Source organism: Streptomyces sp. NPDC005722 (assembly GCF_040630935.1).
Taxonomy (GTDB): domain Bacteria; phylum Actinomycetota; class Actinomycetes; order Streptomycetales; family Streptomycetaceae; genus Actinacidiphila.
The window spans coordinates 1-57,128 of sequence record NZ_JBEXYN010000010.1 but is presented as its reverse complement, the minus strand read 5'-3'; the positions used below and the strand labels follow the sequence as shown (position 1 = coordinate 57,128).

The 57,128-nt window shown below is 74.3% G+C and carries 48 protein-coding genes (1 of these 48 running past the window's edge); 23 read left to right on the top strand and 25 right to left on the bottom strand.

Annotated features, from left to right (window positions below; all coding sequences use genetic code 11):
- From ABZ479_RS14605 to rsmI, 8 genes are all read right to left on the bottom strand, one after another.
- Positions 1-656 carry the 5' end (the start) of an ABC-F family ATP-binding cassette domain-containing protein gene (locus tag ABZ479_RS14605; protein ID WP_500461919.1) on the bottom strand. It extends 1,135 nt beyond the left edge of the window, so the window shows 656 of its 1,791 coding nt (coding positions 1-656); the start codon lies at positions 654-656; its stop codon lies beyond the left edge, outside the window.
- 198 nt (positions 657-854) lie between these two features.
- Entirely contained in the window at positions 855-2,162 is a 1,308-nt protein-coding gene (locus ABZ479_RS14600; protein WP_500461918.1) for an acyltransferase family protein, read from the bottom strand.
- Positions 2,163-2,244: 82 nt separating this feature from the next.
- Positions 2,245-3,153: a 4-(cytidine 5'-diphospho)-2-C-methyl-D-erythritol kinase gene (locus ABZ479_RS14595; protein ID WP_500461917.1), complete on the bottom strand. Its 909-nt coding sequence runs from the start codon at positions 3,151-3,153 to the stop codon at positions 2,245-2,247.
- Between the two features lie 102 nt (positions 3,154-3,255).
- Entirely contained in the window at positions 3,256-4,149 is an 894-nt protein-coding gene (gene rsmA / locus ABZ479_RS14590; RefSeq protein ID WP_500461916.1) for a 16S rRNA (adenine(1518)-N(6)/adenine(1519)-N(6))-dimethyltransferase RsmA, read from the bottom strand.
- Positions 4,150-4,349: 200 nt separating this feature from the next.
- Positions 4,350-5,597, bottom strand: coding sequence for a resuscitation-promoting factor (locus ABZ479_RS14585; protein ID WP_500461915.1), 1,248 nt, complete (start codon positions 5,595-5,597; stop codon positions 4,350-4,352).
- Positions 5,598-5,822: 225 nt separating this feature from the next.
- Positions 5,823-6,722 carry a TatD family hydrolase gene (locus ABZ479_RS14580; protein WP_500461914.1) on the bottom strand — a complete coding sequence of 300 codons (900 nt, stop codon included), beginning with the start codon at positions 6,720-6,722 and terminating at the stop codon, positions 5,823-5,825.
- A 41-nt stretch (positions 6,723-6,763) separates the two neighbouring features.
- Positions 6,764-7,162: a hypothetical protein gene (locus ABZ479_RS14575; RefSeq protein ID WP_500461913.1), complete on the bottom strand. Its 399-nt coding sequence runs from the start codon at positions 7,160-7,162 to the stop codon at positions 6,764-6,766.
- A gap of 191 nt (positions 7,163-7,353) precedes the next feature.
- A complete protein-coding gene (rsmI, locus tag ABZ479_RS14570) occupies positions 7,354-8,238 on the bottom strand; it encodes a 16S rRNA (cytidine(1402)-2'-O)-methyltransferase (RefSeq protein WP_499600149.1) in 885 nt (294 codons plus the stop codon).
- Positions 8,239-8,339: 101 nt separating this feature from the next.
- Between rsmI and ABZ479_RS14565 the strand changes: the two genes are divergently transcribed.
- The 6 genes from ABZ479_RS14565 to ABZ479_RS14540 all read left to right on the top strand — a co-directional run bounded on the left by ABZ479_RS14565 (position 8,340) and on the right by ABZ479_RS14540 (position 17,384).
- On the top strand, positions 8,340-10,070 hold the full coding sequence (locus ABZ479_RS14565) for a dolichyl-phosphate-mannose--protein mannosyltransferase (RefSeq protein WP_500461912.1): 1,731 nt from the start codon (positions 8,340-8,342) through the stop codon (positions 10,068-10,070).
- Between the two features lie 348 nt (positions 10,071-10,418).
- Entirely contained in the window at positions 10,419-12,839 is a 2,421-nt protein-coding gene (locus ABZ479_RS14560; protein ID WP_500461911.1) for a SpoIIE family protein phosphatase, read from the top strand.
- Between the two features lie 166 nt (positions 12,840-13,005).
- The gene (locus ABZ479_RS14555; protein WP_500461910.1) at positions 13,006-14,625 is read left to right on the top strand and encodes a penicillin-binding transpeptidase domain-containing protein; all 1,620 of its coding nucleotides are present in this window, start codon (positions 13,006-13,008) and stop codon (positions 14,623-14,625) included.
- A gap of 54 nt (positions 14,626-14,679) precedes the next feature.
- Complete coding sequence (locus tag ABZ479_RS14550; protein WP_500461909.1) at positions 14,680-15,165, top strand: YbaK/EbsC family protein; 486 nt, start codon at positions 14,680-14,682, stop codon at positions 15,163-15,165.
- Positions 15,162-16,004, top strand: coding sequence for an EamA family transporter (locus ABZ479_RS14545; RefSeq protein ID WP_500461908.1), 843 nt, complete (start codon positions 15,162-15,164; stop codon positions 16,002-16,004). Before ABZ479_RS14550 ends, ABZ479_RS14545 begins: the two co-directional genes overlap by 4 nt.
- 1,044 nt (positions 16,005-17,048) lie before the next feature.
- Entirely contained in the window at positions 17,049-17,384 is a 336-nt protein-coding gene (locus ABZ479_RS14540; protein WP_500461907.1) for a hypothetical protein, read from the top strand.
- A gap of 356 nt (positions 17,385-17,740) precedes the next feature.
- On the opposite strand, the gene ABZ479_RS14535 is transcribed toward ABZ479_RS14540, so the two are convergent.
- The gene (locus tag ABZ479_RS14535; RefSeq protein ID WP_500461906.1) at positions 17,741-18,520 is read right to left on the bottom strand and encodes an SDR family NAD(P)-dependent oxidoreductase; all 780 of its coding nucleotides are present in this window, start codon (positions 18,518-18,520) and stop codon (positions 17,741-17,743) included.
- Between the two features lie 107 nt (positions 18,521-18,627).
- Here ABZ479_RS14535 and ABZ479_RS14530 point away from each other — a divergent pair, with 107 nt between their 5' ends.
- The 3 genes from ABZ479_RS14530 to ABZ479_RS14520 all read left to right on the top strand — a co-directional run bounded on the left by ABZ479_RS14530 (position 18,628) and on the right by ABZ479_RS14520 (position 25,022).
- Positions 18,628-20,283: an FAD-binding dehydrogenase gene (locus ABZ479_RS14530; protein ID WP_500461905.1), complete on the top strand. Its 1,656-nt coding sequence runs from the start codon at positions 18,628-18,630 to the stop codon at positions 20,281-20,283.
- A 93-nt stretch (positions 20,284-20,376) separates the two neighbouring features.
- Complete coding sequence (locus tag ABZ479_RS14525) at positions 20,377-21,576, top strand: serine hydrolase domain-containing protein (RefSeq protein WP_500461904.1); 1,200 nt, start codon at positions 20,377-20,379, stop codon at positions 21,574-21,576.
- Between the two features lie 50 nt (positions 21,577-21,626).
- Positions 21,627-25,022, top strand: a complete 3,396-nt coding sequence (locus ABZ479_RS14520; protein ID WP_500461903.1) for a S41 family peptidase — start codon at positions 21,627-21,629, stop codon at positions 25,020-25,022.
- A 132-nt stretch (positions 25,023-25,154) separates the two neighbouring features.
- Here ABZ479_RS14520 and ABZ479_RS14515 read toward each other — a convergent pair whose 3' ends face one another.
- The 4 genes from ABZ479_RS14515 to ABZ479_RS14500 form a co-directional block, all read right to left on the bottom strand.
- Positions 25,155-25,418, bottom strand: a complete 264-nt coding sequence (locus ABZ479_RS14515) for a hypothetical protein (protein WP_499600138.1) — start codon at positions 25,416-25,418, stop codon at positions 25,155-25,157.
- Between the two features lie 98 nt (positions 25,419-25,516).
- On the bottom strand, positions 25,517-26,410 hold the full coding sequence (locus tag ABZ479_RS14510; RefSeq protein ID WP_500461902.1) for an SDR family oxidoreductase: 894 nt from the start codon (positions 26,408-26,410) through the stop codon (positions 25,517-25,519).
- Positions 26,407-27,339, bottom strand: a complete 933-nt coding sequence (locus ABZ479_RS14505; RefSeq protein ID WP_500461901.1) for an alpha/beta fold hydrolase — start codon at positions 27,337-27,339, stop codon at positions 26,407-26,409. The genes ABZ479_RS14510 and ABZ479_RS14505 overlap by 4 nt, the downstream gene beginning before the upstream one ends.
- Positions 27,336-28,847 (bottom strand): flavin-containing monooxygenase, encoded by a 1,512-nt coding sequence (locus tag ABZ479_RS14500; RefSeq protein WP_500461900.1) that lies wholly within the window; start codon positions 28,845-28,847, stop codon positions 27,336-27,338. Before ABZ479_RS14500 ends, ABZ479_RS14505 begins: the two co-directional genes overlap by 4 nt.
- Before the next feature lie 166 nt (positions 28,848-29,013).
- Between ABZ479_RS14500 and ABZ479_RS14495 the strand changes: the two genes are divergently transcribed.
- Both ABZ479_RS14495 and ABZ479_RS14490 read left to right on the top strand, forming a co-directional pair.
- Positions 29,014-29,703, top strand: coding sequence for a MerR family transcriptional regulator (locus tag ABZ479_RS14495; RefSeq protein ID WP_500462031.1), 690 nt, complete (start codon positions 29,014-29,016; stop codon positions 29,701-29,703).
- A 65-nt stretch (positions 29,704-29,768) separates the two neighbouring features.
- Positions 29,769-30,593, top strand: a complete 825-nt coding sequence (locus tag ABZ479_RS14490) for an arylamine N-acetyltransferase family protein (protein WP_499600133.1) — start codon at positions 29,769-29,771, stop codon at positions 30,591-30,593.
- 26 nt (positions 30,594-30,619) lie between these two features.
- Here ABZ479_RS14490 and ABZ479_RS14485 read toward each other — a convergent pair whose 3' ends face one another.
- The gene (locus tag ABZ479_RS14485) at positions 30,620-30,835 is read right to left on the bottom strand and encodes a DUF4287 domain-containing protein (RefSeq protein ID WP_500461899.1); all 216 of its coding nucleotides are present in this window, start codon (positions 30,833-30,835) and stop codon (positions 30,620-30,622) included.
- Positions 30,836-31,045: 210 nt separating this feature from the next.
- On the opposite strand from ABZ479_RS14485, the gene ABZ479_RS14480 reads away from it, so the two are divergent.
- From ABZ479_RS14480 to ABZ479_RS14465, 4 genes are all read left to right on the top strand, one after another.
- Positions 31,046-31,858 (top strand): helix-turn-helix domain-containing protein, encoded by an 813-nt coding sequence (locus ABZ479_RS14480; protein ID WP_500461898.1) that lies wholly within the window; start codon positions 31,046-31,048, stop codon positions 31,856-31,858.
- Positions 31,855-32,049: a DUF397 domain-containing protein gene (locus ABZ479_RS14475; protein WP_500461897.1), complete on the top strand. Its 195-nt coding sequence runs from the start codon at positions 31,855-31,857 to the stop codon at positions 32,047-32,049. The genes ABZ479_RS14480 and ABZ479_RS14475 overlap by 4 nt, the downstream gene beginning before the upstream one ends.
- A 60-nt stretch (positions 32,050-32,109) precedes the next feature.
- Positions 32,110-32,781, top strand: a complete 672-nt coding sequence (locus ABZ479_RS14470; protein ID WP_500461896.1) for an HAD family acid phosphatase — start codon at positions 32,110-32,112, stop codon at positions 32,779-32,781.
- 139 nt (positions 32,782-32,920) lie between these two features.
- On the top strand, positions 32,921-34,000 hold the full coding sequence (locus tag ABZ479_RS14465; RefSeq protein ID WP_500461895.1) for a glycerophosphodiester phosphodiesterase family protein: 1,080 nt from the start codon (positions 32,921-32,923) through the stop codon (positions 33,998-34,000).
- A 64-nt stretch (positions 34,001-34,064) separates the two neighbouring features.
- Here ABZ479_RS14465 and ABZ479_RS14460 read toward each other — a convergent pair whose 3' ends face one another.
- The 3 genes from ABZ479_RS14460 to ABZ479_RS14450 form a co-directional block, all read right to left on the bottom strand.
- Positions 34,065-34,970: a DMT family transporter gene (locus ABZ479_RS14460; RefSeq protein ID WP_500461894.1), complete on the bottom strand. Its 906-nt coding sequence runs from the start codon at positions 34,968-34,970 to the stop codon at positions 34,065-34,067.
- A gap of 167 nt (positions 34,971-35,137) precedes the next feature.
- Positions 35,138-36,334 (bottom strand): MarP family serine protease, encoded by a 1,197-nt coding sequence (locus ABZ479_RS14455; protein WP_500461893.1) that lies wholly within the window; start codon positions 36,332-36,334, stop codon positions 35,138-35,140.
- Between the two features lie 274 nt (positions 36,335-36,608).
- The gene (locus ABZ479_RS14450) at positions 36,609-38,111 is read right to left on the bottom strand and encodes an MFS transporter (RefSeq protein ID WP_500461892.1); all 1,503 of its coding nucleotides are present in this window, start codon (positions 38,109-38,111) and stop codon (positions 36,609-36,611) included.
- Positions 38,112-38,296: 185 nt separating this feature from the next.
- On the opposite strand from ABZ479_RS14450, the gene ABZ479_RS14445 reads away from it, so the two are divergent.
- Together ABZ479_RS14445 and ABZ479_RS14440 are read left to right on the top strand one after the other, a co-directional pair.
- Positions 38,297-38,566 (top strand): DUF2630 family protein, encoded by a 270-nt coding sequence (locus tag ABZ479_RS14445; RefSeq protein WP_500461891.1) that lies wholly within the window; start codon positions 38,297-38,299, stop codon positions 38,564-38,566.
- Entirely contained in the window at positions 38,563-38,871 is a 309-nt protein-coding gene (locus ABZ479_RS14440; protein ID WP_499600123.1) for a GNAT family N-acetyltransferase, read from the top strand. Before ABZ479_RS14445 ends, ABZ479_RS14440 begins: the two co-directional genes overlap by 4 nt.
- Before the next feature lie 787 nt (positions 38,872-39,658).
- Here the strand turns inward: ABZ479_RS14440 and ABZ479_RS14435 are convergent.
- Together ABZ479_RS14435 and ABZ479_RS14430 are read right to left on the bottom strand one after the other, a co-directional pair.
- Positions 39,659-40,264, bottom strand: coding sequence for a TetR/AcrR family transcriptional regulator (locus tag ABZ479_RS14435; RefSeq protein ID WP_500461890.1), 606 nt, complete (start codon positions 40,262-40,264; stop codon positions 39,659-39,661).
- Between the two features lie 119 nt (positions 40,265-40,383).
- Entirely contained in the window at positions 40,384-40,809 is a 426-nt protein-coding gene (locus ABZ479_RS14430; protein ID WP_499600121.1) for an OsmC family protein, read from the bottom strand.
- A 229-nt stretch (positions 40,810-41,038) separates the two neighbouring features.
- Here ABZ479_RS14430 and ABZ479_RS14425 point away from each other — a divergent pair, with 229 nt between their 5' ends.
- The 4 genes from ABZ479_RS14425 to ABZ479_RS14410 all read left to right on the top strand — a co-directional run bounded on the left by ABZ479_RS14425 (position 41,039) and on the right by ABZ479_RS14410 (position 46,655).
- On the top strand, positions 41,039-43,564 hold the full coding sequence (locus tag ABZ479_RS14425) for a SpoIIE family protein phosphatase (RefSeq protein ID WP_500461889.1): 2,526 nt from the start codon (positions 41,039-41,041) through the stop codon (positions 43,562-43,564).
- A 121-nt stretch (positions 43,565-43,685) separates the two neighbouring features.
- Positions 43,686-45,164 (top strand): dihydrolipoyl dehydrogenase family protein, encoded by a 1,479-nt coding sequence (locus tag ABZ479_RS14420; RefSeq protein ID WP_500461888.1) that lies wholly within the window; start codon positions 43,686-43,688, stop codon positions 45,162-45,164.
- Between the two features lie 76 nt (positions 45,165-45,240).
- Entirely contained in the window at positions 45,241-46,194 is a 954-nt protein-coding gene (locus ABZ479_RS14415; protein WP_499600118.1) for a hypothetical protein, read from the top strand.
- 107 nt (positions 46,195-46,301) lie between these two features.
- Positions 46,302-46,655 carry a hypothetical protein gene (locus tag ABZ479_RS14410; RefSeq protein WP_500461887.1) on the top strand — a complete coding sequence of 118 codons (354 nt, stop codon included), beginning with the start codon at positions 46,302-46,304 and terminating at the stop codon, positions 46,653-46,655.
- On the opposite strand, the gene ABZ479_RS14405 is transcribed toward ABZ479_RS14410, so the two are convergent.
- Positions 46,604-48,214, bottom strand: a complete 1,611-nt coding sequence (locus tag ABZ479_RS14405) for an IucA/IucC family protein (RefSeq protein WP_500461886.1) — start codon at positions 48,212-48,214, stop codon at positions 46,604-46,606. The two genes, ABZ479_RS14410 and ABZ479_RS14405, sit on opposite strands and share 52 nt — an antisense overlap.
- A gap of 74 nt (positions 48,215-48,288) precedes the next feature.
- Between ABZ479_RS14405 and ABZ479_RS14400 the strand changes: the two genes are divergently transcribed.
- Together ABZ479_RS14400 and ABZ479_RS14395 are read left to right on the top strand one after the other, a co-directional pair.
- Complete coding sequence (locus ABZ479_RS14400; RefSeq protein WP_500461885.1) at positions 48,289-49,947, top strand: IucA/IucC family protein; 1,659 nt, start codon at positions 48,289-48,291, stop codon at positions 49,945-49,947.
- Between the two features lie 69 nt (positions 49,948-50,016).
- Positions 50,017-50,577, top strand: coding sequence for a hypothetical protein (locus tag ABZ479_RS14395; RefSeq protein WP_500461884.1), 561 nt, complete (start codon positions 50,017-50,019; stop codon positions 50,575-50,577).
- Here the strand turns inward: ABZ479_RS14395 and ABZ479_RS14390 are convergent.
- From ABZ479_RS14390 to ABZ479_RS14370, 5 genes are all read right to left on the bottom strand, one after another.
- Complete coding sequence (locus ABZ479_RS14390) at positions 50,564-51,283, bottom strand: vWA domain-containing protein (protein ID WP_500461883.1); 720 nt, start codon at positions 51,281-51,283, stop codon at positions 50,564-50,566. The two genes, ABZ479_RS14395 and ABZ479_RS14390, sit on opposite strands and share 14 nt — an antisense overlap.
- Positions 51,284-51,354: 71 nt before the next feature.
- On the bottom strand, positions 51,355-52,098 hold the full coding sequence (locus tag ABZ479_RS14385; protein ID WP_500461882.1) for an aminoglycoside 3'-phosphotransferase: 744 nt from the start codon (positions 52,096-52,098) through the stop codon (positions 51,355-51,357).
- 56 nt (positions 52,099-52,154) lie between these two features.
- Positions 52,155-55,007, bottom strand: a complete 2,853-nt coding sequence (locus ABZ479_RS14380; RefSeq protein WP_500461881.1) for an FtsX-like permease family protein — start codon at positions 55,005-55,007, stop codon at positions 52,155-52,157.
- Positions 55,004-55,741, bottom strand: coding sequence for an ABC transporter ATP-binding protein (locus ABZ479_RS14375; protein WP_500461880.1), 738 nt, complete (start codon positions 55,739-55,741; stop codon positions 55,004-55,006). The genes ABZ479_RS14380 and ABZ479_RS14375 overlap by 4 nt, the downstream gene beginning before the upstream one ends.
- A gap of 286 nt (positions 55,742-56,027) precedes the next feature.
- Entirely contained in the window at positions 56,028-56,654 is a 627-nt protein-coding gene (locus ABZ479_RS14370) for a PadR family transcriptional regulator (protein ID WP_500461879.1), read from the bottom strand.
- Positions 56,655-57,128: the final 474 nt, after the last annotated feature.

Here is a 57,128-nt window from a genome sequence, read left to right as displayed (position 1 = left end):
CGGGCGAAGACGTAGTCGCTGTAGCCGCCCTCGTACTCGTGGACGTCACCACGCTGCACGTCCCACATGCGGGTGCAGACCTGGTCCAGGAACCAGCGGTCGTGGGTCACGCACACCAGGGCCGAGCGGCGCGCCCGCAGGTGGCCCGCCAGCCAGGAGATGCCCTCGACGTCGAGGTGGTTGGTGGGCTCGTCGAGCACGAGCAGGTCCTGCTCGGCGATGAGCAGCTTCGCCAGCGCGATCCGCCGGCGCTCGCCTCCGGACAGCGGCGCGATCACGGTGTCCAGCCCCTGCGGGAAGCCCGGCAGGTCCAGCCCGCCGAAGAGCCCGGTGAGCACGTCCCGGACCTTGGCGTCGCCGGCCCACTCGTGGTCCGCCCGGTCGCCGACCACCTCGTGCCGGACGGTGGCCTGCGGGTCCAGGCTGTCGTGCTGCGTCAGCACGCCCAGCCGCAGGCCCGAGGTGTGCGTCACGCGCCCGGTGTCCGGCCCCTCCAGCTTCGCCAGCATCCGGATCAGGGTGGTCTTCCCGTCGCCGTTGCGGCCGACGACACCGATGCGGTCGCCCTCCGATACGCCGAGCGAGATCCCGTCCAGCAGGGTGCGCGTTCCGTACACCTTGCTGACGGACTCGACGTTGACCAGGTTGACGGCCATGGGACTCCTGTCACTACGAACGAACGACCTCCCAGGGTAGTGCGGCCCTCCCGTCCCCCGTGCCCGGCCGTCCCCGGCGCGCACCCGTGCGGGTGGGCCCGCCCGCTTCCGGCGTCCCCCCGCGCCCGGGCCCCGCACACTGCGCGGGGCCGCCATGCGCCCTGCGGCCGGGGTACGTCGCGTGGGCTGACGTCGGGCTCAGACCCTGGCGCGGCCCGCGCGCTCGACCAGGGCCCAGCCGGCGGCGGCCATGAGGACGGCGGCCGGGGCCGTGACGCGGAAGGCGATCAGGGTGGCCGAGTGGCCGTCGAGGAGGCCGCCGAAGCCGACGGCGGACAGGCCGAGGACGCCGAGGAGCGCGAGGGCGACGCCGAGGGCCGCGCCGGGGCCGGACAGGGACGTGCCCCGCCGGGCGGCAGGGACGGAGGGCGCTGCGGGGCGTTCGGCGCGGCGGAAGACGGCGACCAGGGCGGCGGTGAGGGCGGTCGCGGCCGCCACGCGCAGGGGCGCCTGGGCCCACCAGGCGGCCGTGGCCGGGGCGGGCAGCGTGCCGCCGAGCGAGATCAGCGCGCCGTACACGGCGAGCATGGCGGTGAGGTGCCAGAGGAACGCCGTCATCGCGATGCCGTTCGCGGCGACCACGCCGTGCCACACGCGGGGCCGCCGCAGCAGGCGCGCGGCGGGGCGGCGCAGCAGTTCGACGGCGCCGACGAGCCACACGCCGTGGCAGAGCAGGGCGAGCGTGGGCGGCGCCATGTTGGAGATCCGCTCGCCCGGCATGCCCACCATGGACAGCGGGTACGGCCCGAGGGCGACCAGCGCGACCGCCCCGGCCAGCCCGCAGGCCGCCATGGCCGCGGGGCGCCGCAGCCGGCCGTCCGCGCGCAGGAAGCCGAGCTGGTGCACCGCGAGCCACACGAACGCGAAGTTCAGGAACGGGACGTAGGGCACGGCGGCGGCGAAGCGCAGTACGTCCACCAGGACCGCCCCGGCCGCGAGCGCGGCGAAGGCCCCCCAGCCGTACCGCTCGTGCAGCCGCAGCAGCGGCGGGGTGAAGGCGACCATGCCGAGGTAGATCCCGATGAACCACAGCGGTTGCGCCACCAGCCGCGCCGCCACGTCCGGCACCGGGAGCAGCAGCGCGCCCGCGCCCCACACCGCGACGAACAGCATCGTCGGCCGCAGCAACCGGCGTAGCCGGGCCCGCAGGAAGTCCGCGTAGCCGCCGCCGGATCGCGCGACGGAGCGGTACGAGAGCGCGTGCGAGAAGCCGCCGACGAAGAAGAACACCGGCATGACCTGGAGCACCCAGGTCAGCGGTTGCAGCGCCGGGCGCACCGCCAGCAGGTTGCCGACCTCGACTCCCCCGCCGGCCCCGGTGGTCACCGCCGCCATCAGCCAGTGCCCCAGCACGACCGTGGCCAGTGACGCCACCCGCAGGAAGTCGACGTAGCGGTCCCGAGCCGCGGGCGTGGCCGCGGCCGTCTCTCCGGCTGTCATCCCCATGGCGGCACGATCCCGTGCCGGGGCGCCGCGGCGTCAGGCCCGTCCTACTCAACTCGCCCCGGGGACGGGTGAGTACGGGTACTCAGAGCAGGGTGGCGCCCTGCGCGGGGCCGGTGGTGACCCGGACCGCGCGGCAGGTGCCGGAGGCGGCGAGGGCGCCGGCGACGGCGTGCGCGGTCTCGGCGTCCTTGGTGAGGAAGGCGGTGGTGGGACCGGAGCCGGAGACCAGGGCGGCCAGGGCGCCGGCCTCGGTGCCCGCGGCGAGGGTGGCGGCCAGCGAGGGCCGCAGGGACAGCGCGGCCGGCTGCAGGTCGTTCGCCAGGGAGGCGGCGAGGGCGACGGCGTCACCGCCGCGCAGGGCGTCCAGCAGGGCGGCGGACGCCTCCGGCTCGGGCACCGCGGCGTCGCCTCGCAGCCGGTCGCACTCGCGGTAGACCTCGGGGGTGGACAGGCCGCCGTCGGCGACGGCGAAGACCCAGTGGAAGGTGCCGCCGGTCTCCAGCGGCTCCAGCAGCTCTCCCCGGCCACGGCCGAGCGCGGCGCCGCCGACCAGGCTGAAGGGGACGTCGCTGCCGAGCTCCGCGCAGATCTCCAGCAGCTCCTCACGGCTCGCGCCGGTGCCCCACAGCGCGTCGCAGGCGACGAGGGCGCCCGCGGCGTCGGCGCTGCCGCCGGCCATGCCGCCCGCGACGGGGATGTCCTTGTCGATGTGGATGTGGACGCGCGGCTCCAGGCCGTGCCGTGCGGCGAGCGCGACGGCGGCGCGGGCGGCGAGGTTGCTCCCGTCCACCGGGACCTGGTCGGCGTCCGGGCCCGCGACGGTGATCCGCAGCTCCTCGGCGTGCGCGACGGTGACCTCGTCGTACAGGCCGACGGCGAGGAAGACGTTCGCCAGGTCGTGGAAGCCGTCGGGGCGGGGCCCGCCCACCGCGAGCTGGACGTTGACCTTGGCGGGGACGCGGACGGTCACGGACGCGGGGCGGCGGGTCACTGGCGCGGTTCTCCTCGGTGCGTGGGTCGTGCGGTGCGCGGCGCGTGCGGGAACGGGACGTCGCGGTCCGGGGGCACGGCGGCGCCCCCATTGTGCCCCCTGCTACCGCCGGGGGACGGCGGGCCCGCCGTGCTCGGCGATCGCCGCGAACTCCTCGACGGTCAGCGACTCCCCGCGGGCCTGCGGGGAGACCCCGGCGGCGACCAGCGCCTCCTCGGCCGCGGCGGCCGAGCCCGCCCAGCCGGACAGCGCGGCGCGCAGCGTCTTGCGGCGCTGCGCGAAGGCGGCGTCCACGACGGAGAACACCTGCTCGCGGGAGGCGGTGGTGACCAGCGGCTCCTTGCGGCGGACCAGCGAGACCAGCCCGGAGTCGACGTTCGGGGCGGGCCAGAAGACGCTGCGGCCGATGGCCCCGGCCCGCTTCACCTCCGCGTACCAGGCCGCCTTCACCGAGGGCACCCCGTACACCTTGGAGCCGGGACCGGCGGCCAGCCGGTCGGCCACCTCGGACTGCACCATCACCAGGGTGCGCTCGATGCTCGGGAAGGTCGCGAGCATGTGCAGCAGCACCGGGACGGCCACGTTGTACGGCAGGTTGGCCACCAGCGCCGTGGGCGGCGGCCCGGGCAGCTCCTCGACGCGCAGCGCGTCGCTGTGCACGAGCGCGAAGCGGCCGGCCCGGCCGGGCAGGCGGGCGGCGACGGTCGAGGGGAGGGCGGCGGCGAGGACGTCGTCGATCTCGACGGCGGTGACGCGCTCGGCCACCTCCAGCAGCGCCAGCGTGAGCGAACCGAGCCCGGGGCCGACCTCGACGACCACGTCGTCGGGCCGGACGTCCGCGGTACGCACGATGCGGCGCACCGTGTTCGCGTCGATGACGAAGTTCTGGCCGCGCTGCTTGGTGGGGCGGACGCCCAGCGCGGCGGCCAGCTCACGGATGTCGGCGGGGCCGAGCAGGGCGTCGTCGGCGGGACCGGAGTGGTCGGTGGTGCTCACCGCTCAAGGGTATCCGTGCCCGGCGGGCCCTCCCCCGTACCGGCCCTCGTCCCCGGAGCGGCTCGCCCGGCCGACGCGGGGAAGGCCGGGGCGGTGCCTCGCCCCGCTTCCGGGGCGCCTGGCCGCGGCCCTGCGGGAGGTACGCGCCCAGGCACACCCCCGCGATCGGGGGCGCCCCGGACCGGCCACGAATAGGCGGGCTAGGAGTAGAGCTTGCGGCCGCACACCGGCCAGGGGCCGGCGCCGCGCTGGATGTACAGGCGCTTGGCGCGGTACGTCTGCTCCTTGGCCGAGGCGTCCTGGGGACGGCCGTGGCCGCCCAGGTTGCGCCAGGTGCGCTTGTCGAACTGGTAGAGGCCGCCGTAGGTGCCGGAGGCGTCCACCGCGTTCGGCCGGCCGCCCGCCTCGCACTGGCCGAGGGCCTTCCAGTTGAGGTGGTCGGCGCCCTCGACGCTGTCGGGGAGCGGCTTGGTGCCGACGCGCACGACCTGCCGCACGGGCTCGCGCAGCACCTCCTCGGCCACGCGGCGCGGCTTCTGCCGGACCCCGTCGACCGTGCGGTGCGCGTACGTGACGCGGCGCAGCCCGTTCCTGCCCCGGGTGTCGACGGCGGTGGTGCCCTCGAAAAGCGTGGGGTCCTCCGTCCGCTCGACGCGGAACGGCACCGGCTCCTCGTGCGTCTCGTCGTGGCCGCGGATGCGCTTCACGGCGATCGTCTGGCCCTCGCGGGGGAAGCTGTCCGGGTCGGCGGAGGTGGCGTCCAGGCCGTGCAGCGCGATGCCCGCGTCGTGCAGCGCCTCGCCGACGGTGGCGGCGTTGGTGCGGACCGGGCGTTCGTGCCCGTCGACGAGGAAGGTCACCTGCCGTTCGGTGCGGACGTCGAGTTCCAGCCCGTGCCGCCCGATGGCCTCGCCTCGGGAGGCGGACAGGTACGCGCCGTCCGCGCGGACGCCCAGCTGGCGCAGGGCTCCGTCGACGGTGCCGGCCGTGGTCCAGATCCGCCGTGGCCTTCCGTCGAGGGTCAGCGCGACCGGTCGGCCGAAGCGTACGGCGATGGTGTCGCCGTCCCGCAGTTCGGCGTCGGGGCCGGGCGCGACGATGTCGTGGTCGCCGACCTCGATGCCCTGGCGCTGCAGCAGTTCCTCGACGCTCCCGGCGAAGGTGTGCAGGACGCGCGGCTGACCGTCCACGCTGAGCTGCACGGCCTTGCCGCCGGCCAGGTAGGCGGTGCTGCCGCCCGCCAGGCAGGCGACGACGAGGGCCCGGGGCAGCAGCCTGCCCAGCGTGTCGGGGCGCCGTGCGGCGCGCCTGCGCCGGGTGGCCGCGCGCCCCGGACGCGGTTCGGCGTCCTCGGCGGCGGGGGCCGTACCCGGTGTCCCGCGGTCGGGGCCCTCCGCGGAGGACCGTGTTCCGGCCCGCGTCGTGCCCGCCTTGCTCCTGTTGCTCACGGCGTACCTCCGGCCCGGCCCGATTCGGGCCGAACCGGGACCATAGCGGAGGATTCATCACTCCCCCAAGCCGAACGGTCACGCCGTGTCGCCGGTACGGGTGCCCGCCGCGCCGCTCGCGGCCGTGGTCGGCGGGCCCCCGCCCCGGGCACGGTGGGCACCGAGGGGTCCCGGCGGGGGTCCGGAATCGGACACCCGGCGTTACGCCGACCGCGCGACGCGGCGTCAGTAACCGAAGGCGCGGGCGGTGTTGGCCCCGATGGCCGCGGCGACCTCGTCCTCCGCGGCGCCCCGGGCGGCGGCCATGGCCCGCACCGTGACCGGGATCAGGTACGGGGCGTTGGGCCGGCCCCGGTGCGGGACGGGGGTGAGGAAGGGCGCGTCGGTCTCGACCAGGAGCAGTTCCGCGGGGGCGACGGCGACCGCGTCGCGCAGGTCCTGGGCGGACTTGTAGGTGACGTTGCCGGCGAAGGACATGTAGTAGCCCTTGTCCGCGCACAGCTTGGCCATCTCCGCGTCGCCGGAGTAGCAGTGGAAGACGACGGTGCCGGGCGCGCCCTCCTCGTCGAGGATGCGCAGCACGTCGGCGTGGGCCTCGCGGTCGTGGATGACCAGGGCCTTGCCGTGCCGCTTGGCGATGTCGATGTGGCGGCGGAAGGAGTACTGCTGGGCCTCGACACCCTCGGGCCCGGTGCGGAAGTAGTCCAGTCCGGTCTCGCCGACGCCGCGCACCTGGGGCAGCGCGGCGAGGGCTTCGATCTCCGCGAGGGCCGCGTCCAGCGCGGGCAGGCCGCCCGCCACGCGGGCCCCCTGGCGCGACCATCCGTCCGGGTCCCCGTGGACGATCCTGGGGGCCTCGTTGGGGTGCAGGGCGACGGCCGCCCACACGGCGTCGTACGCACCGGCGGTGCGTGCCGCCCAGTGGGAGCCGTCGACGTCGCAGCCGACCTGGACCACGGTCGTCACGCCGACCGACGCCGCCTTCGCCAGCGCCTCCTCGACGGTGCCCTCCTGCATGTCGAGGTGGGTGTGGGAGTCCGCCACCGCAACCGCGAGCGGTTCGGGGAGGGGAGGGGCGGCGGACGCGTCCTTCTTGGGGCGCTGGCTCTGGCTCTGCTCGGGCATGCCCCCGATCCTAGGCGGGCGGCACGGCGGCTCCGCCCGGCCTAGTGCTCGCCCCTCCTGCGGTGCAGCAGGTTGCGGGGCGACCAGTGCCGCGCCCGGCGCTCGGCGCCCTCCACCGCGGACGAGGCCGGTACCCGGCGCATGTCGGAGGCGGCGGGCAGGGGCCCGGCGGTCGCGGTGGCCGACCAGGACCCGGCGACATCGGAGACCTGTCCGGCCCGCATGATGCGGACCTTGTGGCTCTCGCACTCCACGCACGTCGGCCGGGTCAGCGGGGACGGCACACGCTTGCCGTCCGCCATGTACCAGACGACCTCGCGACCCTGTGCGTCGACGTGGTGCTCGATCTCGTACGCCTGCTCCCATCCTCGGCCGCAGCTGATGCAGACGAAGGCGTACGCCTCACGAACCGTGCCATCGGTTCCGATGGTCTCGCTCATGGCAGCTCCTGATGCCCTCCGGACGAGGCGTCCGGAGCGGGACTTCCCTCTACCAGCGAACGCCCGGCAGGGCGTCGGCGACAGCGGCGGTGCCCATTCTTGAGCCAGTTTTGGGGTGTGTGTGACGCGGGGCCGATCGGGCGGCCCAGGTTTTTCCCTCTCCTACGATAGGACTTTGCACCGTGCCGCGTTTAGCCGGTTGTGGGACGGTTCGCGGCGTGCTTCGCGGAGACCACGGCGTCGAAGACCTCCCGCTTGGGGAGCCCCGCCGCGGCCGCCACGGCCGCGATCGCCTCCTTGCGGCGCTCGCCCGCCTCCTCGCGGACCTGGACCCGGCGCACCAGCTCGGTGGCGTCCAGCTCCTCCGGCCCGGTCTCCGGGGCTCCCTCCACCACGACCGTGATCTCCCCGCGCACCCCTTCGGCGGCCCAGGCCGCCAGCTCCTCCAGGGTGCCGCGCCTGACCTCCTCGTAGGTCTTGGTCAGCTCGCGGCAGACGGCGGCCCGGCGCCCGGCGCCGAAAGCCTCGGCCATCGCGGCGAGGGTCTCGGCGAGGCGGTGCGGGGCCTCGAAGTACACCAGCGTGCGGCGCTCCCCGGCGGCCTCGCCGAGCCGGGCCCGCCGCTCACCGGCCTTGCGGGGCGGGAAGCCCTCGAAGCAGAAGCGGTCCACGGGCAGGCCGCTGAGGGCGAGCGCGGTCAGCACGGCGGACGGGCCCGGGACGGCCGTCACGCGGATGTCCCGCTCGACGGCCGCCGCGACCAGCCGGTAGCCGGGGTCGGACACGGAGGGCATCCCGGCGTCGGTGACGAGCAGCACCCGGGCGCCGTCCTCCAGCGCCGTGACCAGCTCCGGGGTGCGGGCCGACTCGTTGCCCTCGAAGTACGACACGACCCGGGCGGTGGTGGTCACGCCCAGGGACTGGGTGAGCCGGCGCAGCCGCCGGGTGTCCTCGGCGGCGATCACGTCGGCCCCGGCCAGCTCCGCGGAGAGCCGCGGCGGTGCGTCGGCGACGTCGCCGATGGGGGTCCCTGCGAGTACGAGTACGCCTGCGGCCGGTCCTGCGGAGCTAGTCACCGCCCCAGTCTCCCACCCGCCGCGGGCCCGCCCGGGCCCGCGCGATCCCCGCGGCGGCACGGCGGCGTACCCCCGGTTGGCCCGGTCCTCAGCACATACACATGCGGCTTCCCTACGATGGCCCGGTGACGAGTGACACCGCGACGCACGCCCACCGGGTCGAGGACGCACCGAAGGCCGCGGAGGAGCAGAGCCCCTGGCAGCGGCGGCTGCGCCGCTACGGCTACGCGGACCGCCCACGCGCCGACGTGCGCGAGCGCCTGGTCGCGCCGTTCCCCGAGCCGGGGACACGGGTGTGGGCCGCGCTCGGCGTGGGCCCTGCGGCGGCGTCACGGCTGGCCCGCTGGACGGGCTGGGGCGGCCCGCTGCTGGTGGCGCTCTTCGCCGGACTGCTGCGCTTCTGGAACCTCGGCAGTCCGCGCGCGGTGATATTCGACGAGACGTACTACGCGAAGGACGCCTGGTCGCTCCTGCAGTACCGCTACGAGGGGAGCTGGCCGGACAAGGCCAACGAACTGATCCTCGCCGACCCGCCCTCCATCCCGCTCTCGGACGCCCCCTCCTACGTGGTGCACCCGCCGGTCGGCAAGTGGGTGATCGCCTCCGGGGAGTGGATCTTCGGGCTGAACCCCTTCGGCTGGCGCTTCGCGATGGCCGTGCTCGGCACGCTGTCGGTGCTGATGCTCTGCCGCATCGGCCGCCGGCTGTTCCGCTCCACGGCGCTTGGCTGCCTCGCGGGCGGCCTGATGGCGGTCGACGGCCTGCACTTCGTGATGAGCCGCGTCGCCCTGCTCGACCTCGTCGTCATGTTCTTCGTGCTGGCCGCCTTCGGCTGCCTGCTGATCGACCGCGACCGGGCGCGGGCCCGGCTCGCCGCCGCCCTCCCCGGGGGCCGCCCGGACGACCGCGTCGCCTCCTTCACGTGGCTGGGCCTGCGCCCCTGGCGGATCGCGGCCGCGATCTGCCTGGGCCTGGCCATCGGCACCAAGTGGAACGGCCTGTACGTCCTGGCGTTCTTCGGCGTCCTCACCGTGCTGTGGGACGCCGGCGCCCGCCGCGTGGCCGGCGCCCGCTACCCCCGGCTCACGGCGTTCTGGCTGGACGGGCTGTGGGCGGGGATCTCCATGCTCGGCGTCGCCGTCGTGACGTACCTGGTGACCTGGCTCGGCTGGTTCACCACCGCCAAGGGCTACGACCGCGACTGGGCCAAGGGCGACGGCGGCTTCCTCTCGAACGCCTGGGCGGCGCTGCGCAGCCTGTGGCACTACGAGTCGCAGGTCTACGACTTCCACGTCAACCTGCACTCCCCGCACACCTACCAGTCCAACCCGTGGAGCTGGCTGGTCCTGGGCCGCCCGGTGTCGTACTTCTACGAGTCCCCCAAGTTCGGCAAGGACGGCTGCACCGCGGTCGGCGGCTGCGCCCGCGAGGTGCTCGCCATCGGCACCCCGCTGCTGTGGTGGGCCGGGTGCTTCGCCCTGCTGTACGTCCTGTACCGCTGGATCTTCCGCCGCGACTGGCGCGCCGGCGCGATCGCCTGCGGCGTCGCCGCCGGTTACCTGCCGTGGTTCCTCTACCAGGAGCGGACGATCTTCCTCTTCTACGCGGTCGTCTTCGTGCCGTTCCTCTGCCTCGCGGTCGCGATGATGCTCGGCGCGATCCTCGGTCCGCCCGGTTCCAGTGAACGCCGCCGCATGTGGGGCGCGGTCGGCGCGGGCACCCTGGTGCTGCTGATCGTCTGGAACTTCATCTACTTCTTCCCGCTCTACACCGGGCAGACCATCCCCATGGACGCCTGGCGCGACCGCATGTGGCTCGACACCTGGATCTGACCCGGCCACCCCGCGCGGCGGGGCCACACCGCGGGCGGCCCCGGCGGCGCACCCGCGGGAGGCCTGCCACGCGACCATCGACGCCATCGTCACGCACACCGCTCGCGTCCCTTCCCTTCCAGCGGGCCGACCGCGCAAAGCACCACCTGCCCGGCGCCGGCGGGGAGCATCCGGTCGCCACGTTCGACCGCATCCGTGCCGCACTGCGGACCTGGGAGCCGGACGGCGACGCCCCGGCGCCGGCCCGGACGAAGCGCCGCTGGTGGCAGCGGGGCCGCTGACCTGGCCGGTGACCGTTTGCAGGGGGGAGGGCGCGGACCTAGCGTGAACCCCGAGGGAATGTCACGTATGTCCGCCCCCGATCGCAGCGTGCCCGGTAAAGCGTCGGCGCTCGACAGCGCCGGCGCAGCTTTGGCCGTGGTCGACGCCGGCGGGGTCCTGGTCCGCTGGACCGAGGTCGCCCGCAGGCTGCTGGGGTACACGGCGGAGGACGTGCTGGGCCGGGACGCCACGATGCTGCTGGACGCGCCGGGCCGCGGCCCGCGGGGGTTCGCCGGCGAGTGGGCCGGGCCGGCCGCGCTGCGGCACCGTGACGGCAGGCGGCTGGACGTGGACCTGCGGGTGACCGGGCTGCCGGGGGCGGCGGGCACGGTGGACTGGCTGGTCACGACGGCCGGGGTGCCCCCGTCCGTACTGGAGTCGGCCTGCGAGCTGAGCCCCTTCCCGATGGCGATCTGGGACAGCGACCTGCGCACCGCCTGGCTGAACGACGCCCTGGCCGAGAAGTTCGGCCTCTCCCGGGAGGAACGCCTGGGACGGCACCTGGACGAGTCGCCGCTCTACGCCAACACCGAGCAGGTCGAGTCGCTGCTGCGCGAGGTCCTGGAGAGCGGCGTCCCGGTGATCGACCGGGAACTGGACCAGCTGGACCGGTTGCGGCTGCGCGCGTACGCGCTCTCCGTCTTCCGGATCGAGGACGTCCGCCACGGTCTGCCCGGCGTCTGCTCGGTGAACGTGGACGTCACGGAGAGCCGGCGGGCCAGGGACCGCATGACCGTGCTCGGCCGCGCGGCGAGCAGCATCGGGACCAACCTGGACGTCCTGCAGACCGCGCAGGACCTCGCCGACCTGCTGGTGCCGCTGCTCGCCGACTACGCGACGATCGACCTCGCGGAGTCGGTGCGGCTCGGCGACGCCCCGCTCACCCGGCTCGGCGTGATGGAGGGCGGCAACGTCCCCGTCTTCCACCGGGCGGGGATCGCCTCCGTCCACGACGACTTCCGGGAGTCGCTCTACGCGCGCGGCAGCCCCGTCTTCGTCCCCCCGCATTCGCCGTTCATCGAGGTGCTGCGCTCGGGCCGGACGTACATGGAGACGGAGCTGGACACCGAGCCCGGCACGTGGCTGGAGGAGGACGCGCAGCGGCTGCAGCGGGTCCTCGACGTCGGGATGCACAGCCTGCTGATCCTGCCGATCCACACGCGGGACGAGATCCTCGGTGTCGCCGTGCTCGTCCGCAGCGAGAACCCCACGCCGTTCGACGAGAACGACCGGACGCTCGCGGAGGAACTGGTCAGCCGGGCCGCGCTGAGCCTGGACAACGCCCGCCGCTACACGCGCGAGCACACCATGGCGCTGACGCTGCAGCGCAGCCTGCTCCCCCGCAACCCCAGCGCCGGGTTCGCCCTGGAGACGATCTGGCGCTACCTGCCGGCGGACACCCAGGACGGCGTGGGCGGCGACTGGTTCGACGTGATCCGGCTGTCCGGCGCCCGGGTGGCCCTGGTCGTCGGGGACGTCGTGGGCCACGGCCTCAACGCCGCCGCGGCCATGGGACGCATCCGCACGGCGGTGAGCACCCTCGCGAGCCTGGAGTTGCCGCCCGACCGGCTGCTGGCCGCGCTGGACGACCTCGTCGTACGGCTGGGCTTCGAGGACTTCGACGAGGGTTCCCCCGCCGCCGGCATCCTCGGCGCCACCTGCGTGTACGCGGTCTACGACCCCATCGAGGAGCGGCTGACCATCGCCCGGGCCGGGCATCCGCCGCCCGCGGTCGTCACCCCGGACGGCGCGGCGGCCTTCCCGGACATGCCCTCCGGGGCGCCGCTGGGCGTGGGCCTGCGGTCCTTCCCGTCGGTCGACCTGGAGCTGCCCGCGGGAAGCGTGATCGCCCTGTACACCGACGGGCTCGTCGAGACCCGGGACGGCGACATCGACGAGGGGCTGGAGCGCCTGCGGACGGCGCTCACCCGGCCGCCCGGGACCTCGCTGGAGGACCTGTGCGACGGGGTGGTCGACCTGCTGCCCACGAGCGGCCAGGACGACGACGTCGCGCTGCTGCTCGCCAGGACCTGCAGCTTCAGCGCCGACCGGGTGTTCAGGGTGGAGGTGCCCGCCGATCCGGCCGCCGTCGGACCGGTGCGGTCCGAGGCGGCCCGGCAGTTGTCCGCGTGGGGGCTGGACCGGGTGCGGGGGGCCGCCGAGCAGATCGTCGGGGAGCTGCTGGCCAACGCCGTACGGCACGGGGCGGGACCCGTGCGGCTGCGGCTGGTCCGGCACATGAAGCTGTCCTGCGAGGTCTTCGACGCCGGTCCCGGCCCGCCGCTGCCACGCCGTCCCGAACCGACCGACGAGGGCGGCCGGGGCCTGGTGATCGTGGCGGAGCTGTGCACGCGGTGGGGTGTCCGCAGGACCGGGGAGGGCAAGATCGTCTGGGCGGAACTGGCCCTCACGGACGAGGAGCGGCTCCCGCCCGGGCCGGAAAGGTGACCCGCCGGTAGGGGGCCCTGACCGGCGGACTTTCCCGTGCCATGGGAAGCGCGTGCTGAAGCTGTGACCCGGTCGGGCACCCCGGCTCCACCCACGTCCCGTAGAGTGCGCTTGCACTGCCACGTTTTTGAACATGTTCAGGGGGACCACGGGGAGGGTCGGTGCCATGCGCCGAGGAGTGAAGCTGGGGATCGTCGCCACGCTGACCGCGGGACTGGTGGGAACCGCCGCGTACGGGGCGTACAACATCTACGACGGGCTGGCCGGGGGCGGCGGCTTCTCCGCGGAGGCCGCGCCGGTCGAGACCGGGCCGCCCACCGCGGCCGAGGTGAAGAAGACCGCCGCGGACTTCCTGACCGCGTGGGCCAAGGGGGACACCACAGCGGCGGGGGCGCTCACCAACGACGCGACGACGGCCTCCGCGGACCTGGCCGCCTACCGGCAGGACGCGCACGTCGCCCGCGTACGGCTGACACCGGGCACCGCCCAGGGGGACGTCGTGCCGTTCGAGGTCGTGGCCTCGCTCTCCTACAAGGGCAAGACCTCCACGTGGACGTACTCGTCGAAGCTCACCGTCTTCCGCGGCGAGACCACCCACCGCCCCCTCGTCGACTGGCAACCGGCGGTGATGCACCCCAAGCTGACGGAGGGTCAGTCACTGGAGACCGGTGAGGCCAGCTCACCGCCGGTGGACGTCGTCGACCGCAACGGCAAGGTCCTGGACGCCGACGACTACCCCTCGCTGGCCTCGGTCCTGCCGCAGCTCCGCGAGCGCTACGGCGCCAAGCTCTCCGGCGGCAAGCCGGGCATCGAGACCTGGGTGAACGGCGGCGACGGCCCCGGCCAGACACTGCACGTGATCGCCGAGGGCACACCGGCGAAACTCCCCACCACCTTGGACGCTCGCGCCCAGAAGGCCGCCGAACAGGCCGTCAAGAACAAGAGCCAGTCGTCGGTCGCGGCGGTCAAGGCGAGCACCGGCGAGATCCTCGCCTTCGCCAACAACCCGTCGACCGACAACAACAACGCCTTCAACGCGCAGGTCGCGCCCGGATCCACCTTCAAGGTCGTCACCGCCACCGCGCTGCTGGAGAAGGGCGTGACCCCGGGCACCCCGGCGCCGTGCCCGGCGACCGCGAACTACGACAACGGCAAGATGTTCCACAACGTGGAGAGTTCCTCCGACCCGTCGGCCACCTTCCAGCGGGACTTCGCGATCTCCTGCAACACCGGCTTCATCAAGCTCGCCGGACGGCTCGACGAGTCCTCGGTCCCCTCGGTCGCGCAGCGCTACTACGGCTTCGGCCAGACCTGGAACGTCGGCGTCCCCGCCTGGGACGGCCGCGTTCCCGGCGGCCCGGGCGACGAGATGACGGAGGAGATGATCGGCCAGGGCCAGATACAGATGAGCCCGCTCAACATGGCCTCCATCGCCGCCACCGTGCAGAACGGCGTGTTCCGCCAGCCCCGGCTGGTGGCCGCCGGCCTGATCGAGGGCCCCCTCGCCAAGGCCCGCAGCGGCCTGCCGTCCGGCGTCCGCGGCAACCTCAAGTCGATGATGCGGCTGACCGCGTCGAGCGGCACCGCCGCGGGCGCGATGCGCGGGGTCTACGGCGACGTCGGCGCCAAGACCGGCTCCGCGGAGGTCGGCGGCCAGGAACAGCCCAACGGGTGGTTCGTCGCGTTCCGCGGTGACGTCGCGGCCGGCGGGATGGTGCTGGAGGGCGGGCACGGCGGCGACTCCGCCGGGCCGATCGTGGCCTCGGTGCTCAAGGCCGCCTCGTGACCCGCCCGCAAATGGCTTGGCCCCCGCGCCCCACCGGGCACTAGCGTGCCGGACATGTCGACTTCAGCTGCAGCCCACCCCCGGTTCGCGGAAGCGCTCACCGCGCTGGGCCTCCGGGTACCCGTGCGCGCCTTCCCCGACGCGACCCGCACCGCGGCGCAGGCCGCCGCGGCCGTCGGCTGCGAGCTCGGCCAGATCGTCAAGTCCCTGATCTTCACGGCGGACGGGGTCCCGGTCCTGGTCCTGATGGACGGCGCCTCCCGGGTCGACGTGGAACGGGTCCGCGCCGAACTCGGCGCGACGCAGGTCCGCCGGGCCGACGCGGACCTGGTGCGCGAGACGACGGGGTACGCCATCGGCGGCGTACCCCCCTTCGGGCACCGCACGCGGACCACCGTCCTCGCCGACCGGGGCCTGCTGGAGCACGCGACCGTGTGGGCGGCCGCCGGCACCCCGCACACCGTCTTCCCCATGGCCCCCGCCGAACTCGTCGGGCACGCCGGGGCGACCCTCGCCGACGTCCGCGAACGCACCGCGTGACACCGCTGATCGCGGCGGCCGTCCTGCTCGCGGCCGTCACCCACGCGGCCTGGAACGCCATCGCCCACGGCATCAAGGACCAGTTGGTCGCGTTCACCCTCGTCGGGGGCGGTGGAGCGCTCTGCGGCGCGGCCGTCGCCGGGTTCGCGCCGCTGCCCGCGGCCGGCGCCTGGCCCTACCTTGCCGCGTCGGTGGGGATCCACATGGCCTACATGTACCTGCTGATGAAGTCCTTCACGCTGGGCGACTTCGGGCAGGTCTACCCCATCGCGCGGGGCGTCGCCCCGATGGTCGTGACGCTGCTGGCGGCGGTCTTCGTGGGCGAGGTGCCGGACGCCCTGCAGACCGCGGGCGTCCTCGTCGCCTCCGCCGGGCTCGGCGGGGCCGCCCTGTGGGGCATGCGGGGCCGCCGCAGGGACTGGCCGGCGGTCGGCGCGGCCGTGGGCACCGGCCTGACCATCGCGGCGTACACCGTGGTCGACGGCGTCGGCGTCCGCGCCTCCGGCACGGCCCTCGGGTACGTCGCCTGGCTCCTGCTCGTCCAGGGCGTCCTGCTCGTGTCCTGCGCCCTCGCGGTGCGCGGCGCGGCGCTCCCCGCGCAACTGCGCCCGGTCGCCGGCCGCGGCCTGCTCGGCGGGGCGCTGTCCATGTCCGCCTACGGACTCGTCCTGTGGGCCCAGACACGCGGTGACCTCGCCCCCATCGCGGCCCTCCGGGAGACGTCCATCATCGCGGGGGCGGTCATCGGGGCGGTGTTCTTCAAGGAGCGGCTGGGACGGTCCCGCGTCGTGGCGGCGCTGCTGGTGGTTGCGGGGATCGGCCTGATGCTTCACGTGTGACCGGGTCTTGTGGTTGCGGCCTGTTGTCGTGTGCGGGTTTTTTGCGCCTGCGGCGGGCTGTTCGCCCACCCTCCCGCCCTCCCCCAACCTTCGGCCGGGGGGACCCCCATCCGGCGCGATTGGTGCGGGTCTCGCACGTCGTTGTGGGGTCGGCGCCGCGCCAGCGCACTCCCCCAACCTTCGGCCGGGGGACCCCCAGAACGCTCGCGGTTTGCGTCTACATCATTCGGCGCCGCGTCCGCCGCTCGTCTCCCCCAGCCTTCGGCGAGGGGGAGCACCCCGCCACACCCCCTCCCGAGGAATGGGCGCACAACGGCCGGTGGGGGGTATGGGGGCAGTCCGGGGTTGCCGCACGTGCGTTGCTGAACCCCCACGGCACCTCGGTTCCAGCCGCGCATCCTTCGGCACCGGGTCCGCCGCTCGTCACCCCTGGCCTTTGGCCAGGAGGAACACCCCGGCTGTTGGCGTGAGTCCCCTCCGCTCGACCTGACCGCACCTCCCCATCGGCGACCACGTTCGCCCCCGATGAGCTCACCTGAACTGGGCGGGAGGCCCATCGATCCTGACGCGGATCCTGGCTGACGCTTCTCTCGACTCCGCGATCAGGTGACCCGAGGGCGCCTTCGATGCCGACTCCACCGCGTCCGAAGTGGGGCGAGGTAAGACATCGCGGGTCACCCCTGGTCCTCGCTCGTGCCCGTACTCCACGAACTGCGGTGCGGCCAGCCACCTTCTACCCGCCCACCGGCCGTTGTGCGCCCATACCGGCGGGAGGGGGCGTGTCGGGGCGCTCCCCCTCGCCGAAAGCTAGGACAGACGAGCGGCGGACCCGACGCCGAACGATGCGGGCCTGAACCCCGGGGCCGCAGGGTCAGAGCGCGGTTCAAGGCAACCCCGGACTGCCTCCATACCCCCCACCGGCCGTTGTGCACCCACACCCGCCAGAGGGGGCGTGGCGGGGTGCTCCCCCTCGCCGAAAGCTAGTGCCGCGTCAGACAACGTCTGCCCTGCTGTGTTGGGCTGGACGCTGCCATACTCGCGGCCATGGGAAGAGCTTTGGGTCACACCCAATCGTGGGGGCCGGGTGATCTGACCGGCGGGCCGGTCGATCAGGTCTTCGCGCAGGTGCGTCGTGATGTGCCTGGGTTGGTCGTCGAACGCTTGGCGGTCACACACGCCGGTGACGATGACAACGTGTACTTCCTGGGTGACGAGTCGGTCCTGGACCGCGTCCAGCTCGATACCGGCCCGGGCGGTCAGCCGCCATTCTTGGTCGAGTCCGATGATCGGGTGGTGACTTCGGAAATCGCCCAGGTGGTCGCGGTTGTTTGCGCGTGGCTCGGTTCAGGCGATGTTCGTGCGGGCGACGATTTCGCGTAGGCGCTTGTCCTGGGAGTGCTTGTTCCCCCACCGGCCGGTGTGCGCCCCAACCTCGGGAGGGGGTGTGTCGGGGTGCTCCCCCTGGCCGAAGGCTGGGGGAGACGAGCGGCGGACCCGGTGCCCGAGGATGTTGGGGTAAACCGCGAGCGTTCTGGGGGTCCCCCCCGGCCGAAGGCTGGGGGAGTGCGCCGGCGCGGCGCCGACCCCCGACGAACTTGCGCAGGCTCGCACCAATCGCGCCGGATGGGGGTCCCCCCGGCCGAAGGTTGGGGGAGGGCGGGTGGGCGGGGAAAAGCCTCAACCCCAGCCACAAACGACCCGCACGCAACAACAGGCCGCAACCACGACCGCCGGCATCAATCGAGCGCGGAGCGGAACGATGCCGCGTTCACAAGGATCCCCCCGTCCACGGGCAGCGTGAGCCCCGTGATCCAGGACGCGTCGCCGGAGGCGAGGAACGCGACCGCCGCCGCGATGTCGCGGGGCTCGCCGACCCGCCCGAGGGGATAGACCCCCGCGAGGCGGTCGAGCGCGTCCTCGCGCCCCGCCCAGGCGGGCGTCCGCACCGTGCCGGGGGCGACGAGGTTGACCCGGACGCCGCGTCGGGCGGCGTGCACGGCCAGCGTGCGGGTCAGGGAGGCAAGCCCCGCCTTGGCGGCGCTGTAGGCGTGGTTGCCGAAGTTCATGTGCCCGTTGACGGAGCCGATGCTGACGATCGCCCCGCGCCCGCCCGCCTCCGCCAGCAGCGGCAGCGCCGCGCGGGCGCAGCGCATGGCCCCGGTGAGGGTGACCTCCAGGTCCTCGTACCACTCGGCGTCCGGGACGTCCTCGAACCGCGGCGGGTCCACGTGGCAGGCGTAGGCGTTGTTGACCAGCACGTCGAGCCGCCCGAAGCGTTCGACGGCGTACGCCATGGCGGCGTCCACCGCGGCCTGGTCGACGACGTCGCAGCGCACCGCCGCGGCCCGGCCGCCGGTCTCCTCGGCGAGGGCCTCCGCCGTCGCCGCGGCACGGTCCGCGTCCAGGTCGGCCAGGAGGACTTCCGCGCCCTCGGCCATCAGGCGCCGGGCGGTCGCCGCGCCGATGCCCTGGGCGCCCCCGGTGACGACGGCGACGTGTCCCTCGAACCTGCGCATCGGGTCATCTCCCGCCGGCGAGCGATTGAAAGGCGCTGCCCTCTCGCCTCCTTACTCGCGCGTAGCGTAACGTGCCTGCACACCCAAGGGGAGCGGAAAGGCACACCATGGCGCTGGACGCGGACGTCATCGTCGTCGGAGCTGGACTGGCCGGTCTGGTCGCGACCGCCGAGCTGGCCGACGCGGGCCGCAAGGTCCTCCTGCTGGACCAGGAGCCGGAGAGCAACCTGGGCGGCCAGGCGTTCTGGTCCTTCGGCGGGCTGTTCCTCGTCGACTCCCCCGAGCAGCGCCGGATGCGGATCAAGGACAGCCGCGAACTCGCCCTGCAGGACTGGATGGGCACCGCCGGCTTCGACCGCGCCGAGGACCGCCGGCCGCGCGAGTGGGCCGAGGCGTACGTGGACTTCGCCGCGGGCGAGAAGCGGTCGTGGCTGCACGCGCAGGGTATGAGGTTCTTCCCGGTGGTCGGCTGGGCGGAGCGCGGCGGCTACCTCGCGACCGGGCACGGCAATTCGGTGCCCCGCTTCCACATCACGTGGGGCACGGGCCCCGGCATCGTGGCGCCGTTCGAGCGCCGGGTGCGGGAGGCCGTCGACAGGGGCCTGGTGGAACTGCGCTTCCGGCACCGCGTGACGGCCCTGACGACGACGGGCGACGCGGTGGACGGCGTGGCGGGCGAGGTCCTGGTGGACAGCGACGCCGAGCGCGGCCACGCGAGTTCGCGGGAGATCCGGGCGGAGTTCCAGCTCAAGGCGCAGGCGGTGATCGTCACTTCGGGCGGCATCGGCGGCAACCACGAACTGGTGCGCGCGGCCTGGCCCGAGCGGCTGGGCACGCCGCCGCGCAAGCTGCTGTCGGGCGTTCCGGCCCATGTGGACGGCCTGATGCTGGGGGTCGCCGAGGCGGCGGGGGCGCACCTGATCAACGGCGACCGGATGTGGCACTACACCGAGGGCATCGAGAACTGGGACCCGATCTGGGCCAGGCACGGCATCCGCATCCTGCCGGGCCCGTCGTCCCTGTGGCTGGACGCGACCGGCAGGCGGCTCCCGGTCCCGCTGTTCCCGGGCTTCGACACGCTGGGGACGCTGGAGCACATCATGCGGACCGGGCACGAGTACACGTGGTTCGTCCTCACCCAGAAGATCATCGAGAAGGAGTTCGCGCTGTCGGGCTCCGAGCAGAACCCGGACCTGACCGGCAAGAGCGTGCGCGACGTGCTCAAGCGCGTGCTGCCGGGGGCGCCCGGCCCGGTCGAGGCGTTCAAGCGGAACGGCGTGGACTTCGTCGTGGCGGACGACCTGCCGGAACTGGTGCGCGGCATGAACGCGCTCACCAAGGACGACCTGCTCGACGAGACGGCGATGCGCCGTGAGATCGAGGCCCGCGACCGCGAGATCACCAACACCTTCACCAAGGACCTGCAGGTCACCGCGATCCGCGGGGCCCGCAACTACATCGGCGACAAGCTGATCCGCACCGCCGCCCCGCACCGGCTGCTGGACCCGAAGGCGGGCCCGCTGATCGCGGTGCGGCTGAACATCCTGACCCGCAAGTCGCTCGGCGGCATGGAGACCGACCTGGACGCACGGGTGCTGCGCGCCGACGGCGAGCCGCTGCCGGGGCTGTATTCGGCGGGCGAGGCGGCCGGCTTCGGCGGCGGCGGGATACACGGCTACCGCTCGCTGGAGGGGACCTTCCTCGGCGGCTGCATCTTCTCCGGCCGTACGGCGGGGCGCGCCGCCGCGAAGGCGACCGCCTGAGCGGTCCCCCCGCGCGCCGCCGGTGCGTCCCGACCCCGGTCCTGACCGGTACCGGGCGGGAGGCACCATGGGGGGGAGCAACAACGGCGGCGCATGGTGGGAGCACGGGCTGTGGTGGACGTCCACGGGGCAGTGACGGAAGGCTTCGAGCCGGTCCGGGAGGCCTTCGTCCGGAACTTCGAGGAGCGGGGCGAGCGCGGCGGGGCCGTGGCGCTGTACCGGGACGGCCGCAAGGTCGTGGACCTGTGGGCGGGTTCCGCCGGCGGGGACGGGGCCGGCGGCGCGCCCTGGGCGCAGGACACGGCGCAGGTGGTGCGCTCGGCGACGAAGGGCGTGGCGGCGGCGTGCCTGCTCCTGCTGCACCAGCGGGGGCAGCTCGACCTGGACGCGCCCGTCGGCACGTACTGGCCCGAGTTCAAGACCGCCGGCAAGGAGCGGGTCACGGTCCGCGACGCCCTGGCGCACCGGGCCGGGGTGCCGGCGCTGGACACCCCGCTCACCCCGGAGCAGGCGCAGGACGGCGTCAGCGGGCCGCGCGCGATCGCGGCGCAGGCCCCGTTCTGGGCGCCCGGGAAGGACCACGGCTACCACGCGCAGACGTACAGCTGGCTGATCGGCGAGCTGGTGCGGCGCGCGAGCGGGGGCCGCTCCCTGGGGCGCTACGTGGCGGAGGAGATCGCCCGCCCGCTCGGCCTCGACCTGTGGATCGGCCTGCCGGCGGGCGAGGAGCACCGCGTCGGGCGGATCGCCGCCGTGGACACCCCGCCGCCCCCGGCCGCGGCGGGGCTGCGCGCACGGCCCAAGCGGAACGTGACCGAGGCGTACGACGACCCGTCGTCGCTGACCCGGCGGGCGTTCGGCGCGATCGACCCGCTGCCGGACGAGAACGACGCCGCCTACCACGCGGCGCAGCTGGCGGCCTCCGGCGGCATCGCCACCGCCCGTTCGCTGGCCCGCTTCTACGCCGCGCTCATAGGGGAGGTCGAGGGCCCCGGCGCCCGGCTCTTCGCGCCGGCGACGCTCACCTCCGCGCGCACCCCGGAGTCGGAGGGCCCGGACCGCGTCCTGGTGGTGAACACCCGCTTCGGCCTGGGCTTCATGCTGCACGGCCCGGCCGCCCCGCTGCTGTCCCCGGGCTCCTTCGGGCACCCGGGCCGCGGCGGGTCGCTGGGCTTCGCGGACCCGGGTGAGGGCGTCGCCTTCGGCTACGTCACCAACGGCATGCAGAAGAACGTCACCGCCGATCCGCGCGCCCAGGCGCTGGTACGGGCGGTGCGGGAGTGCCTGCGCTGACGGCGGCCGGAAAAGTTGCCCGGGCTCCGGGAGCCGCGAACGATGGATGAGTGAGCGACGCCGCATATCTCCGGTTTCCGCATGTTCACGGCGAGCGGCTCTGTTTCGTCGCCGAGGACGACATCTGGGTCGCGCCCCTGGGCGAGGGGCGCGCGTGGCGGGTGACGGCCGACCGGACCCGGGTCGGGCATCCCCGCTTCTCCCCCGACGGGTCGGTGATCGCCTTCAACAGCTGGCGCTCCCTCGACCCCGAGGTGTACGTCGCACCGGTGGAGGGCGGCCCGGCCCGCCGGCTGACCTACTGGGGCAGCACCGACACCCGCGTGCGTTCCTGGACGCGGGACGGCCGCATCCTGGCGGTGTCCTCCCATGGCGAACCCTTCTCGCACTACACGTGGGCCTACGGCGTCCCCGTGGAGGGCGGTCCGGGCAGCCGCCTGCCCTGGGGCCCGGTGTCGGACATCGCCGTGGACGACAGCGAGGAGGGCGAGCACCGGACGCTACTGCTGACGGCGACCGCGCCCCACGAGCCGGCCTCGTGGAAGCGGTACCGGGGCGGCGCGACGGGGCGGCTGTGGCTGCAGTGCCGGCGGCTGGTGCCGGAGGTCGACGGCCACCTGGAGTCGCCGATGTTCGTCGCGGGGCGCATCGCCTTCCTCTCCGACCACGAGGGCATCGGCAACCTGTACTCCTGCCTGCCGGACGGCACGGACCTGCGGCGGCACACCGACCACGCCGACTTCTACGCCCGCAGCGCGGCGACCGACGGCACGCGCGTGGTCTACCAGTGCGCGGGCGAGGTGTGGCTGGTCGACGACCTCGGCCCGGGCTCGGTGCCGCGCCGCCTCACCGTGGACCTCGGCGGCCCGCGTGCCGGCCGGCGCCCGTACCAGGTCCCGGCCTCGGCGTACCTGGACGGGCTGGCCGTGGACCGCACCGGACGCGCCAGCGCGGTGTGCGTGCGCGGCAGCCTGTACTGGCTCACCCACCGCGACGGGCCCGCGCGCACCATCTCCGACGTGCCGGGGTCGCGGGTCCGGCTGCCGGTCATGCTGGGCGACACCGGGCGGATCGCCTTCGTCACCGACGCCGAGGGCGAGGACGCCATCGAGATCGCCGCCCTGCCGGGCCGCCCCGCGGCGCTGGCCGCCGCCGACATCGCCGACGCCGACGACGCGGTCGCGCAGGCCCTGCGGGCCACCGAGGAGGGCACCGCGGACGGGGGCGGGGAGGAGGACGAGGAGGAGACCGCGCAGGAGATCGCGGCCGCCGAGGGGCAGACGGAGCCTCGGCCCCCGTGCAGCAGCGGCGGCACCCGGCTGGCGTGCGGGCTGCTCGGCCGCGTCCACGAAATGGTGCCCTCGCCCGACGGCCAGATCCTCGCTGTCGCCTCCCACGACGGCCGGCTGCTCATGGTCGACGCGGAGTCCGGCGCGGTGGCCGAGCTGGTCCGCTCGTCCAACGGTCCCGTCCGCGACCTGTCCTTCTCCCCGGACTCCGACTGGATCGCCTGGTCCCACCCGGTCATCGGCCGTTCGCTGCGGAAGATCCGGATCGCCCGGCTCAGTCCGGACCCGGAGACCGGCAAGCACACCCTCATCGACGTCACCAACGGCCGTTTCGAGGACGAGCAGCCGGTCTTCACCCGCGACGGCCGCTACCTGGCCTTCCTGTCCTGGCGCGGCTTCGACCCGGTGTACGACGTGCACACCGGCGACCTGTCCTTCCCGCTGGGCTGCCGCCCGCACCTCGTACCGCTGCACTCGGCGACGCCCTCGCCCTTCGCGCTGCCCGTGGAGGGCCGGCCGCCGGGGGGCGGGCTGGACCCGACCGGGTTCACCGAGGGGCCGCTGGCGGTGGAGGCGGCCGGGCTGCCGATGCGGGTGACGCCCTTCCCGGTGCCCGCCTCCAAGTACAGCTCGCTGGAGGCGGTGCGGGGCGGGCTGACCTGGCTGCGCTGGCCGATCTCCGGCGCGCTCGGCGAGACCTTCGTCAATCCGACGGACCCCTCCGCCCGCCCCACGCTGGAGTACTTCGGCCTGGCGAAGTCCAAGCGGGTCGAGCTGGTGCGGCACATGGACTGGTACCGGATCAGCGGCGACGGCACGCAGCTGGTGGTCTTCGACGAGGGCGACCTGACGGTGGTCCCGGCGTACGAGCCGGGCGACCTGGACTCCACCGTCTACATCGACATGCGCCGCATCCTGCACGAGGCGAACCCGCCCACCGAGTGGCGGCAGGCGTTCGACGAGGCCGGGCGGATCATCCGCGACTACTTCTGGGCGCCGGACATGTGCGGCATCGACTGGCCGGAGATCCTCGACCAGTACCGTCCGCTGGTCGAACGGGTCGCCACCCCGGACGAGTTCGCCGACCTGCAGCGCGAGGTCCTCGGCGAACTGGGCACCTCGCACGCGTACGTGGCGTCCGCCCGCCGCAGCGAGGGGCCGCCGCACTACCAGCGGCCGATCGGGCTGCTCGGCGTCAACTTCCTCCACACCAAGGACGGCCGGTGGGTGGTCACCCGCATCCTGCCGGGCGAGTCCTCGGACTCCAAGGCGCGTTCGCCGCTGGCCGGCACCGGCATCCTGGAGGGCGCGGCGCTCACCCACGTCGACGGCCGCGCCGTCGACCCGGACGCCGGTCCCGGCCCGTTGCTGTCGGCCGCGGGCGGCACCACGGTGGAGCTGACCTTCGTCCCGCCCGACGGCGGGCATCCGCGCCGGGTCGCGGTGGTGCCGCTGGTGGACGAGCGGCCGCTGCGCTACCAGGACTGGGTGGCCAAACGACGCGCGGTCGTACGGGCGTTGAGCGAGGGGAAGTGCGGCTACCTGCACATCCCCGACCTCGGGGGCTCGGGCTGGGCGCAGTTCAACCGCGACCTGCGCATCGAGATCGTCCATCCGGCGCTCATCGTCGACGTGCGCGGCAACGCGGGCGGCAACATCAGCGACCTGGTGGTGGAGAGCCTGACCCGCAAGATCCTCGGCTGGGACCACACCCGCCACGCGCAGCCGGTGAGTTATCTCGGCAACGCCCCGCGGGGCCCCATCGTGGCACTGGCGGACGAGGCGACGGCCTCCGACGGCGACATGATCACCGCCACGTTGCGGCTGCTGGGCATCGGCCCCGTGGTGGGCCACCGCACCTGGGGCGGCGTGGTCGGCATGACCGGCCGGCACCGGCTGGGCGACGGCACGGTGATCACGGTGCCGATGAACGCCGCCTGGTTCGAGGCCTACGGCTGGGCGGTGGAGAACTACGGCGTGGAGCCGGACATCCCCGTCATCCGCACGCCGTTGGACTGGGCGGAGGGCCGCCGCACCGACCTGGAGGTCGCCGTGCAGACGGCACTGGACCTGCTGGAGAAGCACCCGGCCTCCACACCGCCCGATCTGTCCGACCGCCCGGACCGGCGGCGGCCGCCGCTCCCCCCGCGTCCCTGAACCTCCCCTCCCCGTCAGGGACGGCGGACGGGTACCGCCGAGGAAGGTCGCGTCGAGGAAGGTCCCGTCGAGGACGAGGAAGGGGCGCGCCCGGTACGGACGCGCCCCTCCTTCACGCCTTGACCACGCGGGTCAGGCCCGCTCGTGCCGCTCGTCGATCTCCTCCGGCGAGCGCCGGCGGTCGCGGTCGCCCTTGGGCATGCCCTCCGGGGGCTGCTTGGACGGCTGACCCTGGCCGGGCTCGCGGTGCTGCGGCTTGCCCGGCTGGCGCATCGGGTCGCCGGCCATGCCCTGAGCACGCTCGCGGGTCTGGCCGATACGCTCCTGCCCCTGGGGCTGAGCCTGCGGGCGGTGCTGCTGCCCGGCCTTGTTTCGCGTGGGGTCGTTCTTGCCCATGATCACTCCTTCGTGATGTATGGAATGGGCCTCGACCAGGCTGACACGGCCGGACACAGTACGCATTTCGGACGAACGCGGTCCGTGAACAGCGCTGGTCAGACGGGCCTTTCCGAGCGGGCGCGTTCGTCGGCGGCGCCGCCCCGGCCGACGAGTCCGTGCCGGACGCCGCCCGCGGCGGCGATCCTCGGCGCCAGGCGGCGCATCTCGCGCCGCCCCAGGACGCCGCCGATCAGGCCGGGCACGTACCCGCGTACGGACTGCATCCCGCGCAGCCACCACTGGGCGTAGACGTGCGGCGAGCGGCGGGCGATGCCGTCCGCGATGCGCGCGACGGCCGGTCCCAGCGGGTAGGTGCGGTTGGCGGGCCAGGGCAGCCGGGCGCGGGCCTCACGCATCAGGGCGTCCTCGTCGGCGCCCCGCACCATGTCGGTGTCGGTCCAGCTCAGGTACCCCACACCGACCTTGACGCCCTTGAAGCCGACCTCGGCCCGCAGGCAGTGCGCGAACGCCTCCGCCCCCGCCTTGCTGGCGCAGTACGCGGTCATCAGCGGCGCCGGGGTGATCGCGGCGAGCGAGGCGATCTGCAGCAGGTAGCCGCGCGAGGCGAGGAGCGCGGGGAGGAATGCGCGCGCGGTGACCACGCTGCCCAGCAGGTTGACCTGGACGACCCGTTCGAAGTCGGCGGGATCGACGTCCAGGAACGGACCGCCGGTCGCCACACCGGCGTTGGCGACCACCACGTCGACGCGGCCGTAACGCTCCAGGACCTCGGCGGCCACCCGGGCCATCGCCTCCCGGTCGGTGACGTCGGCCGTCCAGTGGCCGGTGTCCGGGCCGATCTCCGCTGCGACGCCCTTGAGTTCGTCCGGTTCCAGCCCCACCAGCGCCAACCGGGCGCCGCGCGAGGCGAGTTCACGGGCGAGCACCGCCCCCACCCCACGGGCGGCACCGGTCACCACCGCCACCTGCCCGTCCAGCGACCTGCTCATGCCGTCTCCTCCTTGACCTGCGTTCCGGGCCGCAGATGGTCCTCGACGAGGGTGCGTACGACGCCGGCGACCGCGGCCGGCGCCTCCAGCGGCGTCATGTGGCCGAGGCCCGGCAGTTCGGTGAGCCCGGCGAACCGGGAGAGCCGGGCGGCCATGCCGTGGGCGTGCACCGGCGGGGTGAGCTTGTCGGCCCCGCCCACCAGCACGGCGGTGGGCGCACGCAGCGCGGACACACCCGCGTCCAGGTTGAGCCCGGCCAGCACCCGGCCCCACGCGGCGCGCTGCCGGCGCCCGCAGGCGTGCACGATGCGCGCGGTGGCGGCCGTCAGCTCCCGGCTCGACGCCGCGCCCAGGATCCCGTACTTGAGCGCGGCCCGGGTCACCGCGGACTGCGGGCCGAGCGGCGCGGAACTGACCAGCAGGAAGCGGTGGAAGGCGTCGCGCACCCGCTTGCTGCGCACCCGCGGCGGCAGCACCGCGGCCTCGGTGAGCAGCCGCCCGCTGCCCGTGCTGGCCAGCAGCACCGCGGCGGTACGGGACTGCACGGCGGCCCGGTCGCCGGCCGCCATCGCGGTCATGCCGCCCATGGAGTGGCCGACCAGCACCACCTTCTCGTCGCCCTCGACGGCGGCCTCCAGGACCGCGGTGAGGTCGTCGGCGAGCGCGCCGGTGCCGTAGCCGCCGCGCCGCGGGGTGCCGCTGCCGCCGTGGCCGCGCTGGTCGTAGGCCACGACCCGGTACTCCCCGGCCAGTTCGTGGATGAGCGGGGCCCAGAACAGGGTGCTGCACGTCCAGCCGTGGATCAGCACCACGGTGGGCGCCGCGCCGGCCTGCGGGCCGTACTCCTCGACGTGGATCCGGGTGCCGTCCGCGGAGCGCACGGAGTGCGTGCGCCGGGCGGCCGGGAGGTCGAAGACGGACGCGCTCACGAGGCCACCTCCACGCGCTCCGGGCGCCCCTCGCCGGCACCGGCGGGGAGGACCTCGTACTCCTGGAGGTCCAGCCGGCGCGTGGCGCGCCGGAACTCCGCGGTGGTCCCGGGCCAGACGGTGGTGTTGCGGCCCTGGTCGTCCAGGTACCAGCTGACGCAGCCGCCGGTGTTCCACACGGTGCGGGTCATCCGGCACTGCACCGCCTCGTTCCAGGACCGGACGGCCTCCGGGCGGGCGTCGAGCGCTGCGGCCCCGGTGGTGTCCAGCGCGCGCAGGTAGGCGGCGACGTAGTTCAGCGAGGACTCGATCATCAGGATCATCGAGCTGTTCCCGAGGCCGGTGTTGGGCCCGATGACGAACAGCAGGTTGGGGAAGCCGTCGACGGCGCAGCCGCGCAGCGCGGCCATGCCGCCCTTCCAGTGCTCGGCCAGCGAGCGGCCGTCGGCACCGAACACCCGGTCCCCGATGGGCATGTCGGTGACGTGGAAGCCGGTGCCGAAGACGATGGCGTCCACCTCGCGCTCGGTGCCGTCCGCCATGACCAGGGTCGAGCCGCGCACCTCCTTCAGCGCGGAGGCGACGACCTCGGTGTTGGGCCGCGCGAGCGCCGGGTAGTAGTCGTTCGACAGCAGGATGCGCTTGCAGCCGATCCGGTAGTCGGGGGTCAGCTTGGCGCGCAGCGCCGGGTCCTTGACGGACTTGCGCAGGTGCGAGGCGGCGACGGCCTGCGCGCCGCGCATCATCGCCGGGCGCTTGGTGAACGCGCCCACCTGGAACTCGCGGATCAGCCACAGTAGTCCGCGCCGCGCCCTGGCGGTGACCGGCACCGTGCCGTGCAGCCACTGCTCGGCCCGGCTGATCCCGCGGTCCATGCGCGGCATCACCCACGGGGGCGTCCGCTGCACCACGGTCAGGCTCGCCACGTCGGGCTGGATCGCGGGCACGATCTGGATCGCGGAGGCCCCGGTGCCGACCATGGCGACCCGCTTGCCCGTGAGGTCGAAGTCGTGGTCCCACTGCGAGGAGTGGAAGACCCTGCCCGGGAAGGCGTCCAGGCCCGGGACGTCCGGCAGCTTGGGGTCGGACAGCGGCCCGGTGGCCGAGACCACGACGTCCGCGGTGAGTTCGCCCCGCGAGGTGGTGATGCGCCAGTGCCGGGCGCCGGCGTCCCAGCGGGCCTCGGTCACCTCCGTCTCGAGCCGCAGGTGCGGGCGGAGGCCGAAGGTGTCCGCGACCTTTTCCAGGTAGGCCCGGATGTGCGGCTGGCCGGAGAAGGTGCGCGGCCACCGGGGGTTGGGCGCGAAGGAGAACGAGTACAGGTGCGAGGGAACGTCGCAGGCGCACCCCGGGTAGCTGTTGTCCCGCCACGTGCCGCCGACGGAGTCCCGGCGTTCCAGGACGACGAAGTCGGTGATCCCCTCGCGTCGCAGCCGCACGGCGGCACCCAGTCCGCCGAACCCCGATCCGATCACCGCAACCCGCACGTGCTCGCTGTGTCCGGCCATACCGCCGCCTCTCGGTGCCGCCCCTGTGCCGAATCGTGCCAGCGTTCACTGGCACGGTCGGAGCGTAGACCAGAAGGCGTTACCAGCGGTAGAGGTCGGGCCGCGCGATGTGGCGCGGACACGGCATAGGCTGACCGGCGTGGCAACGCACGAGCGTGAGTACCGGATGGACGAGCTGGCGGAGGCGGCCGGAGTCCCGGTCCGCACCGTCCGCTTCTACCGGGAGCGCAAGCTGCTTCCGCCGCCGCGCCGCGAGGGCCGGATCGCCTGGTACAACGACCACCACCTGGCCCGGCTGCGGACCGTGACGGCCCTGCTGGAACGGGGCCACACCCTCGGCGGCATCGCCGAGTTGATGGACGCCTGGGAGAGCGGCCGCCGCGACGTCGGCGAGCTGCTCGGCCTGGACCCGGGGCTGCCCACCCGCTGGTCGGAGGAGGAGCCGCTGCGGCTCACCCCCGAGGGCCTCGCCGACCACTACGGGGACCAGGCCACCGCGGAGAACCTGGCCACCGCCCTGGACGTCGGCTACATCGCCGTCGACGGTGACGACGTCGTCCATGTCAGCCGCCGCCTGCTGGAGGCGTCGGCCGCGCTGGTCCGGGAGGGCATCCCGCTCGCCGAGGTGCTGGCCGCCGGCCGCGACATGCGGGGCCGCATGGACCTGCTCGCCGAGCTCTTCGTCGAGCTGGCCCGCACCTACGTCCTGCCGGACGCCGAGGCCGACCTCCAGTCCGGCGACACCACCCGGCTCACCGAGGCCATCGCCCGGCTGCGCCCCCTCGTGCAGGCCGTCGTGGAGGCGGAGCTCGCCCTGGCGATCGACCGCAGGCTCCGCGAGGAACTCAAGCGCTGACCCCGCAGCCGCCCCCGGGCGGCCCGCGTTCCCGGAACGGCGGCGCGCATCCGTACTGTGGACGTATGACGCTCGATCTCGACGCCTATCTCGCCCGCATCGGCTGGACCGGGGATCGCCGTCCCACGGCGGAGGTGCTGCGGTCCGTGCACCGCGCCCACCTGCTGGGCATCCCGTTCGAGAACCTCGACCCGGTCCTGGGCCACGCCCCCTCGCTCGCGCTGCCCGACCTGGAGGCCAAGCTCGTCCGCGGTACGCGCGGCGGCTACTGCTACGAGCACAACACCCTGTTCGCCGCGGCGCTCACCGCCCTCGGGTTCCGGGTCACGCTGCTCACCGCGCGCGTCCTGGTCGGGGCGAAGCCGGGGGACGTCCGCCCCCGTACGCACATGCTGATGCTCACCGACGTGCCCGGCGAGCCGGTGCCGTGGGTGAGCGACGTCGGCTTCGGCAGCATCGGCTCCCTGCTGGAGCCGCTGCCGCTGGTCGCGGACGTGGAGCTGCACGACGCGCCGCGCCGCCACCGGCTGGTCCACGCGCCGCACGACGGCCCGCTGGAGCTGTGGAAGCTCCAGGCGCACCTGCCCGGCACCACGGACGACGGGTGGGAGGACCAGTACGCCTTCACCGTCGAGCCCTTCCAGGCCCCCGACTACGAGGTCATCAACTGGCACGTGGCGACCAACCCGCGCTCCCCCTTCTCGCACGGCGTCTACGTCCAGCGCACCACCGGCGACGCCCACCTCTCCCTCACCGGGCGGCACCTCACGGAGACGGCCGCCGACGGCACCCGCAAGGAGCGCGAACTCGCCGACGCGGACGAGGTGCTGCGGGTCCTCGCGGACGACTTCGGCGTACGGCTCCCCGAGGGGACGCGCCTGCCGCAGTGATTGGTGCGGCGGGCCGGGGGCCGGGACTACGACGCGTCCTTGCCCTCGGCCAGGGTGTGCGCCACCAGCGCGTTGGCGTGGCCGTGCCCGAGGCCGTGCTCGGTCTTCAGCCAGCCGACCAGCTCCATGTGCCGGCTCAGCGGGGAGGAGCGGATGAGCTCCTTCCATTCCCCCACCGGCCGCCCGTACTTCTTCTCGATCGCGGGGAAGTAGCTCGCGGGGCCCTTCACGTTCTCCGTCATGCCTGGTGGACCGCGCGGCCGTCGCGAACTCATCGGACGGGGGCCATGACCCGCGTCACACGCCCGCCCACCGGCTGCCGTACCGCGGCCGGGCCCGGCGGGCGTTCGCCGGGTCAGGTGAATCCGGCCGGTTCGCGGCGTGCCGCCGGGCGCCGCATGCCTAGCGTGGCGGCGGGAACGACACCAGGTGGGCCGGACGGGGGTGACCGCATGACGGTCGAGGACAAGCGCTCGGTGAGCATGAGGATCTTCGGGGACCTGCTCAGGGCGCTGCGCGAGGGCCGCGGGCTCACCCTGGACGCGGTGGCGGCGCACACGGGCTACTCGAGGTCGCAGACCGTCAAGATCGAGTGCGGGGAGCGCATCGCCAGCACGGCGTTCATCGACCGCGCCGAGCAACTGCTGGGCTCCCCCGGGGTGCTGAAGGCCGTGGCACCCCATCTGTCCCGGGAGAAGCTGCCCGTGGGGTACGGGGAGTACGCGGACGAGGAGGCCCGGGCGCTGAGCCTGGGAACGTACAACACCCACGTCATTCACGGCCTGTTGCAGACCGAGGCGTACATCCGTGCCGTGTTCGGAGCCCGCTGTCCGGCCCTGGAGGAGGACGAAGTCGAGCGCTGGACCGAGGACCGGCTGGCCCGCCAGGCCCTGATCACCCGCAGGCCCGTGTGCATGCTCTCCTTCGTCCTTGAGGAGTGGCTCCTGCGCCGCCCGACAGGCGGACCGGCCGTAATGAGAGAGCAGTTGCGGCACCTCGTCGAAGTGGGGCGGCGGCGCAACGTCCAGATCCAGGTGATGCCGGCGCGGTACGAGGCGCACGCCGGCCTCGACGGCCCCTTCACCTTCCTGGAGAATCCCGAACGCCACCTGCTCGCCTACGCTGAAGGTCAGGTCGGGGGCCTGCTCACCGATGACCGGAAAAGGGTCAGCCTGCTCCACCAGCGCTATGGCATGATCCGGGCGCAGGCCCTCACGCCGGAGGACTCGGCCAAGGTGATCGAGCAGATTGCGGGTGAACTGTGAGCGCTCTCGTGTGGTTCAAGTCCCGTCACAGCGGCAGCGACGGCGGCGAATGTGTGGAAGTTGCGGTCGGCCCGGCCGCCGTCCACGTACGGGACTCCAAGGACAGGTCCGGCCCCGTTCTGGCCTTCGAGCCGGAGGCGTGGACCGCGTTCGTGGCCTTCGCCGGCCAATTGCCCGACCCCCAAGGATAGTTACCAACCGGTAACCCAAACGCCGGTTTCCGCTCACCCGCACCCGCGAACGTACGGTGCATGACAACCCTCAAAACCCTCGACTGGAGACGCGGCGCCGTCGTGGCGGCGATCATCGTCGCCGGCGTGTCCGGCATCGCCCTCCCCGCCGACGCGCACGCCGCCGGGCACACCCCCGGCACGGTGGCGGCGGCCACCACGGCGGCCACCACGGCCGCCGCGACGGCCTCCGCCACCGCCCCGGTCGACCACGAGACCTGGCTGAGCGACGTCCGCCCGGTGATCGACCAGGCGCACGCCTACCTCCAGGAGCGCACGTCCGCCGTGCGCCCCGGCGAGAAGCCGGCGATCGTGCTGGACATCGACAACACCGCGCTGGAGACCCACTTCGACTGGTGGTTCCCGCCGGCCGTGGCACCGACCCTCGACCTCGCCCGGTACGCGGACTCCCGCGGCGTGGCCGTCTTCTTCGTCACCGCGCGCCCGGACTTCATCCACCCGGCCACCCGCTACAACCTCGACCGCGTGGGGTACCCGGTCACCGGGCTCTACGGCCGCTCGATCCCCGACCTGTTCGAGGAGGTCAGCGCGTACAAGACCGCGCAGCGCGCCGCCATCGAGAGGCGCGGCTACACGATCGTCGCGAACATCGGCAACAACACCGGCGACCTGGTGGGCGGTCACGCCGAGCGCACCTTCAAACTCCCGGACTACGACGGCCTGCTCGACTGACCCCGTCCCGGACCCGCCGGCGCCCGGGGAAGGATCGTTCCCCGGGCGTTCACCATGCCCTCATGCGCGGGCTTCGTACGGGCTCGACCTGCGGCTTAGCTTCACGAGGTCCCGTTCGCCCGATGTAGACGAGGTGTAAATGTCCCTCCGGCACGCAATCGCAGCCCTGGCCGTCGTCCCCGCGCTCGTGGTCCCCACCGCGGCCCAGGCCGCCACCGCCCAGCACGGCCACGACCACGGCCACTCCCACCGGGCCGACTTCGACCTGCAGGCCCACCGCGGCGGCATCGGCATGACCACCGAGGAGTCCCTGGAGGGCTTCGGCAAGGCCCTGCGCCTCGGGGTGAGCACCCTGGAGCTGGACACCCACGTCACCAAGGACCAGAAGGTCGTCGTCAACCACGACCGCCAGATCAGCGCCCAGAAGTGCAAGGACACCGGCCCCGTGACGGCGGGCGACCCGATGTACCCCTACGTCGGCAAGTACATCAAGGACCTGACGCTGGCCCAGATCAAGACGATGGACTGCGGCTACCAGCAGCTGCCCGGCTTCTCCGAGCAGGAGCAGGTCAAGGGCCACCGCATGGTGGAGCTCAAGGACGTGCTGGGCCTGGTCAAGAGCTACAAGGCCAAGAAGGTCAAGCTCAACATCGAGACCAAGGTGGAGGCCGGCGCCCCCGAGCAGACCGCGCCGCGCGAGCTGTTCGTGCGCCGCGTCTTCGAGGAGATCCACCGCTCGGGCATCGAGAAGCAGGTCACCATCCAGTCCTTCGACTGGGGCGCCCTGAACGAGATGCACAAGCTCGCGCCGAAGTACCCGCTGGTGGCGCTCACCAACTACGACTTCCTCCAGGTCGGCAAGCCCGGCGCCTCCCCGTGGCTCGGCGGCATCGACGCCGACGACTACGACGGCGACTTCGTGAAGGCCGCCTCCGCCGTACCCGGCGTCAAGGCGCTCTCCCCGGTCTACGGCATGCCGCAGAACGGCACCGTCGCGGACCCGAACTTCAGGTTCTACGTCACCGAGAAGATGGTGGACGACGCCCACGAGCGCGGCCTGAAGGTCATCCCGTGGACCTGTGACGACAACCCGACCATCGAGGCCCTGATGGACATGGGCATCGACGGCATCATCACGGACTACCCCAACCACGTCCGGCAGATCATGGCCGACCGCGGCATGCGCCTGCCCAAGGCGTACTCCGCCCCGCGCCACTGACGACCGGCGCGCCGTACGCGTGACGCCCCCGGGACCCACCGGTCCCGGGGGCGTCGGCGCACGGTCAGCCGGCCGAGGTGGCGGGTTCCCCGGCGGGGCTCGCCAGGTGCTCCTCTGGGTGGACGCACTTGTAGAGGCACTGGGTGCGGGACATCGCGAAGACCCCGTAGCTGAGCACCGCGAACCCGGCCAGCGCGGGCAGCATCCAGTAGCCGGTGCGCGGCTGCTCACCGTAGAGCGTGACCCCCAGGCAGAACCCGACGACGGCGTCGCCGAGCGTCAGGGCGGGCTGGGAGGCGATCAGCGGTCCCCCCTGCATCGCGGTCCCCAGCAGGAACAGCGAGAACCCGCCGGCCGCGGCGAACGCGTAGGTCTGCCAGGACATCAGCCAGGCCACGACCCCCTCGTGCTCCAGGACGTACATGGACGACTTGATCAGCGCGGCCGTGAGGGCGTTGCCGACCGCGGCCCCGGCGCCCAGGCACGCGGCGCGCGTCAGGCCGTTGGGCCGCCGCAGCCCGGCGAGCACCAGCGCCGCGCCGAGCCCGCCGACGATCAGCAGCGTCGGCACCCACCAGATGCCCGGCACCTGCTCCCGCCCCCCGCGGGGCGCCATCGAGAAGAGGAACAACGCGAGGCCCCCGGCGATGCACGCTACGCTGACCCACGCCTTGCGGGACAGCTCGACGTGGAAGACCATGCCGCCGATCACCAGGGCCAGCGGCAGTTCCAGGATGAACACCGGCTGGACCGCGGCGAGCGAGCCCGTGCCCAGCGCCAGCGCCTGGAAGACCGCGGCGAGGATGACGCCGAGGATGCCGGCGAGCCAGACGGGGGTGCGCAGCAGGTCCTTCATCAGACCCAGGCGCAGGGACTTCGAGGCGGGGACGGTGAGCACCGCGCGTCGCTGCAGGACCGTGCCGTAGGCGTTGCTGCAGGCCGCGAGGACGGCGAAGAGGATGGAGATCATGACGCAGGCACCACTCCCGCGTGCTCGGCCGCGGTCGTCCTCGTCCGGCTCGGCGCCGGACGACGCTCGACGTTCCTATGGTTTCGTCCGGTTTTCAGCGTGAATGGAAAGTCTAACGTCGAACGTATGCGGAGGCCCGCCGCGCTCCGTGGGCACGGGGGCCGCGGTCACAGCGCCGCGCGGTCGCCGGTGTCCACCGGCTCCGTGGCGTTCGCCCCGCGCAGGGCGTCGGAGCGCACCTCGTCCGCGGTCAGCACGTAGCCCGTCGTGGAGTCGGTGGTGGAGCGGGCGAAGACCACCCCGTAGACGCGTCCGGAGGTGTCCAGCAGCGGGCCGCCGGAGTTGCCGGGGCGCACCACGGACCGGACCTGGTAGATGTCGCGGGTGACCGTGCCGTCGCCGTAGATGTCCTGGCCGGTGGCGCGGATGCGCCCGGCCACCGTCGCCGCGCGCAGGTCGAGGCCGCCGTCCTGCGGGTAGCCCGCCACGACGGCGCCGTCGCCGCGCACCGCGTCGTCGGTGAAGTCCAGCGCGGGCGCGTTCAGCCCCGGGACGTCCAGGACGGCGATGTCCTTGCCGGGGTCGAAGAGCACGACGGTGGCCCGGTAGGCCCGGCCGGTGCCGCCGACCTGCACCGCGGGGTCGTCCACCCCCGCCACCACGTGGGCGTTGGTCATCACGTGCTCGTCGGCGTAGACGAAGCCGGTGCCCTCCTGGCCCTGGCGGCGGCCGTCCACGTTGGCGACGCCCTCGATCTTGACCGTGCTGCGGGCCGCGGCGCCGGCCGCGGCCGCGGTGACGCTGTCCCCGGAGGGCGCGGGCACCCCGTTGACGGGCTCGGACTCGAAGGGGTTGAACACCTGCGGGAACCCGGCCTCGGCCAGCGCGCTGGTCGCCTTGCTGAACCAGGTCGGTGCCTGCCGGGGCATGGTGTCCTGGACCGCGCCCAGCACCTCGGACCCGCGGATCGACTGGGACAGCACGCTGGAGGAGGACGTCACCAGCACGCTCGCGGCCACCCAGGAGACCAGCAGCACGGCCACCGCGTTCGCCACCGCGCCGCCCGCCCCGTCGACCCAGCGCAGCGGGCCCCAGTCCAGCCCGGTCCGCGCCTTCAGGGCGAGCCCGGAGGCCAGGGCGTGCCCGCCGGCCGCGGGCACCAGGACGGTGAGCAGCGCGACCAGCGTGGCCCGCGGTGTGCCCGGCTCGACGTACTGCAGTACGTACGGCAGCAGCCACACGCCGACCACCGCACCGCCGAGGAAGCCCGCGAGCGAGACGCAGCCCGCGACCAGTCCCCGCCGGAAGCCGGCGACGGCGTAGGCGACGGTCAGCACCAGCAGCAGGAGGTCGAGCAGGTTCAACCGAGGGGCCTTTCGACGAAACCCTGTGGACCAGTGAAAACGCACATTAACTGACCATAGGTTCCCTTTTGCGGCGCACCGCACGCAGATTCCGTCACATCCGCCCCGCCTACCCCGGATCGCCGTGGAATCGCATGGGAAAGGCCCGGCGCGGCTTCCGTGTGCAACCACGGACTCCGGCACCGGGCCCTCCGTCGCACCGCACCCCGTCCCCACGGGTCGGCGCGTGCGGGGCCTTCCCACCGCTCAGGGGCGGCCCCGCAGCTCATTCCCCCTACATGTGGACGACCGGGGCGGCGTCAGCATTCCCGTCCCGGGCGGGAATTCCGCGCCGGTACATCAGGAAGCTGATCACCAGACCGGCCGCGAAGAAGGCCGCGGCCCACCAGTAGGCCGTCGCGTAGCCCTCCAGGGCGGCCCGTGCCTTCACCAGCGGATCGGTGCGGTGGGCCAGGGCGTAGTCGGTGGCGGCACCGGTGGCCAGGGTGTTCAGCAGCGCGGTGCCGATCGAGCCGCCGACCTGCTGCATGGCGTTGACCGTGGCGGAGGCCACACCCGCGTCCTCGGCCCCGACACCGGCGGTGGCCAGGTTCATCGCGGGCGGGAAGATCAGGCCCATGCCGAGGCCGACCACCAGCAGCGGCGGCAGTACGTCGGCCGCGTAACCGCTGTCCAGGCCGAGCCCGGTCAGCCAGACCAGGCCCGCCGCCGACAGGCCGAAGCCGGTCGGCACCACGGGCTTCGGGCCCACCCGGGGCACCAGCACCGTGGTGGCGACCTGGGCGCCGACCATCAGGGCGCCGACCATCGGCAGGAAGGCCAGGCCCGTCTCGACCGCGGAGAAGCCGAGGGTGAGCCGCAGGTAGTAGGTCAGGAAGAGGAAGACCGCGAACATGCCGGCGCTGGAGACCAGCGAGGCCGCGAAGGAGGCACCCCGGTTGCGGTCGAACAGCACGCGCAGCGGCAGCAGCGGGTGCCGCGCCCGGGTCTGCCACCAGGCGAAGGCGGCCAGCAGCACTGCCCCCGCGGCCAGGTAGCCCCACACCTGCGGCGAGCTCCAGTCGTGGCTCTCGGCGTTGGAGAAGCCGAAGACGACGGCGAACAGCCCGGCGGAGACCAGCGCGGTGCCCGGCAGGTCGATCGTCGCGCCGGGACGGCGGCCCGCGCGCCGCAGCAGGGCCACGCCGCCGAGGAAGGCGGCCAGGGCGAAGGCCAGGTTGACGTAGAGGGTCCAGCGCCAGTCCAGGTACTCGGTCAGCAGACCGCCGAGCAGCAGGCCGACGGCCGCGCCGGAGCCCGCGATGGCGCCGTAGATGCCGAAGGCGCGGTCGCGCTCCTTGGCGTCGGTGAAGGTCGTGGTGAGCAGCGACAGCGCGGCGGGCGCGAGGAGCGCGCCGAAGGCGCCCTGCAGGGCCCGGGCGGTCACCAGCATCTCGAAGCTGCCGGCGGCGCCGCCCAGCGCGGAGGCCGCGGCGAAGCCCACGACGCCGACGAGGAAGGCGTTCTTGCGGCCGAAGAGGTCCGCGATCCGGCCGCCGAGCAGCAGCAGGCTGCCGAAGGCCAGGGCGTAGGCGGTGACGATCCACTGCCGGTTGCCGTCGGTGAAGCCGAGGTCGGCCTGGGCGGAGGGGAGGGCGATGTTCACGATGGTCGCGTCGAGCACGACCATCAGCTGTGCGATCCCGATGACGGCGAGGACCCACCAGCGCTGCGCCGCCGGGGCGTCGCTCGCGTTCGTCTCGGCCGGCACGGCAGGTGCGGCGGTGGTCTGGGACATGCGGAACGTGCTCCAGTCGGTCGCGAGGAGGGCAGGGTGCGCCCGTGCGCCGGGGACCCGACGCGATACGAAACCGTTTCGTACACACAGAGACTAGGGAGCCCCTTATCGAAACGCAAATGTTTCGATCGCATGGACGCAACCGGCTGCCTAGAGTGGGTGCCGACGACGAGGAGGTGCGGGCCGTGGCCGAGCAGCACGCGGGAGATCGCCCCGAGAAGGCGATCCTGGAACGGATCAGCGCGATGGTCTCCGACGAGAGGACCCTGCGCGAGCTCCTCAGCGAGGGGCAGATGGACAGCGGGACCGAGCGGGCGCGGCTCGACGCCCTGGAGCGCGAGCTCGACCAGTGCTGGGACCTGCTCCGCCAGCGCCGCGCCAAGACCGAGGCCGGCGGGGACCCCGGCGAGGCGCAGGTGCGCTCCTCGCGCACCGTGGAGGGCTACCAGTCGTGAAGAGCGACGCGAAGGTCTCGGACGCCACCGGCGCACGGCGCTACGAGGCGCACGTCGACGGCAGGCTCGCCGGCTTCGCCACGTACATCCGCACGCCCGAGATGGTCGCGTTCCTGCACACCGAGGTGGACCCGGAGTTCGAGGGCCGGGGCGTGGGCTCGGCGCTGGCCCGCCACGCGCTGGACGAGGCACGCGAGCGCGGGCAGAGCGTGCTCCCGGCCTGCCCGTTCATCGCGGGGTGGATCGCGCACCACCCGGAGTACGAGGACCTGGAGTACCGCCCGCGCAGCGCGGTCAGCGACTGAGCCTCCGGCGGACGGCCCGTTGTCGCGTGCGGCGCCGTTGCCCGGCACGATTGGTGCGGGCCTGCGCAAGTTGCGGTGGGGTCGTGGCCGCGCCGGCGCACTCCCCCAGCCTTCGGCCGGGGGGACCCCCAGAACGCTCGCGGTTTACCCCCACATCGTCGGCCGCCACTCGTCTCCCCCAGCCCTCGGCCAAGGGGAGCACCCCACCGCACCCCCTCCCGAGGTACGGGCGCACAACGGCCGGTGGGGGCATGAGGGCAGTCCGGGGCGCCCCGAACCGCTCACTGACCCGCGGCCCCACGGTTCAGGCCCGCATCATTCGGCACCGAATCCCACCACTCGTCTCCCCCTCCGGCCGATGTGGCCGCATTGCCGGCGGGGGGACGGAGGCAGTCCGGAGTTGCCCCCCACGTCTGCGTCGGGCCCCGTCCCTCCCGTTGGGCGGGCGCCGTTCTCGCGTGGGCGATAACAGCCGGCGAGGGGTGCCTCGAACAGGTGGGGTGCCCCGGACTGCCTTGTGACCACCCACCGGCCGTTGTGCGCCCATACGACGGGAGGGGGTGTGGCGGGGTGCGCCCGGAAACGACGAGCGGCGGACGCGGTGCCCAAGGATGTGGACCTAAACCGCGAGCGTTCTGGGGGTCCCCCCCGGCCGAAGGTTGGGGGAGTGCGCCGGCGCGGCGCCGACCCCAACACAAGGTGCGAGACCCGCACCAATCGTGCCGGGCAATCGGGCGGGAGGATGGGGGAGAAACCGCAACCCCAGCCACAAACGACCCGCGCACACTCAGCGACCCGGCGCAACCCCCAGCGCGGGCAGCACGACCGCGTCGATGTACCGGTGCATGAACGCCGCGTCGACCTCCACGTCCTCCAGCAGACGCCGCGTGACCACCGCGCCGAGCATCATGTGCGGCATGAACTCGGCCGCGGGCACGGCCGCGTCGATCTCACCGCGCCCGGCGGCCCTGCCCAGCAGTTGCCGCACCCCGGTGAGCTCGGGCTCGATCAGGTGCTGGCGCATCGCCTCGGCGAGGTCCGGATTCGTGGCGGAGGCGTGGGCCAGGCCCCGTATCAGCGGGGTGTCCACGTCCGAGCCGTCGCCGATGCGGTCGGCGAGTTCGTGCAGGTCGCCGGGGAGCGAACCGGTGTCGACGTTCTCCACGTGCACCGGCTTGGTGCACCGGAGCGCGGTCACGACCAGCTCGGGCTTGCTCTTCCACTGCCGGTAGAGGGTGGCCTTGCTGGACCGGGTCCGGGTGGCGACCGCGTCCATGGTCAGCGCGTCGTACCCGACCTCGCGCAGCAGGTCGATCACCGCGCCGTACAGCTCCTGCTCCCGCTCGGGCGTCAGCCGGGTGCGGCGCGCCGGTGCGCTCGCGTCGGTCGTCATGTCCCTGCTCCGTCTCTCGTCCCCTGCGAAACGGTTCCGTATCCGAACGACAATATGGCACCGCCCACCGAAACCGAAACGTTTCGATGGGCGGCGCACACGGTACGGGCCGTGCGGCGTCAGGCCAGCGAGGCCGTGAGGGTGATCTCCGTGCCCGCCAGCGCCTTGCTCACCGGGCAGTTCGCCTTGGCGTCCTCGGCCGCCTTGACGAACTCCGCCTCGTCCATCCCGGGCACCTCGCCCTCGACGGTCAGGTGGATGCCGGTGATGCCGGTGCCCGGCTTGAAGGTGACGTCGGCCTGGGTGCGCAGCCGGGTCGGCGGGGTGCCCGCCTTGCCGAGACCGGCCGACAGGGCCATCGAGAAGCAGCTGGAGTGGGCGGCGGCGATGAGCTCCTCCGGGCTGGTCTTCCCGCCCGGCTCCTGCGAGCGGGCGACCCAGGTCACCGGGTACTCCCCGATGCCGGAGGAGTCGAGGGTCACGACCCCGCTGCCCTCCGTCAGACTGCCGTCCCAGACGGTGTGCGCGACGCGCGTGGTGGACATGGTGGTTCCTCCCGAGTGCGGAGTACGGCTGCGGCGGGTCCAAGTCTTCACCACGGCAGGCCGCTTCGCGAAGCGATCACCAGCGCCGTGACGGTCGTGTTGCCCTCTGTCAAACGAGCCGTCACCCACAAGGGTGGCTGTATGCAGGGATTTCACCGACCCGCCCCCCGCCGGCGCGTCGCCGCCCTACGTTCGGGACCTGGGACGCGGACGTCAAGGAGTGAGCCTGGTGGTCGAATCCGTGCGGGTACCGATCCTCGCTTCGTGGGAACGCTGCCGGAGCGCCGGCCTCGACCCCGAGAGGTTCGACGTCCCGTACAGCGACGACCTCGACCCCACCGGAGCCCTGGTCCGGGCCGCGGCCCCCGTCCTCGACCGGCTCGCCGGCACGCTCTCCGGCACCCGCACCGCCGTCCTGCTCACCGACGACCGGGGCCTGGTGATCGACCGCCGGGCCGCCGAACCCCCGCTGCTGCCCGCCCTGGACCGGGTCCGGCTCGCCCCCGGGTTCAGCTACCACGAACTCGACGCCGGGACCAACGGCATCGGCACGGCGCTGGCCGCCCGGCAGCCCGTCCGCGTCTGCGGCGAGGAGCACTTCTCCGCCGCCCTGCGCGGCTTCAGCTGCTTCGGGGTGCCCGTCCGCCACCCGGTCAGCGGCCGGGTGGAGGGCGTGCTCGACCTGACCAGCCTGTCCGGCGACGCCCACCCCCTCATGGCCGAACTCGCCCGCGGCTGCGCCCTCGCCATCGAGCAGCGGCTCCTCGAGGAGTGCGGCGAACGCGAACGCGCCCTGCTGCACGACTACTTGAACGCCGAGCACCGCGGTGCCGGGTCCACCGCGCTGCGGCTCGACGGCGCCGGACGCGTCCAGGGCGTCGGGCCCCCCGCCGGACTCACCGACGGCGACGAGTCGGCCCTCGCCGAGACCGCGGCCGGACTGATCGCCGCCGGACGGCGCGAGGCGCTCGAACTCCCCCTCTCCCGCGGCCGTACGGCCCACTTGCTGTGCCGGCCCGTCGCGGGCGGCGCCGTCGTGGAGGTCAGCGTGCCCGGGGACGCCGGGGCACCGGGCGCCGCCCCGGCCGGGAGCCGCCCGCTGCTGGTCGGCGAGCCGGGGGTGGGCCGCCTCGCCGTCGCCGCGCGCCGCCGCCTGGAACTGCTCAGCGACGCCGCCCTGCGGATCGGCACCACCCTCGACGTCGCCCGCACCGCCCGCGAGATCGTCGAGGCCACCGTGCCCCGCTTCGCCGACCACGCGACCGTCGACCTCTTCCGCCCCGTCCTGCACGGCACGGCCCCCGGTGACACCGGGGCGGAGCTGCGCCGGGTGGCGGACGGCGGCGCGGCGCCCGCCGGCGCGTACGGCCCCTACGCCCGGGGTGAACCGATTCGCCTCGTGCCCGGCAGCCCCCAGGCCAGAGCCCTGTGCGCCGGCTCGGCGGTCCGCGACACCTCCCCCGGCCCGGACGGCGAACCCCGCGCCGTCATCGCCGTCCCGCTGCGCGCCCGCGACACCCTGCTGGGCGTCGCCACCTTCCAACGCGCCGCCCGGACCGAACCGTTCGCCGACGACGACCTGACCCTCGCCCGCGACCTGGCCGCCCGCGCCGCCGTCTGCATCGACAACGCGATGCTCTTCACCCGCGAGCACCACCTCGCCCTCGAACTCCAGCGCAGCCTGCTGCCGCGCGGCGTGGCGGAGCAGCACGCCGTGGACGTGGCCCACCGCTACCGCCCCGCGGCCCGTGGCCGGGTCGGCGGCGACTGGTTCGACGTCATCCCGCTCTCCGGGGCGCGCGTGGCGCTCGTCGTCGGCGACGTCGTCGGCCACGGCATCCACGCCGCCGCCGCCATGGGCCGGCTGCGTACGGCCGTGCACAACTTCTCCACCCTCGACCTGCCCCCGGACGAGTTGCTGGGCCGCCTGGACGACCTCGTCGTCCGCCTCGACGACGAGAGCGGCACCGGCCCCGGCCTCGCGGGCGCGACCTGTCTCTACGCGGTCTACGACCCGGTCGCCCGGCGCTGCCAGCTGGCCCGCGCCGGCCATCCGCCACCGGCGCTGCTCGCCCCCGACGGCGGGGTGCGCTTCCCCGACCTGCCCGCCGGGCCGCCCCTGGGCCTGGGCGGACTCCCCTTCGAGACAGCCGAGTTCGCGGTCCCCGAGGGCAGCGGCCTCGTCCTCTACACCGACGGCCTCATCGAGGGCCGCCACCTCGACCCGGACACCGGGATGCGCCGCCTCGGCCGGGCCCTCGCCGCCGTCCCGCGCGGCTGCCCGCCGGAGGAGGTGTGCGCGGCGGTCGAGGCCGCGCTGCGCCCCGTGCCCTCCGCCGACGACGTCGTCCTGCTCGTCGCCCGCACCCGCTCCCTGGACGAGCGCCAGGTGGCCTGCTGGGACGTGCCCGGCGACCCGGCGGCCGTCTCCGCCCTCCGGTCCGCCATCACCGGCCGTCTGCGGACCTGGGGCCTGGACGAGCTGGCCTTCACCACCGAGCTGATCGCCAGCGAGCTGATCACCAACGCCATCCGCCACGGCGCCGGCCCGGTACGTGCCACGCTGCTGCGCGACCGGGCCCTGGTCTTCGAGGTCGCCGACGCCAGCGGCACCTCCCCCCGGCTGCGCCGCGCGGCCACCACCGACGAGGGCGGCCGCGGCATCTTCCTCGTCGCCCAGCTCTGCCGCCGCTGGGGCACCCGCTACACCGACCGCGGCAAGGTCATCTGGACGGAGCAGCAACTCCCCGCGTGAGGGCCGCCACCGGCGGCCCCGCCTCCCGCCTCGCCCTGATGGCCTACCAGCCGTACGGGTGAGGCCGCGGAACAGGGGGGTTCCGGCTGTGCGCGGACGAGCTGTTGCCTACGGTGGGACCATGACCACGGCGGCAGACAGCGGTACGCACACGAGCACGGACACCTACGACGTCATCGTCATCGGCGCGGGCCCCACCGGGGAGAACCTCGCCGACCGGACCAGGCAGGCCGGACTGACCACGGTGGTGGTCGAGGCCGAGCTGGTCGGCGGTGAGTGCTCGTACTGGGCGTGCATCCCCAGCAAGGCGCTGCTGCGCCCGCAGGCGGCCCTGGACGCCGCGCGGGCGGTCGCGGGGGCGCGGGAGGCGGCAGGCGGCCGCCTGGACGCCGCGGCGGTGCTGGCCCGGCGCGACTACTGGACCTCCAGCTGGAAGGACGACGGGGCGGTGACCTGGCTGGACTCGGCCGGCATCGACCTGGTCCGGGGACGCGGACGTCTCGACGGGCCGCGCCGCGTCGTCGTCGAGACCCCGGACGGCGGCGAGCGCGTCCTGGTCGCCCGGCACGCGGTGGCGGTCTGCACGGGCACCCGCGCGCAACTGCCCGACCTGCCCGGCATCGCCGACGACCACGTGTGGACCAGCCGGGACGCCACCAGTTCCCCCGAGGTGCCCGGACGGCTCGTGGTGGTCGGCGGCGGAGTGGTCTGCGTCGAGATGGCGACCGCCTGGCGGTCCCTCGGCTCCGAGGTGACCGTGCTGGTCCGCGGCTCCGGGCTGCTGCCGCGCTGGGAACCGTTCGTGGGCGAACTCGTCGCGGACGGGATGCGCGCCGCCGGGATGGACATCCGCACCGGCGTCTCGGTCACGGAGCTGCGGCGCGACACGGAGTCCGGCCCGGTCACCCTGGTGCTCTCCGACGGTTCCGAACTCCTCACCGACGAGGTCCTGTTCGCCACCGGCCGGGTCCCGCACACCGACGACCTGGGCCTGGAGACGATCGGCCTGAGCCCCGGCTCGTGGCTGGACGTCGACGACACCTGCCTGGTCAAGGACGTCGAGGGCGGCTGGCTGTACTGCGCGGGCGACACCAACCACCGCGCCCTCCTCACCCACCAGGGCAAGTACCAGGGCCGCATCGCGGGCGCCGCCATCGCCGCCCGCGCCAAGGGCGAGCCGGTGGACACCGCCCCCTGGGGCCGGCACGCGGCCACCGCCGACCACGGCGCCGTCCCGCAGGTCGTCTTCACCGAGCCCGAGGCCGCGTCCGTCGGCATCACCGCGGCGCAGGCACGCCAGGAGGGCCGCCGCGTCAAGGTCGTGGACTACGAGATCGGCAACGTCTCGGGCGCCGGCCTCCACGCCGACGACTACAAGGGCAAGGCCCGCGCCGTCGTCGACCTGGACCGGGGTCACCTCGTCGGCGTCACCTTCGTCGGCCCGGCGGTCGGCGAGATGCTGCACTCGGCCACCATCGCCGTCGCCGGGGAGGTCCCGTTGGAGCGGCTGTGGCACGCCGTACCGGCCTTCCCCACGATGAGCGAGATCTGGCTGCGGCTGCTGGAGACCTACCGGGACGCGCCGGACGGCGAAGGCTGACGGAGACGGCGGCCCCGGGCGCCTGCCGATAGGATCGCGCCCTGCTCGTCGAGACCAGGTCGAGGGGACAGCTGAGGTGGGGATTTTCCGGCGCGGGCCGAAGCGTGACCAGCGGGACGCACCCCGCGATCCCGAGTACGCCTTCTTCTCGGTGGACGAGGGCGCGCGCTTCCGCGCGACCGTGCGCGAGTCGTTCGCCGAACTCGGACTGGAGGTCACCGTCTTCGCCGACATGGTGACCGACGACTCCGGCCGTCGCTTCGGGCTCGGCAACCTCGCCGCGCTCTGCCACAACGACCGCCGCGGCCCGCGCGTGTGGCCGCAGCTGGCACGGGAGCACGTCGGGGCGGTGCTGCGCACCCTCGACGGGCCCTCGCCGCTGGAGACGATGCCCGTCGAGGAGATCCGCGAACGGCTCTACCCGCGTCTGGTCCCGCCCGACGCGGTCGACCCGGAGACCTTCCGCTACGCCCGGGTCGCCGCGCCGGGGCTGCTGGAGGTGCTCGCCCTGGACCTGCCGGAGAGCGTGATGACGCTCGCCGACCACGCCCTGGGCCCGCTCGGCGACACCCGCGAGCTGCGCGGCCGCGCCCTGCTCAACCTGCGCGACCTGCCGGTGGAACGGCACGAGGTCGTCCGGCACGCCGACGTGCGCTTCGACGTCCTGGTCGGCGACTCCTTCTTCACCGCCGCCCGGGTGCTGGTCCTGGACGAGCTGGTGGAACGGGTCACCGGGGAGCCGCTGACCGCCGACGGGGCGCTGGTCGCCATGCCCTTCCGGCACCAGCTGGCCTTCCACGCCATCCGCGACAGCGGCGTCATCCCGGCGCTCAACGGGATGGCCGGTTTCGCCGCGGCGGGCCACGAGGACGCGGTGGGCCCGATCAGCCCGTACGTCTACTGGTGGCGGGACGGGGTGCTGACCCAGCTCAGCCGCAAGGACGGCGACGGGCTGATGATCACCGTCGGCGAGGAGTTCCAGGACGTCCTCGAACGCCTCGTGCCCGACCAGGCCGGCGACGAGAGATGACCGGCGGCGAGCCGGGCGGCACGACCGTCTGACCGCTGCTGGGCGTCGGCGCCGAAGGGCCCGCGCCCGACTACGCCGACCTGTTCCCCGAGGACCCGACGCCGCAAATGCCGCCGCAGCCGTACCCGGCGGGCGGTCAGCGCGGTTCGCGCCGGGCGCCCGCCCGCTCCGGACGGCGCACCCGCACCCTCGTCGTGGTGGCCGCGGCGGTGACCGGCGTCGGCGTCCTGGCCCTGCTCGGGCACCTGGTCACCGGTCCCGGCGAGGCCGACCGGGCGCTGCCCGCCCCGAGCGCCTCCCAGCCGCAGCCGGCCCCGCCCAGCCTGCTCCGCTCCGGCGGCACGGCGGAGCCCTCGTCCGGCGCAGGGGCCTCCTCGACGCCGGCGGGCACGGGCGACGCCGCCGGCTTCTACGGCCCCGCCACGCGCCGTTCGCCGGAGTCGGTCACCTCCGCGCCCTGAGGCCGCAGCGGGTTCGGCAGCGGCAGGTAGCGGGCGGCGGCCCCGTCCGCGCCGGTCCAGCGCAGCAGCAGATTGGTCTTCCCCGGGATGTGCGCCGCGGACAGCAGTTCCCGCAGCGGCGCCGGCTCGCCGTTCGCGGCCGACCACCCCGCGAGGAACGCCCGGGCGCGCGCCCACAGCACCGGGGTGAGTTCCGGGTGGCGTGCGGCGACCGCGCCCGCGATCTCCATCAGGTTGTTGGTGACGAGGCAGTAGACCAGCCGTTCCCAGCCGTGCGCCGCGTCCACGCCGGGCCCGGGGGCATCGGGGCGCGCGTGGCGCCGGAGCAGTTCACCGTGCCGCTCCTCGACCAGCTTGACGCCCTCGTGGTCGCGGAAGAGCGCCTGGCCGGGCAGCCCCTCGTCGTCCACGGCGACCAGCACGTTCTGCAGGTGGCACTCCAGCACCGCCCCGTGCCGCAGGAACGCGTGCAGCACCGGCGGCACGACCTGCCGCAGGTACGCCTCCCACCAGGCCAGCGCGCCCCGCGCGGTCAGCCCGGGCGCGGCGAGCGGGCTGCCCCCGTACCCCTCGGCGACGGCCGCCGCCAGCAGCGGGGTGAGCCCCGGGCGCAGGTGCGCGCCGAAGCCGTCGCGGACGAGCACGGCCAGCGCCTCGTACGCGTCCCGGCCGTCGGGGCCGTCCAGGCCGGCCGTCCGGTAGCCGCGGTCGGACAGGACGGACGCCTCCGGGACGGCCCGCAGCACCTCGTCGACGGGGCCGAGCCACCGCAGGTCGTGCCGCCACAGCCGGCGGACGTCGTTGGTGATCCGCACGTCGAGGCTGAACTTCAGGAAGAGGTCGGCCTCCGGCAGGTACACCGTCCGCACGGACGCGGTCGGCACCGCCGGCACGGCGGTCTCCCCCAGCCGCAGCAGCCGGCCGTCGTGGAAGGCCGGGAGGTCCCCCAGCAGGGCCAGCTGCCAGGGGTGCGCGGGCAGCACCCGGTAGCCCTCGGGGACGTCCGGGTGGAGCCGGTCGAGCACCGCGGTGTCGCCCTCCCCGGCCAGCAGGTCCGCCCGGACCGCCAGCAGGGCGAGCGGGAAGCTCGTGTGCGCCTCCGGCGCGTAGGGCAGCCAGCGTTCCGGCGGGCCGCCGCCACGGGTCTTGGGCGCGGGGTGGTGGCGGTGCCCGGCCACCAGGGCCTGCTCGGAGCGCAGGTACGGGTCGGCGGGCGGCGGGGCGTGCTCGCGGGCCTCCAGCAGCGCGGCGAGCACATCGCGGCTGTCCGCGATCTCGGCGGGCAGCCCGGTGTTGGCCACACCCGTGCGGGCGGTCAGCTCCGCGGCGGTGACGTCGACCAGCGCCTCCAGCGGGAGCGGCCGCCAGCCGTCCGGGGTGTGCACCTCGGGCCCGGCGGGATGGCGCCCGGCCCGGACCCGCAGCAGCCGCCCGGTCGCGGGCAGCCGGTGGACGGGACGGCCCCCGTCCTCGCCGGCGGGCACGGCGACCTCACGCAGCAGGCAGTTCAGCAGGGCCGTCGCCGAGAGTGCCTCGGCGCGGTCCCATGCCTCACCCACGACGGCTCGTTCCCGCTGGTCGCAGGGCTTGTCGGTGCACGGTCGGCTGCCTCCTCGTAGGGTAGGGACTCATCATGTACCCGCACTCGGCGGCTGCGACGCGGCGCCCCCTGGAGACGGCGTTCGCCACCGAGCTGGCGACGCTCCGACCTGATCTGCACGACGCGTACACCGCCGCCCTCCCCGGTGCCCGCGCCGCCGTCCTCGGCCGCCTGTGGCGCGCCCTGCTGCTGGAACCGCTGCCGGGCATCGCCTGGCGCGGCCCCGGCCGCGTGCTCTTCCACGACGGCCGGCTGCTCACCGGCCCGCGGCGGCTGCCGCACGACCTGGCGTCGCCGGATGACGAGCCCGCCCTGCTGCTGGACGGCCTGCCCCACGACCACCCGGCCGCCCTGGTGACGGCCCTGGGCCTGCCCGGCTCGGGCCTGCTGCGCGACGAACTCGACCACAGCGTCGCCTCCCTGGCCCTGTCCCGGGCGGGTGCCGCGGACGCGGACGGCCACGGCGTACGGCTGCCGACGCTCGCCTCCTTCGAGCAGGGCGTCGTCGACGGCCACCCCTACCACCCGTGCTGCCGCAGCCGTCCCGGTTTCTCGGTCGCCGAGCAACTGGCGTACGGGCCCGAGCACCGGCCCGTCGTCGCCCTGGACCTCGTCGCCGTCCCCGCCGCCGAGTCCCTGGTCGCGGGCGCCTGGCCGGACCGGCTCCGGGACGGCGACCGGCTGCTGCTCCCCGTCCACCCCTGGCAGACCCGGCACATCCTGCCCGCCCTGGGGCTGCGCCCGTACGCCGAGGCCGCGGTGCCGACCCGCCCGCTGATGTCGGTGCGCACCTTCGCACCGCTCGACGGCGGGCCGCACCTGAAGACGGCGCTGAGCATGCGGATGACCTCGTCCGTCCGCGACATCTCGGCCCTCTCGGTGACCGACAGCGCCCCGCTGTCCGTGCTGCTGGACGAGCTGACCCGGCGGCTCGGCGGCGACGCGCTGCGCGTCGTCCGCAACGTCGGGGCCGCGGCCGCCGTCGTCGGCGGTGAGCCCAGCCCCGACCTCGCGGCTCTGCTGCGGGAGTCCCCGTCCGGCTTCGCCGACCCGGCGGCCGGGGAGTACGTCCTGCCCGTCGCCGCCCTCGCCGAGCGCCCCGCGGACGGCGGGCCGCCGCTGCTCCGCTCCCTGCTCTCGGCCGCGGAACCGGCCGCGCCCCCGGACGGCGCCGCCTGGCTCACCGCCTTCGCCCGGCTCACGCTCCCGGCCGTGCTGAGGCTGCTGTCCTGGGGCGTCGCCCTGGAGGCGCACGGGCAGAACCTCCTGCTCGTCCTCGACCGGCACGCCCGGCCGCTGCGGCTGGTCTACCGCGACCTCGCGGACGTCCGGATCAGCCCGGCCCGCCTCGCCCGGCACGGCATCGCCCTGCCCCCGCTCGGCCGGGGCCTCAGCGACGACCCCGCGGTCCTGCACGCCAAGCTCTACGGCTCCCTGGTCGCCACGACGTTCGGCAGCCTCGTCTCCGCTCTCGGCGCGGGCCACCGCCCCACCGAGGCACGGCTGTGGGCCGCGGTGCGCACGGAGACCGCCCGCGCCTTCGACGCCCTCCCCACCACGGCGGATACCCGCACCGACCGCGCGGCCCTCCTGTCCGCCCCCGAACTCCCCATCAAGGCCCTCACCCTGATGCGCCTGGAGACCCCCACGACCGGCGACCAGTGGACGGGCCTCCCCAACCCCCTGCTCTGACCGGTGCGGACGTCCGGGGCCCTGCCCCAACCGCGGCCGCTGTCGGTGCCGCCCCCTACGGTGGCGGGCATGTCCGAACCGGCCGACGCCCCGCAGTCCTACACGACGTTGTGGACCAACGACCTCTGCCGTCACCTGGCGCGGAGCGGCTACGCCGGGCGCCCGCTCCGCGTCCTGTTCGGCGGGCCGCACCAGTCGCTGCCCAGCTTCCGGCTCGCGGGGGTCAGGCCCGGCGACCGCGTCTTCCCCGTACGCGTCCACCGCACCCGGCTCCACGTGCTGGGCCGCCTGGAGGTGGCGCGGATCATCCCGTACGAGGGGGCCGCGGACGAGCTGGCGACGCTGCCCGACTGGTCGCCGCTGGAGGGCGGTTGCGCGTCCGAGGTGCTCGTGGGCCCGCCCGGCACCCCGCTCGACTTCGGCACCACCGTCCCCGGCGAGCTGCTGGAACGGCTCACGTACCGCTCGCGCCGCGCCGAACGCAAGCTGCGGTTCGTCGAGGACGGCCGGCTGACGCGGTCGATCGGCCTCCAGGGCGTCTACCGGCTCGCGCCCGAGTCGGCCGCCGGACTCGACCGCCTCGTGGACGCGGCCGCCGCAGCCGCCGCGCCGCCCGTCAGTCCCGGATGACGCCCGCCGCCCGCGCCGCCGTCAGCCACTGCGGGAACTCCTCCATCAGCGCCGCGTACAACTCCGCGTCCGGCGCCGCCGCGGGCTCCTCCCCGGCGGCGTGGAAACCGGCGTTGTCCACCAGCCGCTTGGCGGGAACGGGGAGTTCGTCGAGCTTGCGCAGGAAGTCGAAGTCCTTGCCCGCCGGGTCGCCGAAGCCGACGAACTGCCAGAAGATCGGCAACCCGGCCGCCGAGCAGAGCAGCCGCTCGGCGGCCGTGCGCGAGGAGGGGCCGCCGTCCGTCTGGAAGATGACGAACGCGGGCTGCGTCGCGCCGGACGCCCGGTAGTGGTCGATCACCGCCTGCATCGCCAGGTGGTAGTTGGTGCGGCCCATGTGGCCGTAGCCCTCGTGGAGGGCGTTGATCCGGCCCTCGTACCCGTCGAGGCCGATCTCGGCGACGCCGTCCACCTCGGTGGAGAAGAAGACCACCGGCACGACCCCGTCGTCGTCGAGGTTCGCCGCGAGCCCGAGGGCCTGCTCGGCCAGGCGCTGCACCGTGCCGTCCCGGTAGTGCCGCCGCATGCTGCCCGACCGGTCGAGCACCAGGTAGACCGCGGCGCGCTCGCCCGCGACCCCGGCCTTCTCCAGCGACACCCGGGCGCCCTTGTACAGGCTCACCAGCCCCGGCGCCGTCGCCTGCACCTTCTCCAGACTGATGGCCATCTCGTCCCGCCCCCTCGCTCTCGCGGTCTCCCGCCCCGATCGTGCCACCTCCGGCCCGCCCGCGGCACCCGTCAGGTGACGTCCCACAAGCGCCGGTAGTAGGCGGTGCGTTCCGGGTCGGGGGCGATGCCGTACGCGTCCAGGAGCGCGTCGTCCCAGCCGGGGCCGTAGTTCCACTCGGTGCTCCAAGTGGCGACGGCCAGGTCGGCCCAGCGGTCGGCGACGCCGAGGGCACCCATGTCGACGTGGCCCGACCAGGAGCCGTCCTCGGCCAGCAGGGTGTTGGGCGCACAGGGGTCGCCGTGGCACACCACGAGCCGCTCGACGGGCGGCGCCGGCGGCAGGTCCCCCGGCACCGGCCGGCCGGCCCGCCGGGCGCGTTCCAGGCGGGTGCCGACGGACCAGTCGTACGGGCAGCCGACGACGGGCAGCCGTTCGTGCAACGCGCGCAGCCCGGCGCCCAGCGCACGTACCGCGGTGGCGGGTTCGGCCGTCCAGCGCGGGCTGACGGCGCTCTCCCCGGGCAGCCCGCGCGTGACCAGCCAGGCCCCGTCGCCGTCCGCGCCGTGCTCCACGACGGGCGGCACGGACGTGAACCGGCCCGCCCATTCCAGGCGCTCGGCCTCGGCCCCGAGGTCGAGCCCCGAGCCCGCGGGCGCCCACTTGGCGAACAGCCGGTCCTCCCCCGCCCCCAGCCGGAACGTCAGCCCGCCCCTCTCGTTGCGCCACACGGGCAGCGGCGTCCGCTCCCCCGCCAGCGCCCCGATCCGCGCGGGCACCTCCACCTCGCCCTCCGGCGGTCCCGAAATCTCCACCGCCGCATGCTCCCCCGCGCCCCGCCGGAAGGCCAGCCCATTTCGCGCTGCCGGGGCTACACCGCCCGGCGCGTGGTCGTGGGCCTCGACGAGGTGGCCAGCGCCGCCAGGCAGGCGGCGCCCAGCGGCACCGCGATCAGCAGGACGGCCAGCAGACCCCAGGGCACCACGATCGGCACGTGCTCGATGATCCGGCTCGCGCTGCCCTCGTCGAGCTGCCGCTCGTTGAAGGCCTCGACGATGCGCCGGTCGACCAGCCGCAGCCCGATGGCGGGGATGATCCCCGTCACGGCACCCAGCACCACGCCCGCCGCGGCCACCACGGCGCACTGGAACGCGGTGAGCAGCCGGCGGGTCCTGGGCGGCGCCCCGATCGCGGCGAGCGTGGCGAGGTCGGCCTCGGCGTCGGAGCGTGCCAGGCCCGTCGCGGTCCCGGCGGCGCCGAGCGTGACCACCGCCGCGAAGACGGCCAGCGCGAGCGGCACGACACCGGCCGGGTCCTCGGGCCCCTCCTCCAGGTGGAAGCGGACGTCGGCCCCGGTGTCGCCGAGGGCCTGCTGCGTCTTCTGCCGCTGTGCGTCGGTCGGCGGGTGCGTGGTGGTGAAGTAGGCGCCGAACGGCACCGTCCCGATGTGCGCCGCCCTGGCCGCCGTCGGGGGCACGACCAGTTCCACGCCGTGGTTGGGCGGGCTGCCGGGAACCTGGTGGACGGGGAACCGGGCGACCCTGCCCGGCGGCTCCTTCCCCTGTGCCTCGGCGGCGCTCGCCCGCAGGTCGTCGGTGACCAGCCGCACGGCGACCCGGCCCCGGGCGTCCACGTTGCGGCGGTCGAGGGAGACGGCCCGCCCGTCGGCCAGGGCCGCCACCGCCCCGGGGTCATCGACGCCGAGCACCGCCAGGAGTCTCGCGTCGCCGACCAGGACACCGCTGGGAGTCGTGTCGCCGACGCTGCCGTTCGCACAGCGCGAGTCGTGGGCCAGCGCCCTGAGCTCCGCACGCGGCATCGCGGACAGCGGGTTCGCCGGTCCCGTGTCGTACAGCGGGCACCTCTCGGCCGGAGGCCGCACGACCTCCACGTAACCGCACATGCCGTCCTGGTCGCAGCCGGCGCGGCCGGTGAACAACTGGTCCACGTCCGCCTCGACGCCCACGGGCAGGTTCCGGGCGACGGCTCTCCTGGCGGCCGGGACGTCGCGTCCGCGGTCCTCGTCCACCATCACCGTCACCGCCCCGTCGGGCAGCAGGGCCTCGTACCCGGCGCGTTCCTGGGCGGCCGTGCCGGCGGTGTACGCCGCGACGGTCACGGTGCCGGCGACGGCGGCGAGCACGGCCGCCACGGCGGGGGCGGTACGGGCGCGGTTGCGCGCGGCGTCCCGCAGCGCCAGGCGGGGCGAGAGGCCCCACCGGCGCCCGAGGCGGCCGGCGATCCCCATGAACGCCGGCGTCATCGCGACGACACCGGCCTCGGCGATGACGCTGCCGGCCGCGACGACGACCTTCCAGTCGGTCCGCATCGCCCCGTACAGCGCGATCGCGGTCCCCAGCAGGAACGCGGCGAGGCCCACGAGGCTCAGTCGCCGCCCCGAGCGCCGCACGCCCTTGCGCCCGGTGAGCGCGGCGAGGACGGGCTGCCGGGCCGCCGTGACGGCGGGCAGGGCCGCGGCCGCGAGTCCGGCGAGCACGGCGAGCAGCGCGATGCCGAGGAGGTCGGCCGGGTGCGGGTCGAAGCCTCCGTACCGCGCCCCGCCGCGCGCCTCGAACAGCGGACGCAGGGCCGCGGCCAGGCCGATGCCGAGGGCGGTTCCCAGCGCGGCCGCGGCCACGCCGGCGATCAGGCCTCCGGCGAGGACCACCGCCCTGATGTCCCGGCCCTCGCCGCCGCCCGCGCCGATGAGCCCGAACTGCCGGCGTGAGCGCTGGGCCCCGACGGCGAACGCGGGCCCCGCGAGCAGGCAGACCTCCGCGAGCGCCAGGACGACGACGGTCACCGCCGCCGTGGCCCGCGCGGAGACCGGCGCGGCCGGGGGCCGCTCCGGGTGCTCCCGGTACTGCGGCACGTCGGATCGGGCCGGCGGGTGCAGCGTCACCTCACGCGAGACCACCGCCACGCCGTGGGTGTTCGCCTCCACCACCCTGGGCCAGCCGAACCCGCCCGGCAGCGACACCAGGAACGTCTCGGCGGCCGGCTCGGACGGCGTCCTGTGGGCGCCGGCGAGCATCCGTCCGTAGGGCGCCAGCAGTGCGCCGGGCAGCGCGTTGACCTCGTCCGCGGCCAGGTCCCCGGGGCGCTCGTAGGCGCCGACGATGCGGTAGGAGGGGCTGAGGTCCCGCACGGTGAGCCGTGACCCCACCCGCAGGCCGCTCACCGTCAGGAAGTGCGTCGTCACCGCCACTTCGTCGGGGCGGACCGGGTGGCGGCCCTGCTTCAGCGTGGTGATGCCGCGGGTCATCGGGTCGGCGGTCTCGAGTTCGAGCACGTCGACGTCGAGGGCGCCGTGGCGGGTACGGACCTCGGCGGTGCCGGCGAGGCGTTCGAGCGTCCGGGCGTGCGGCGGCATCGCCTGCGCGAGGACGGCCTTGGCGGTCGCCGGGGTCGGCGGGCCGTCTGCCGCGTCGTCCGGCTGCCCCTCGACGGGGGTGTGGTCCACGTAGAGCGCGGAGGCGTCGGGGTCCTGGAGGATGGGGCCGAAACCGGGGTAGCGGACCTCGGCGTCCGCCCGTCCGAGGGTGCGCTCCAGCTGCTGCTCCGGGGAGAGTTGTGCGCTGCGCAGCGTGACGTCGGCCGCCGACGCCCCCAGCACGGGCAGGGCGAGCATGCCGACGACGAGCAGGGTGCGGCCCGGGGCCCGCCGGGCGTCCCGGCCGGCGATCCGCAGGGCGGCCCGCCAGGCGTGGAAGCGGGCGGTCACCGGCCGGCCGTCCCGCTGAGCAGCGACTCCGCGGGCGTCCGGCTGGTCTCGTCGACGACGGTGCCGTCCCGCAGGAAGACCATCCGGTCCGCCCAGGCGGCGAGCCGCGGTTCGTGGGTCACCAGCACACCCGCCGCTCCGGCCTCGCACCTCCTGCGCAGCAGGGCGAGCACGGACTCGCCGGTCTCCGAGTCGAGCGCGCCCGTCGGCTCGTCTGCGAGCAACAGCCGGCGCTCCCCGACGAGGGCCCTGGCGATGGCGACGCGCTGCTGCTGGCCCCCGGACATCTCGTCGGGGAAGCGGTCCGCCAGGTACTCCAGCCCGACGTCGCCCAGCGCCTCGACGGCCTCCTTGCGTGCCCGGCGCACCGGGACGCCGTCCAGTTCACGGGGGAGGGCGATGTTCTCTGCGGCCGTCAGCGCGGGGATGAGGTTGTAGTCCTGGAAGACGTAACCGACCCGGCGCCGGCGCAGCGCCGCGAGCTCCTTGCGCCCGGCGGTGGCCAGTTCGGTGCCCTCGACGGTCACACTGCCGGACGTCGGGGTGTCCAGGCCCCCCGCGATCGCCAGCAGCGTGGACTTGCCGGAGCCGGACGGCCCCATGACGGCGACGAGTTCGCCCGCGTGGACGTCCAGGTCGACGCCCCGCAGCGCGTGCACCTCGGTGGCGCCGCTGCCGTGCGTCCGCGTCAGCTCGCGTATGCGCAGGACGGGTTCGGTGGTGAGTGGGGACAAGGCGGTCCTCTTCGGAAGGCGTACGGGGACGTACGGGGTGGGGGCTTCGGGGGCGGCGCTAGGTCGTGTCGTCACGTGAGCGGCGGCCGCCCGGAGGGCGGGCCCCACGGCTCCCCCAGCTTGCGCTGGGAGGTGCCCCCAGGTGCGGTGCATCGCAAGGCGGAGGATCGTCCTCGTAGTGGGCTACTCGGACGATTCGACAACGCAGCGTGGGGGCACCTCCCAGCGGAGCTGGGGGAGTGCCGTGCCAGGCGCCGTGGGGCAGGCGCGCAGGTGACGACACGGCCTAGGAACGCGACGCGCGGCGGCGGCCGCTCCGGGGCGCGCCGCCGTCCGCGGGCTCCGGCCGGGGGTCCGTCTCCGCCCGCCGGGCCGCGGCGGCGGCCGCCACCCTGACCAGCCGCGTCTCGCAGTGGTCGAGCCAGCGCACCTCGGCCTCGGTCTGGAAGATCAGCTGCTCCAGGACGAGCACCCAGGCCACGTCCTCCGGCCGGTCCGACGCCGGCTCCGGGGCCGCTGCCTTGAGCCGGGTGTAGTCCTGCATCGCCCGCAGGGTGTGGAGCCGCTGCAACTGGATGACGTCCCGCACGTCGACCCCCGGGGCGCTCACCGCCATGGCGAGCTTGATCGCGAGTTCGTCGCGCGGCGGGTTGCTGCGGTCGACGGGGCTGCGGAACCAGGAGCCGAGCTCCGACCGCCCTTCCTCGGTGATGCGGTAGAGCGCGTGCCCCGAGTCGTCCTCCCCGTCCTGCACGACCAGCCCGTCGCGCTCCAGCCGGTTCAGGGTCGTGTAGACCTGCCCGACGTTGAGGGACCAGGTCGCACCGGTACGACTCTCGAACTCTGAGCGCAGCCGGGACCCGTAGCGGGGGCCGTGTTCAAGCAGGGCGAGCAGCCCGTGGCGGATCGACATACCGAGTATATATACCAAGTATGCTGACCGACCCAATCACCCACCCCGGCGCCCGACTTGGGCTTCCACACCCCCCACAGTGCGCTGCACGCCCCCTACAACCCGGCCCGGTCCCGTCCGGGTCGGCGGCCGTCCCCGGCAACGGCTCCACATGCCAGGATCGGCTGCACGAGCCCACGGCAGCCGTACGGCCGGACCGGACGTCACGAGCGGCCGCGTATCTCGCCGGGCCGGGCTCGACCGGATCGAAGACGCCCTGTTTCAACTCACGGACCGGACGCTCGGCCCGATCTGGCTCCTCGACCAGCACGGCACCCCCGTTATGTTTTTCGCGGTCCTGCAAGAGGGCCGCTGGCCTCCGGGCCCGGTATGACTGTGTCCCCCTGTCGAACGGATGACCTGGGGGGTGGTGTCACCGGGCCCGAGGGGTGCCGTCGGAGACGCTGATGAGAGGTCCGACCGCCGCCTGGCCGG

Excerpts from the sequence above, each read along its gene's own strand:
- ABZ479_RS14600 (WP_500461918.1), bottom strand. The coding sequence starts at position 2,162 with ATGGGGATGACAGCCGGAGAGACGGCCGCGGCCACGCCCGCGGCTCGG.
- ABZ479_RS14580 (WP_500461914.1), bottom strand. The coding sequence starts at position 6,722 with ATGCCCGAGCAGAGCCAGAGCCAGCGCCCCAAGAAGGACGCGTCCGCC.
- ABZ479_RS14575 (WP_500461913.1), bottom strand. The coding sequence starts at position 7,162 with ATGAGCGAGACCATCGGAACCGATGGCACGGTTCGTGAGGCGTACGCC.
- ABZ479_RS14565 (WP_500461912.1), top strand. The coding sequence starts at position 8,340 with ATGCGGCTTCCCTACGATGGCCCGGTGACGAGTGACACCGCGACGCAC.
- ABZ479_RS14560 (WP_500461911.1), top strand. The coding sequence starts at position 10,419 with ATGTCCGCCCCCGATCGCAGCGTGCCCGGTAAAGCGTCGGCGCTCGAC.
- ABZ479_RS14555 (WP_500461910.1), top strand. The coding sequence starts at position 13,006 with ATGCGCCGAGGAGTGAAGCTGGGGATCGTCGCCACGCTGACCGCGGGA.
- ABZ479_RS14550 (WP_500461909.1), top strand. The coding sequence starts at position 14,680 with ATGTCGACTTCAGCTGCAGCCCACCCCCGGTTCGCGGAAGCGCTCACC.
- ABZ479_RS14540 (WP_500461907.1), top strand. The coding sequence starts at position 17,049 with ATGGGAAGAGCTTTGGGTCACACCCAATCGTGGGGGCCGGGTGATCTG.
- ABZ479_RS14535 (WP_500461906.1), bottom strand. The coding sequence starts at position 18,520 with ATGCGCAGGTTCGAGGGACACGTCGCCGTCGTCACCGGGGGCGCCCAG.
- ABZ479_RS14530 (WP_500461905.1), top strand. The coding sequence starts at position 18,628 with ATGGCGCTGGACGCGGACGTCATCGTCGTCGGAGCTGGACTGGCCGGT.
- ABZ479_RS14525 (WP_500461904.1), top strand. The coding sequence starts at position 20,377 with ATGGTGGGAGCACGGGCTGTGGTGGACGTCCACGGGGCAGTGACGGAA.
- ABZ479_RS14515 (WP_499600138.1), bottom strand. The coding sequence starts at position 25,418 with ATGGGCAAGAACGACCCCACGCGAAACAAGGCCGGGCAGCAGCACCGC.
- ABZ479_RS14510 (WP_500461902.1), bottom strand. The coding sequence starts at position 26,410 with ATGAGCAGGTCGCTGGACGGGCAGGTGGCGGTGGTGACCGGTGCCGCC.
- ABZ479_RS14500 (WP_500461900.1), bottom strand. The coding sequence starts at position 28,847 with ATGGCCGGACACAGCGAGCACGTGCGGGTTGCGGTGATCGGATCGGGG.
- ABZ479_RS14495 (WP_500462031.1), top strand. The coding sequence starts at position 29,014 with ATGGACGAGCTGGCGGAGGCGGCCGGAGTCCCGGTCCGCACCGTCCGC.
- ABZ479_RS14490 (WP_499600133.1), top strand. The coding sequence starts at position 29,769 with ATGACGCTCGATCTCGACGCCTATCTCGCCCGCATCGGCTGGACCGGG.
- ABZ479_RS14485 (WP_500461899.1), bottom strand. The coding sequence starts at position 30,835 with ATGACGGAGAACGTGAAGGGCCCCGCGAGCTACTTCCCCGCGATCGAG.
- ABZ479_RS14480 (WP_500461898.1), top strand. The coding sequence starts at position 31,046 with ATGACGGTCGAGGACAAGCGCTCGGTGAGCATGAGGATCTTCGGGGAC.
- ABZ479_RS14470 (WP_500461896.1), top strand. The coding sequence starts at position 32,110 with ATGACAACCCTCAAAACCCTCGACTGGAGACGCGGCGCCGTCGTGGCG.
- ABZ479_RS14465 (WP_500461895.1), top strand. The coding sequence starts at position 32,921 with ATGTCCCTCCGGCACGCAATCGCAGCCCTGGCCGTCGTCCCCGCGCTC.
- ABZ479_RS14460 (WP_500461894.1), bottom strand. The coding sequence starts at position 34,970 with ATGATCTCCATCCTCTTCGCCGTCCTCGCGGCCTGCAGCAACGCCTAC.
- ABZ479_RS14450 (WP_500461892.1), bottom strand. The coding sequence starts at position 38,111 with ATGTCCCAGACCACCGCCGCACCTGCCGTGCCGGCCGAGACGAACGCG.
- ABZ479_RS14435 (WP_500461890.1), bottom strand. The coding sequence starts at position 40,264 with ATGACGACCGACGCGAGCGCACCGGCGCGCCGCACCCGGCTGACGCCC.
- ABZ479_RS14430 (WP_499600121.1), bottom strand. The coding sequence starts at position 40,809 with ATGTCCACCACGCGCGTCGCGCACACCGTCTGGGACGGCAGTCTGACG.
- ABZ479_RS14420 (WP_500461888.1), top strand. The coding sequence starts at position 43,686 with ATGACCACGGCGGCAGACAGCGGTACGCACACGAGCACGGACACCTAC.
- ABZ479_RS14410 (WP_500461887.1), top strand. The coding sequence starts at position 46,302 with ATGCCGCCGCAGCCGTACCCGGCGGGCGGTCAGCGCGGTTCGCGCCGG.
- ABZ479_RS14400 (WP_500461885.1), top strand. The coding sequence starts at position 48,289 with ATGTACCCGCACTCGGCGGCTGCGACGCGGCGCCCCCTGGAGACGGCG.
- ABZ479_RS14395 (WP_500461884.1), top strand. The coding sequence starts at position 50,017 with ATGTCCGAACCGGCCGACGCCCCGCAGTCCTACACGACGTTGTGGACC.
- ABZ479_RS14390 (WP_500461883.1), bottom strand. The coding sequence starts at position 51,283 with ATGGCCATCAGTCTGGAGAAGGTGCAGGCGACGGCGCCGGGGCTGGTG.
- ABZ479_RS14370 (WP_500461879.1), bottom strand. The coding sequence starts at position 56,654 with ATGTCGATCCGCCACGGGCTGCTCGCCCTGCTTGAACACGGCCCCCGC.